This is a genomic window from Citrobacter sp. Ce006 (assembly GCF_030336535.1).
Classification (GTDB): Bacteria; Pseudomonadota; Gammaproteobacteria; order Enterobacterales; family Enterobacteriaceae; genus Citrobacter; species Citrobacter europaeus.
Map to the genome: position 1 here is coordinate 286,973 of NZ_JAOWDO010000067.1, position 56,641 is coordinate 343,613.

A 56,641-nucleotide genomic window follows, 5' to 3' on the forward strand; every position below is an offset into this window, starting at 1 on the left:
AAGCGCGTCCAGTGGTATGTCGTTATGGTCCATTCTCGTGTTCCCTGCGTTGTTTACCTGCGGTATGGCGTTAATTGATTGTCTCGACAGTATTCTGATGGTTGAGGCCTACGGATGGGCATTCAATAAGCCGCAACGTAAGCTCTATTACAATATGACCATTACCGGGACTTCGGTGATTGTCGCGCTATTTATTGGTGGACTGGAGGCGTTGGGGCTTCTCTCTGACGCGTTTTCGCTCCAGGGTGGTTTGTGGGATACCGTCAGCGATTTAAGTGACCATATGGGGAATGTCGGATTTGCGATTATTGGCGTCTTTATCGGCTGCTGGATTATCTCCGCAGTAAACTATCGTTGGAGAAAATACGACGGACTGACGTTTAGTTGACGCAAAATAAAGCCTTCCGTGAACAGGAAGGCTTGTTTCTTACTAGAGGACAGGCTAATTCGCATTCACGCGTTGTGGTTCTTCAGTACTCTTTTTCAGGATCCTGTTAGCCAACACGCCCGACATCATCGAACCGTTCACGTTTAATGCCGTTCTGGCCATATCAACGACAGGCTCGATGGCAATGAAAATTCCGACCAGTGCAACCGGGAAGTTCAGCGTTGAAAGGACGATCAGCGCAGCAAATGTTCCGCCGCCGCCTACGCCCGCAACCCCGATAGAGCCGAGCGCAATTGCAGGCAGCATGGCGAGCAAAAAATGCACCGATAATGGATCAATTCCAATTGTTGGCGCAATCATCGCTACCATAATGGCCGGATAGATCCCGGCGCAGCCGTTTTGACCCATGCTGGAGCCAAATGAGGCCGCGATATTGGCAATGGTGTTTTGCACGCCAAACTTTTCCTGTGCGGAAATAGCCAGTGGAATAGATGCCGCACTACTGCGGGAAACAAATGCAAAGGTTAATACTGGCCAGACAGTTTTAAAATAGTGAACGGGATTATTGCCACTCAGCACCAGGATTAGCGCGTGGACGATAAACATCATCAGAATCGCAATGTAACAAGCGCCAATAAAGCCTAACAGACTGGCAAATTGTTCGAAGCGATACGCAGAAAATACGCCTGCCATTAATGCCATCACGCCATAAGGGGTGAGGGCAATAACGATGCGCACCATCTTCATCACCCAGATCTGGATGGCATTAATGCCTGCGCTTAACTTTTCACCTTCTTGCGGAGCATCTTGTTTGACTTTTAATAATGCCACGCCGGCAAGTAGGGTGAAGATAACAATGCCAATGACGGAAACGCTTCTGGCTCCAGTGAGATCGAGGAAGATATTCGTAGGGATTAGAGATGTAACCAGTTTAGGCAGTGAAATGGCAGCCGTTTTGCTCACATCGTCAGCCGTCAGCGTGGACTGCATATGAACAAATGCGCTGGCGTCCAGACCTAATACATGTGCAGTCAGCAACCCAACAAACCCGGCAATCATCACCAGACAGAGCATGCACCCGACGATGGTTAACGACATTTTCCCAATGCCAGCGCTATTTTCGAGTTTGTTAATAGCTGAGAGTATAGAAATGAAAATCAGCGGAACCGCGACCAGCTTCAGTAAATTTACATAGCCGTTGCCGATAATATTATACCAATCGATAACCGTTTTACTGTCGTCAGCAGCAATAAGATGCAGGGATAAGCCGATAACAGCACCCAAAAATATAGCGATGAAGACACTTTTTGACAGGGAGTGACTTTTTTGGTTGATTCTGAAAATTGCCCATGAACAAACCAAAAAGAATGCGATATACGCAAGCGTAACGAACATATTGTAGCCTCTTGCCTCATTCAGCACCTGAAATGCCGGAAAGAGTTTTGTTATTGCCAAATAAACCTATGAACCATAAGGGTTCAGGACCGCCACGGATTATAGGGAGGGGGGAGACCAACAGCCACACAAAAAATGTGGAACGTATCCGGATGGCGTTTGTATGCCTGTTCTGTAGACAATTTTACGTGACAGTGTAACGTATTGTGAGTAATCCAGCCGATCAATGAGATCGGCCCAGTGGCATTACTTCTGCGGCTCGTCGTCCCAGGCGTGGGGTGCAAAGAGATAACCTTTGTTGCGCACTGTTTTAATTCGATAAGGTTCAGTCGCGTTATCGAGCAGCTTTTTGCGTAACCGGGAAATCGCGACATCGACGCTGCGGTCCATGCCGTCATAACTTACGCCACGCAGGTTCTTCAGCAACGCATCGCGGTCCATAATCTGCCCTGCATGGGTTGCCAGCTCCCACAGTAATTCAAAATCAGCGGTGGAAAGAGAAACTTGCTCGCCGCCGAGTAGAACGGAGCGGTTGGTGGGGTCGATAGTGAGTGTGCCAAAGCGCAGCGTTGTGTGTGGAGTGATCGTTGCCGCCTGAATGCCTTTAGACTGGGTTGAATGTTCACTCTGGCGCAGATGCAGGCGCAGACGAGCCAGCAGCACTGCGGGTGGCGTTGTCTTCAGGATATAGTCACAGGCACCCATTTCCAGCGCCAGAATATGGTTCATGTCGCTGTCCAGCGAGGTGAGCAGGACAATCGGGCCCTGCCAGCGTCCACGTAAATCGCGGCAGATAGTCATCCCGTCTTTGCCCGGCAGCATGATATCCAATAACACCAGGTCGGGTTGAACTTGCAGGATTTTCTCCTCGGCCAGATCACCACGAGGTTCAAGGATAACCTCAATATCATGCCGGGCAAGGTAGGCCGCAATCAGTGATCCAACTTCGGGATCATCTTCAACAAATACGATGGTGTTCATATCATTCATTTTGAATATAAAACGCCAACATACACCGCCCTGGTTTTTCCTTCCATTAATCTTTTCTAAACAAGAACGCTTCCGTTATGCTAGAGGCTGATGTTATTGATGTGTTAAGGCAGGGTGATGGGACTCGTTATAAAAGCGGCGCTCGGTGCGCTGGTGGTGGTGTTGATTGGTTTGCTGGCGAAAACAAAGAACTACTATATTGCCGGATTAATTCCGTTGTTCCCGACCTTTGCGTTGATTGCCCATTATATCGTGGCCAGTGAGCGTGGGATCGAGGCGTTACGTACAACCATTGTCTTCAGCATGTGGTCGATTATTCCTTATTTTGTCTACCTCGTTTCGCTGTGGTATTTCACCGGATTTATGCGCTTACCCGTTGCGCTCGGCAGTTCAGTAGTATGCTGGGGCCTGAGCGCGTGGTTACTGATTTTTTGTTGGATTAAACTGCACTAACGTAGATGACGCCCACCATCTAAGGCAAAACTACGTCCGGTGACAAAACAGCTGGTTAACAGATAGTCAATTAGATCAATGACCTCTTTTTCACCCGGTGCTGTTTTCATCAGTGATTTGTTCAATGCCTGCTGACGATATTCTGCATCGTCACCCTCGTTAAACAGGATTAACGAGGGGGCAATCGCGTTGACTTTCACTTCCGGCGCCAGTTTGCGGGCGAATGAGCGGGTCATATTGTCCAGCGCCGCTTTGCTGGCGGCATAAGCAATGTGCTTATCGCTGCCACGCTCCACCACGTAATCCGTAAAATGGATAATATCGCTGGCAGCGTGTCCGTGACCGCGCAACAATCCTTCCAGTGCGTGGTTGAGCAGGTAGGGGGTATTGACGTGAATCTGCATCATGGCTGACAGCACTTCGGTCAGCGGAGTACCGGGCTTTTCTGCAAGCCAGGCACTGGCATTATGCACAATGCCGCGCAGGCCATCTGTATGTGTTTTGACTTCATCAGCAAAAGCCAGCACGCCTTCATCGCTGGAAAAATCAGCCTGGATACACAGCGCACCGGCATCTCGCAGGCCGTCAATGGCCGGATAATGCGTGCGGTAGCTGACGATAACCGGCTGTTTTTGATTTATAAAATGCCATGCGACGGCGAGGCCGATACGTCGACCTCCTCCGGTGATAAGAATTGGCAAAGGGTTTTTTTTACCCATCGTAATCTCCATGTGTCGCGAACGATGGGGACAATGTTACCCCATCAACATCCAGGTCGCCGGAACAGCAGCAACAAGCAGCAGGCCGATCAGCGCCATCTCCTGACGTTTTAATACATTTTCATGCGCGTGCGTTTTACGGGCATAAAGGAAAACCAGCAGTCCTGGCGCATACAGCACCACGGACAGCAGCAGGTGCATCGGACCTGAGGCATACAATAACCATATGCCATAAATACTCGCTCCGATACCAACAGCCTTATGAATTGGACGGGTGGCAATTTTCAGTAGAAAGGCGCCGACCAGCAAATAGGGCACCAGAATCATCTCTGAGGCGATGGTCAATAACGTATTGTAGTCCGAACCGGTGAGCCAGATCAGCACCAGGCAGATCTGAACGCAGATGTTGGTCAGCCACAGAGATGCTGACGGCGCGCCTTGCGCGTTCTGGCGCGCAAAAATGCGCGGAAACGCTTTGTGCGTCGAGGCGAGGAACGGTACTTCCGCCGCCATAATGGTCCAGCTTAAATAGGCACCGCACACTGAGACAATCAGGCCTGCAGCAATAATAATTTCACCCCATGGCCCCATCATTTCCACCATCAGGCCTGCCATTGACGGGTTGCGGATCTCCGCCAGTTCGGGACGCGCGACAACGCCCAAAGACAGCAGGGTAACCAGCAGGTAGACGCCCAGCGCGGCGAGTACCGCCAGCAGGGTAGCGCGTCCAACATCGCGTTTATTTCTGGCACGGGCAGAAACCACCACCGCGCCCTCCACACCGATGAAAACCCATAGGGTGATGAGCATGGTATTTTTAACCTGCTCCCAGACGGGAACGCCCAATGCAACGCCAGTAAAATCGAGGGTAAAGGTGTCGAGCTTAAACAGCATGAACGCCAGGACGATAAACAGGCCAAGCGGCAATAATTTTGCCAGCGTCGCGGCCAGGTTAATACTGGCAGCCGTTTGCACACCACGCAGTACCAGAAAATGGACTACCCACAACAGCACCGATGCGCCAACAATCGACTGCCAGGTATTACCGTCGCCAAACAGACGTAACTCTGGTGTATCGGTGAAGAAGCTGAACGCAGAGAAAACGATCACCAGATACGAAACGTTAGCGATAACAGCACACAGCCAGTACCCCCATGCGGAGCAGAAGCCAATCAGCTCACCGAAACCTTCACGTGCATAGGTAAAGATGCCGCCATCGAGTTCAGGACGGATACGCGTCAGGATCAGCATGGCAAAGGCGAGCAAAAGGATACCTGCACCGGTAATCGCCCAACCAATCAGTAATGCAGCCGGGCTCGCTACCGCCGCCATATTTTGTGGCAGGCTGAAAACGCCAGCGCCGAGCATTGAGCTTAAAACCAGCGCGGTGAGTGCGCTCAGACCCAATTTCTTTTCCATTTGTATCCAGTGACAAAAACGAGAGTGAGAGAATAATTATTTTGGCAAACCGCATAAAAATGGTGAAAGCCACTAAGGCGCGGGATTTTACGGAGAGAAGAGAACGCATGCAATGGGGATAGAGAGATTTGTGACTAATAGTGTGAAAAGTTGTCTTAATACTGCTGTTTTTGTTTTACCGGAAGACTGGGGGGCGGGAAATTATCAGGCCTACAGGGTTGTAGACCTGATAAGGCATTGGGTATTACTTATACAGGTCAGCGCTGATGGTCATGTTATTACCACGTTCAGACCACTGGCGGGTGATGTGATAGTACTTAGCGCCTTTCTTCGCTGCGCGTTTAGCTACCTGGTAAGAGATTTCGGTCATGTTGCCATAGTTACCGGTGAACTTGATGCTGTCGAATGGCACCATCATCGCGGCAGTTGCTTTGTTCAGTTCTTCAACTTTGGTTCCATCCGGAAGCGTGACAGTGTAACGTCCGCCTTTGGTGGATTGCGTTTCGAAGAAACGACCAACTTCAGCGCTCGGAGACGCGGTAGTCGCAACACCTGGGATCTCAACTTTCTTCGCGGCTTCGCCACCTGCAGCTAATGCGGCACGACCGGCATCGGAATCTGCTGGGATCGCATCAGGGCTTTGTACTACGCGTTTTTTCGCATCAGCTTTATAGATGAATGCAGTAATACGCTGGTTGCCACCCTGGTTAGCATCGACCTGACGCACGATATAGAAGGAGTAGGCGCCTTTCTCTTTCGCTGCTTTGGTGATGGCATCGTTCACTTCAGGCTGGCTGCGGTAGAAACCCTGCACCGTAACGGTATCGAATGGTTCTAACAGAACGGCCTGATCTTTCGGTAATTCCATAACGCCGTTAATGACACGGTTTTTGGATGCTTCCGCTTTTTCAGCGTCGGCTTTATAGATGTCGGCTACAACGCGCCAGTTACCGCCGCTGCCAAAATCTGAGGTATCAACAACATAAAAGGAGGCTGCACCGTCTTTATCTGCACGGCGTGATACGGCGGTCACCGCATCACCGATAGCATTAAAACGACCGGTAACCACAATGCGGTCATAGGGTTTCAGTGCAGCCGCTTGCTCCGGCGTCAATTCTGTCGCTGCATTTACAGAAAAAGCAGTCGCAGAAATAAGTGCGGACGCCAGGAGAGTGTTCTTAAGCTTCATAAAAATAATCCTTCGCCTTGCGCAAACCAGGTACTGGTATTGTTATTGACTAGAAACGTCGCTGATTATTGCATTTAAATTGTGTCAGTGTCTGCGTCAATTTTCACTCATCGTGCCACCTGACGTAACAACATCGATAACATTTTGTGATATGTCGAAAATTTCGGCGTTTGGCGAGCAAAACTGATAAAGCAGTTGAATTTCATAAGTTAATTTAATGTTAATTAATTGTTTTTGGCAGGCACGTAATCATGTTTTGCCGCTTCGCTTGAGCGAATTATCGGCCTTTGTGGGCTATTTTTAGGGCATTTTATCTGCCAGCCGTTCGATTCATCTCTATTTTGCGAATTTCATAATAAATACTGTTTTTTGGCGCTAGATCACAAGCGTCATTTTCAGTAGGTTATACAGAGTTTGTTACTGTTTTATTTTATTGAGGTAACACTGACCTCTTTCGAGAGTGCGCGCATGCCTCGTGCGAACATTGATAAACCATCATCATAAATACAGATGGAAGGGAACATTATGCGAATTGGCATACCAAGAGAACGGTTAACCAATGAAACCCGCGTAGCAGCCACGCCGAAAACGGTTGAGCAACTGCTTAAGTTGGGTTTCAGCGTCGCGGTTGAAAGCGGCGCAGGTCAACTGGCGAGTTTTGACGATAAGGCGTTTGTTCAGGCAGGCGCAGAAATTGTTGACGGAAATACCGTCTGGCAGTCAGAGATTATCCTGAAGGTCAACGCACCGGAAGAGACGGAAATTCCGTTACTCAATCCGGGCACGACGCTGGTGAGTTTTCTTTGGCCCGCGCAAAACCCTGAGCTGTTGCAAAAGCTTGCTGAGCGCAACGTGACGGTGATGGCGATGGACTCCGTGCCGCGTATTTCGCGCGCGCAGTCGCTGGATGCCTTAAGCTCGATGGCGAATATCGCCGGGTATCGCGCTATTGTTGAAGCTGCACATGAATTTGGTCGTTTCTTTACCGGCCAGATTACCGCCGCGGGCAAGGTTCCACCTGCCAAGGTGATGGTAATCGGTGCAGGTGTTGCAGGTCTGGCGGCTATTGGTGCGGCAAACAGCCTGGGCGCTATCGTTCGTGCTTTTGACACCCGTCCGGAAGTGAAAGAACAAGTTCAGAGTATGGGCGCTGAGTTCCTTGAACTGGACTTCAAAGAAGAGGCGGGCAGCGGCGACGGTTACGCTAAGGTAATGTCCGAGGCGTTCATCAAAGCCGAAATGGAACTCTTCGCTGCACAGGCGAAAGATGTCGACATTATCGTTACCACCGCGCTGATCCCGGGCAAACCTGCTCCGAAACTGATCACCCGTGAAATGGTTGATTCGATGAAGGCTGGCAGCGTGATTGTCGATCTCGCCGCGCAAAACGGCGGTAACTGCGAATACACGGTCCCTAACCAGGTAACCACCACCGAAAACGGGGTGAAGGTTATTGGTTATACCGATCTGCCAGGCCGTCTGCCGACGCAATCTTCCCAACTGTACGGCACGAACCTCGTCAACCTGCTCAAACTGTTGTGCAAAGAGAAGGACGGCAATATCACCGTCGATTTTGACGACGTGGTAGTACGTGGTGTCACGGTGGTACGCGAGGGTGAAATCACCTGGCCTGCGCCGCCTATCCAGGTATCTGCTCAGCCGCAGGCTGCGCCGAAAGCCGCGCCAGCGCCGAAAGAAGAGAAAAAGCCAGTCTCACCGTGGCGCAAATATGCGGTGATGGCGCTGGTGGTCATTTTGTTTGGCTGGCTCGCCGACGTTGCGCCGAAAGAGTTTCTTGGCCACTTTACGGTGTTCGCGCTGTCCTGCGTGGTGGGTTACTACGTGGTCTGGAATGTGTCGCACGCGCTGCATACTCCGTTGATGTCCGTGACCAACGCCATCTCCGGGATCATCGTTGTCGGGGCGTTATTGCAAATTGGCCAGGGTGGCTGGGTGAGTTTCCTGAGCTTTATCGCGGTGCTTATTGCCAGCATTAATATTTTCGGTGGCTTCACCGTGACTCAGCGCATGCTGAAAATGTTCCGGAAAAACTAAGGGGTAACATATGTCTGGAGGATTAGTTACAGCTGCATACATTGTTGCCGCGATCCTGTTTATTTTCAGCCTGGCGGGGCTTTCGAAACACGAAACCTCTCAGCAGGGTAACAACTACGGTATCGCCGGGATGGCGATTGCGCTGATTGCAACGATTTTTGGCCCGGATACCGGCAACGTTGCGTGGATCCTGGTGGCGATGATCATCGGCGGCGCGATTGGTATTCGTCTGGCGAAGAAAGTTGAGATGACCGAGATGCCGGAGCTGGTGGCAATTCTGCACAGCTTCGTCGGTCTGGCTGCAGTTCTGGTGGGTTTCAACAGCTACCTGTATCACGACACGGGCCTGGAACCGATTCTGGTGAACATTCACCTGACGGAAGTGTTCCTGGGTATCTTCATCGGTGCGGTGACCTTTACCGGTTCCGTGGTGGCGTTTGGCAAATTGCGCGGCAAGATCTCCTCTAAACCGCTGATGTTGCCGAATCGTCATAAAATGAACCTGGCGGCGCTGGTTGTTTCTTTCCTGTTGCTGGTGGTGTTTGTTCGTACCGAAAGCGTGGGCCTGCAGGTCCTGGCGCTGCTGGTGATGACCATTATTGCTCTGGCTTTTGGCTGGCATCTGGTGGCGTCTATCGGCGGTGCGGATATGCCAGTCGTCGTTTCAATGCTCAACTCCTATTCAGGATGGGCGGCAGCGGCGGCGGGCTTTATGCTGAGCAACGATCTGCTGATCGTTACCGGTGCGCTGGTCGGTTCTTCTGGTGCGATCCTGTCTTACATCATGTGTAAGGCGATGAACCGTTCATTTTTCAGCGTTATTGCAGGTGGCTTTGGTTCTGACGGTTCTTCTACCGGGTCTGATGAAGAAGTCGGTGAACATCGTGAGATTACTGCGGAAGACACGGCAGAAATGCTGAAGAACTCGCACTCCGTGATAATCACCCCGGGCTATGGCATGGCAGTGGCACAGGCGCAATACCCGGTAGCGGAAATTACCGAGAAACTGCGCGCGCGCGGCATCAAAGTGCGCTTCGGTATTCACCCGGTAGCAGGGCGCTTGCCAGGTCATATGAACGTACTGTTGGCGGAAGCCAAAGTACCTTATGACATCGTGCTGGAAATGGATGAGATCAACGATGATTTCGCCGATACCGATACAGTGCTGGTTATTGGCGCCAACGATACGGTAAACCCGGCGGCGCAGGACGATCCACACAGCCCAATCGCCGGAATGCCGGTGCTGGAAGTATGGAAAGCGCAGAACGTTATTGTGTTCAAACGTTCGATGAACACCGGCTATGCCGGTGTGCAGAACCCGCTGTTCTTTAAAGAAAACACCCATATGCTGTTTGGCGACGCCAAAGCCAGCGTGGATGCAATCCTGAAAGCGCTGTAATCGTTAGCGAAAACTAAGACGGCCTCTGCGGAGGCCGTTTTTATTAATATGCCGTTATTGATGATTGCAGTTCATAAACCCATGCGGTTTTAGCTGTCTAATCACCATAATACGTCGTGTATATACTGCTGCCTGACTTTTTAGAACATGACAGGACGCTATGCGTACACGTGAACATGCTTCGCCGGTAGTTTCCGCAAGCCAGACCGGGCTTACTTTTATTCTGATCCTCAGCGGCCTGATGGCCTTTACCTCGCTTTCCACCGACATATATCTTCCGGCAATGCCGACCATGGCCGAGGATTTACAGGGCAATGTGGAACTGACCGTCACCGGTTTTTTGATAGGTTTTGCCATTGCACAGTTGATTTGGGGGCCGATAAGCGATCATCTGGGAAGGCGTAAACCGCTGTTTATTGGCATGGTGTTTTTTATCATCGGCTCCGCAGGATGCGCGATGTCTACGAGTATCACGCAAATTGTATTCTGGCGGGTTTTTCAGGCCCTTGGCGCTTGTACCGGACCTATGCTGGCGCGGGCGATGATCCGCGATCTGTTTGCGCGCACTCGCGCGGCGCAAATGCTTTCAACTCTGGTGCTGGTAATGGCGATTGCGCCAATAGCGGGACCGTTGATTGGCGGACAAATAATTCGCCTGAGTACCTGGCACTCTGTTTTTTGGCTACTGGTGGTGATCGGCGCGCTGATGTTTATCTCTTTGAACTGGTTGCCGGAAACATTACCGGAAGAGAAACGGGTGAAAGCCTCTTTGGCTGGCGCATTTCGTCATTACCGGTCGTTATTAGCCAATGGCCATTTTATGCGCTACACCCTGAGTCTGACGTGTTATTACGTTGCAGCGTACGCGTTTATTACTGGTTCGCCGTTTGTTTATATTAGCTATTACCATGTTGACCCACAGCATTACGGCTGGCTGTTTGCGTTCAATATTGTCGGGGTCATGGCCATGAGCGTGGTAAACCGTCGTCTGGTGCAACGCCACGCTCTGGAACAACTACTAAAGTATGCGACGATGTTGGCGGCGCTGGCCGCAGTGGCGCTTGCGCTGCTGGTTAAATTGGAGTCAGGTGGCGTTGTTGCCATTATCGTCACCGTTTTTTTGTTTTTCTCGATGAATGGCATCATCGCTGCGACTTCAACCGCTGCCGCGCTGGATGCGGTACCGAACATCGCCGGTTCAGCCTCGGCGCTGATTGGCGCGTTACAATACGGTAGTGGCATTATCTCGTCGTTGCTGCTGACCGCCTTCAGCGACGGAACGCCATGGACAATGGCATGGATAATTGCGTTATTTACCTTGTTAAGCGCCATACTGGCGCTGCGCGCAAAACGATAAACAGATGCCCCGCGATGTCGGGGCAATCGTTCATTCTTTGTTGAGATCGCTGAGCAACACGGCAATGCTTTGACCGCCGTTGGTTTGTTCGAGAGCGATTTTCACGATGATGGTCAGCGGTACAGAAAGCAGCATCCCGACTGGCCCCAACAACCAGCCCCAGAAGATCAACGACAGAAACACCACCAGTGTAGATAACCCAAGCCCACGCCCCATGATCCGCGGTTCGAGGATATTTCCAAACACCAAATTAATGACCAGATAACCCGCCAATACGACCAGGGCATCGTAAAGGCCGCTAAATACCAGCACCTGAGCAATAGGCGGAATGGCTGCCAGCACCGAACCGATATTAGGAATATAGTTGAGAGCAAAGGCGAGCAATCCCCAGACAAAGGCGAAACGCACGTCGAGTGCTGAGAGCATGCCCCAGGCTACCAGCCCGGTCACAATGCTGATCGCCGTTTTTAGCACCAGATAGTGGGATACACTGTCGATAGCGCGTTGAATCGCCGCCATTCCCTCAATGGGACGACTCATCATTTGCTTGAGTTTGTTGGGTAGCTGCGGAACTTCCAGCAGCATAAACACCACCGTCAGCAGCAGCAAAAATATTGACGACATGGCATTAGACAGCTGCGTCAGTAAATTGGTCACCAGCGTCATTGCCGCGTTAGGATCGATATATTTGACGAGTTCGTCCACGGAAACGCCGATCCCTGCGCGCTGTAGCCACGGTTCGAGATTTTTAAGCGGGATAACCAGGGAAGAACGATACTGTGGCAGCGTACGCGCAAGCTCATTTAAGGATGTACCTAAATACGCTAACAGCAGCACCATTAGCATCACAATAATAACGATGAGCAATGACACCGCGAATACGCGCGGTATGCGAAGTTTGACCATCCGCTGCACCACGGGGTTTAGCACAACGGCAATAAATAACGCCAAAATAAAGGGGACGATGATATCTGCGGCAAAGCGGATGCCGCTCAGGATGATAACCAGCATGCCCAGCATAATGACTATTTTTAGGCCGTTAAGCGTGATGATCGGTTTCGCCATAGGTATTCCTGCGTTTTTCATTTTTGAATCTGAATAATAGTGTGATTTGCGTCGAGCCGTTATAACAAAAATCAAACGGGGCAGGTAAAGAAGTGAAAAGACTTTGAGTTCGTCTTGCAGCTATGATACAAATCATCTGTGTTTAACTACCGAGGACAATTATCATCCGCGATGATGAGAAGCAACACTGCGGATAATTGTAATATTATGGACAATATGTTCAGGATGTTTTTGCGTTTACCTACACTTCTTCGTACCTCCTCCACTTTCTTGCTTGCGGGTGAGCAACACTGGCGCAACGCGCTTTAGTCCCTTCTTCTGCCTGAGCTGGCGCTGTGCGCTGAGCTAACTAATTTTATTTTTTTGGTTTACTGCATGCAGTAGGCCCAAAGGACTATATTCTCAAGCAGGAGAAGCATCATGTTTTACTGGATATTATTAGGTCTGGCCATCGCGGCTGAAATTACTGGTACGCTGTCAATGAAATGGGCAAGCGTCGGTCATGGTAATTCGGGCTTTATTTTAATGCTGGTAATGATCGCCTTATCGTATATTTTTCTCAGTTTTGCCGTTAAAAAAATTGCCCTTGGTGTGGCCTATGCCTTGTGGGAAGGTATCGGTATTTTATTTATTACGCTATTTAGTGTGCTGTTATTTGATGAAACCTTGTCCACAATGAAGGTGGCAGGTCTGGTCTCGCTGGTGTTAGGTATTGTACTGATTAAATCAGGTACACGAAAACCGACAAAAGCGGGTAGAGAGGTGACCCATGCAGCAGTTTGAGTGGGTTCACGGCGCATGGCTTGGTATGGCCATCGTGCTGGAAATTGTCGCTAACGTCTTTCTGAAGTTTTCTGATGGATTTCGCCGCAAGATTTATGGCGTATTGTCGCTGGCTGCCGTGCTCGCGGCCTTTAGCGCGTTGTCGCAGGCGGTAAAAGGTATCGACCTTTCAGTAGCCTACGCCCTGTGGGGCGGATTCGGGATTGCCGCGACGTTAGCGGCAGGCTGGGTGTTGTTTGGTCAACGCCTGAATAATAAAGGCTGGATCGGCGTGGCCCTGTTGCTTGCCGGGATGATAATGATAAAACTTGCCTGATATCCGTGCTGCCCGTTAATGCGGGCAGCATGTGTTATTCCTTCGCCAACGCTTCCAGCTTATCGCGAAAACCGGTTACGGATATAGCGCGATTATCGGCCCGCCAGCGATCTTTCGCCGCCGGAGCAGAGCTTTGTACTCCAATCAACTGCCAGCCTGAATCAGTCTTCAACATCAATGGTGAACCGCTGTCGCCCGGAAGCGTGTCGCACTGGTGTGACAGAACGGTATTTTGCGCCCAGCCGGTCACTACGCAATCCTGATGCGTGTATAAGTCGTCAAGATGATCTTCCGGATAGCCCGACTGCGTAACTTTACGATCTGCGGTTTTCAGCGCTGCGGTTAATGCTGCTTTATCACCTTCAAATAATGGCAGCGGTGTGATCCCAGAAGGTGGGTAACGCAGCACCACCAGACCAAAATCCCACGGGGCCGCGGAAGGCGGTACTATCCAGCCATCACCATCGGCTTTTAAACGTTTTCCGAGCGAAGGATCAACCCGGCCTTCGATTCCATGAATTTCATAGCGCCAGACACCCTTTTTCGACACGAAGCGTAACACCACGGCTTTATCCGGCTTGCCTTTCGGCGGGGTGAGTAAGCAGTGTCCGGCCGTCAGTGCCAGACGTGGTGAAATGAGCGTGGCGGTACACAAGTTACCACTGGCGGTTTCCAGCTGCCCGATAGCGTCCCACGGAGATTGCGTTGGGTCGGTCACCTTGGTGCGATCGTCATGACCAAAAAATAACGTTTTTATGTTTTCTGCTTCAGCGCTGGCTGTTGCAGGCTGGTCCGCATGCGCAACGACAGGAAGTAAACAAATTGAACCCAGTAACACAGCAATGGTTTTATGCATATCACACTCTGGTGGGGAATTATGATTTTTAACAGCAAACCCTCAGTTAATACTATAGACGGGACGGCGGGAAAGTGGGAGTAAAATCAGATAACTACACTCAGGAAAGATAAAAATGCATGGCAATGAAGGCGCAAATTATTAAGGTAATAAGAATGAACTCAAAGCGGTAATGTGACACCATTTTACCCTCCGAAAGGCGGCGCTAAATCAGGTCGATTTAGCGCCGTATGCTATGGCGTGGGGGACGCCATAGTGACTACAAATGTGTTATGCAGCAGGTTGAGCTGCTGGTTTAGCGGTGTCGTGTTTTACTGCTTTTTTGGTGTGTTTTTTAGCGGCCTGAGCTTTTTGCTCTGGTGCTTTTTGTTCTGCTGCTGGTTTGGTTGCAGCTTTTTTGGTGTGTTTTTTAGCGGCCTGAGCTTTCTGCTCTGGTGCTTTTTGTTCTACCGCCGGTTTTGTGGTGGATTTTTTAGCGTGTTTCTTGGCAGCCTGAGCTTTCTGCGGCGCTGCTTTGTGCTGTTTTTTATGATGCGTGGTTTTTGCCGGCGCAGCTTTAGTGGTTGCAGCAGCAGCCGGAGCGGTTGTAGCAGTTGTTTCAGCAGCAAATGCAGCAGAAGACAGACCCATAGCAGCGGCAACAACCAGAGCTAATACTTTTTTCATTCTCATACCCTCGATTTGGTTTTTCATTCAACCCCACTGCGGGGCCGTTGAAATAACTATATCGCTGTAATCACAGGGCTTCCGTGAGTCATTGGTATCGGCGTGTAACGATATGTACAATGACTCACGGTATGAGATTACAAATAGCGGGCTTCCAGGTGGGCGCGGAAATAACGGCTGCTAAGCGGCTCTCCGGTGGCCTGGGTAATAAGCTGTTCAGTGGTGAAACGGCTGCCATGCTGCCAGATGTTCTGACGTAACCAGTCAAAGAGGGGACCAAACTCACCTTGCGCAATAGACTGATTCAAGTCAGGCAGTGCGCGGTTTGCGGCACTGAACAACTGCGCCGCATACATGGCGCCCAAGGTATAGGAAGGGAAGTAGCCAAAGCCGCCGTCGGTCCAGTGAATATCCTGCATACAACCGTTACGATAGTTTCCGATCGTTGACAGCCCCAGCCAGGCCTGCATTTTCTCATTCCACAATGCCGGGATATCATCCACTTCAATATCGCCATTGATGAGCGCGCGTTCGATTTCATAACGCAGGATCACGTGAGCGGGATAGCTCACCTCGTCGGCATCAACACGAATAAACCCGGGTTTAACCTGCTGGTTCCAGGCGATGAAATTGCTTTCTTCAAATGCAGCCTGATCGCCAAAGTGGCGCGTTACAGCAGGAATTAACCGTGTCAGAAAGGCTTTACTGCGTCCCAGTTGCATCTCGAAGAACAGACTCTGGGACTCATGAATGGCGGTTGAACGTGCCAGAGCGATAGGTTGCCCTAACCAGTTACGTGGCAAATTTTGCTCATAGCGGGCATGACCGGTTTCATGGATCACGCCAAACAGTGCGCTGAGCAATTCATTTTCATCATAGCGAGTGGTAATACGAACGTCTTCAGGCACGCCGCCACAGAAGGGGTGTGCGCTGATATCCAGTCGGCCAGCCGTAAAGTCAAATCCCAACTGCGCCATCGTTTCAAGCCCCAACTCTCGCTGGATAGCGGTTGGGAAGGGGCCAACCGGGGCGATGAGCGACTGCTGAGACTGTTTTGCCACCACCTTGTTTAGCAGGTCGGGCAGCCAGCTTTTTACATCTGCAAACAGGACATCCAGTTGGGCGCTGGTCATTCCGGGCTCAAAGATGTCCAGTAGCGCGTCATAAGGCGAACAGCCTTTTGCGTCTGCGCGAAGTCGGGCTTCTTCGCGGCTGTACTGCACGACTTCTTTCAGGTTTTCGGCAAATCCTTCCCAGTCATTCGCGGGTCGCTGACTACGCCAGGCATGCTCACAGCGGCTTCCCGCAAGAGATTTTGCTTCTACCAACGATTCGGGCAATAGGGATGCCTGGTGATGTAGCCGCGACATTTCGCGAAGGTTCGCTTGCTCAACATCGTTGAGATCTTCCTGTTGCGCTGCGGCGATCCACGTTGCCACCTTCGGGTCGGTTAACAGCTGATGCTCAAGCACGCTCAGCTCGGCCAGCGCTTCGCCGCGAGCTTTGCTGCCGCCTGATGGCATCATGGTAAACATGTCCCAACTGGCTATTGCCGAGAGGTGGGAGAAGCGAGAGAGCCGCAGGAACGTGCGGGTGAGCTGATGGTAATTATCATTGTTACTCATTTTTTGTTCTCGTTCTGCTTAGGTGTGGTGAGAAGTTTACCGTGATTCACTCACTTTTCATAAACACACCTTTATACCTGGTTTTCCGTAACAGCTTTTTATAGCGAAAAGCCAGCAACACGACAAAACAAATGGCGTAGATAATGGGGAGCGGTGATAACACTTTTACCGACCAGAGGTAATGCAGCGGTAGCAAAATGGCGGCCAGGTAGACGTAGTTGTGCAACGTTTGCCAGCGTTTGCCCATTTTACGTTGCGCGGCTTGCGTGGAGGTCAGCGTCAGCAGGAGTAAGATAATCCAACCCGTCATGCCCAGCGTTAGCCATGGGCGTGAAACCAGTTCATGTCCTAGCAATCCCAGATTTTGCATACCCAACTCCAGCAGCGCATAGCTGAGCATATGCAACGTAGCCCATGCAAAGCACCACAAGCCTAACAACCGTCGGGTGCGAAATAACAAAGGCTGCTTTGCGTATCGTGCGAGCGGTGATACCAGCAGGGTAGCCAGCAAAAACTTCAGTGCGGTGATGCCTGTAAAGTGCTGGATATCTTTTCCCGGGTCGGCCCCCAATCCGCCATGCTGTGTGGCCCAGAAGAGCCACAGCAGGGGTAAAAAACCGGCGAGATGCAGCAGTACTTTCAGGCCGGTTATCTGTTTTGCGGTTAGCCTCACTTAAAAGTACTCCCGTAGATCCATACCCTGATATAAAGAGGCCACCTCATCGGCATAACCATTGAAAGGCAATGTGGGCTGTCGCTGTACATCGAGAATGCCACCCGAACCGATAAAACGCTCTGTGGCCTGAGACCAGCGAGGGTGATCGACCTGCGGATTTACATTGGCGTAAAAACCGTATTCGTTCGGCGCTGACATATTCCAGGTGGTCGGCGGCTGCTCGCGCGTGAGCTTAATACTGACTATCGATTTAATGCCCTTGAAGCCGTACTTCCAGGGTACGGTCAGGCGTATCGGCGCCCCGTTTTGCGGCGGCAACGCTTTGCCATACACGCTCACGGTCAGCAGTGTCAGTGGGTGCATAGCCTCATCCAAACGCAGACCTTCAACATAGGGATATTTCAACCCACCACCAATGAAGCGATCTTTCTGGCCGGGCATTTCATCAGGAGCGTAGCGAGTTTCAAAGGCGACGTATTTGGCGTGGCTGTTTGGCTCAACCAGCGCCAATAATTTATGCAAAGGAAAACCGACCCATGGCACAACCATCGACCATGCCTCAACGCAACGCATCCGGTAAATACGCTCTTCTAATGGAAAACGAGTGGTCAGCGCATCATGATCCAACGTTAACGGTTTGTTCACTTCACCGCTGATGGTCAACGTCCATGGATCGGTTTTCAGGCTACCGGCATTGGCGGCAGGATCGGCTTTATCCAGACCAAACTCGTAGAAATTGTTGTAGCCCGTCACTTTGTCTTCCGGCGTCAGGGGCAGACTGTTTTGCCAAAGCTCGGGTTTTGTAAACCCGAGTGGTTTGCCCGCCGGTGCAGGCGGACGATCGTTGCCTTTAAACCAATTTAACAAACTGGCTTGTGTCGGGGTAGACAACGACGCCGCCGCTGCGCCTATCCCAAGTGCTTTGAGGATCTGTCGTCGTTGCATAAAAAATACTGACTCGGCTGTAACATCAGCTTCCCGAAGTGGACGTTTTTTCTGCATAACGTTTCCTTTTTATTTTCATAGTAGGGAAAACAAAGCGACGTTTCCCTGTTGATGTCTGGCGTGTCGATAACGACATACTGTGCGCCTGCGTATCCCAGGATCCTCACGAAAAGTTAAAAATTTTGTGATAACTTCCGCCCCTTGCCTGAGGTAAGCTTTCAGCACGATGAGAGGGGGATGACACTGATGGCTGGCGCAAAAAAGATATTTTTGGTGGAAGATGACAGCGATATTGCCGCACTTTTGCAACTGAGCCTGAAGGATGAAGGGTATGAAATTATTCATGAGGCTGATGGGTCACGAGCGCTTGAGCAACTTGAGAAGCATGTCTGGGATGCCGTTATCCTCGATTTGATGCTGCCGGGCGTGGACGGTCTGGAGATTTGTCGTCGGATCCGTCAAATGAGTTTCTATCTTCCGGTCATCATTATCAGCGCCCGTACCAGTGAAACTCATCGCGTATTGGGACTGGAAATGGGGGCCGATGATTATCTGGCCAAACCTTTCTCGGTGCTCGAGTTGATGGCCCGGGTGAAAGCACTGTTTCGCCGTCAGGAGGCTATGAGTCAGAACCTGCGTATGGAAGCGGGGATTATCACCCTCCATGGCGTAGAGATTGATCCATTAGCCCGGGAAGTCCGCCAGCATGGTAAATCCCTCGATTTAACGCCGCGTGAATTCGATCTGCTCTATTTTTTCGCTCGTCATCCAGGGGAGGTCTTTTCGCGTCAGGCGCTGTTAGATCAGGTGTGGGGCTATCAGCACGAAGGATATGAGCATACGGTGAACAGTCATATCAATCGCCTGCGGACCAAAATTGAAAAAGATGCTGCGGAGCCGGAAATTATTCTCACGGTTTGGGGACGGGGCTATAAGCTTGCTGCGGTTAACGCGGAGCATCAGCCATGATTTATCGCCTGTCGCTAAGCCAGCGCCTGACCCTTGTCTTTACCGCCATTATGCTGATTTGCGCTGTTACCGTCAGCGTTGTCCAGATCCGCAGCAGTAAACAGTATGGCGACGCCATGGTGCAGAGACTTTCACTGGAGCTGGCGAGCAAGATTGTCAAAAGTGAGTCGCTTATTGATGCCAGTGGTCAGGTTAATCGCCAGATCTTAAAAGGACTTTTTAATCACCTGATGACGCTCAACCCAAGCGTGGAGTTGTATCTGGTCTCTCCGTCAGGTGAAATACTCGCCGATGCCGCCCCGCCCGGGCATATTCAGCGACAGAAAATTAGCGTACAGCCGATTCAGGTTTTCCTTAATTCGGACGAACTGCCCGTATACGGCAACGATCCGCGCAGCAGCCAGCAAAAAGTATTCAGCGCCGCGCCAGTTTTATTGAACGGTGAGCTGCATGGCTATTTGTACATTATTTTGCAAGGCGAAGACCTGAATACGCTGGCGAATACCGCCTGGCAAAAAACGCTCTGGAATACCGTGGCCTGGACGTTAATACTGGTTTTATTAGCCGGCGCAATCGCTGGATTCCTGGTGTGGCGATGGGTGACGAACCCGGTGAAAAGACTGACTGGACAGGTGGTTAAACTAGAGCAGGACAGCATTAGCGTCATCAAACAGCTGGCGCAAAAAGATCCCGAACCGGCACCGGCGAATGAAATAGCGTTGCTGAACAATGCGTTTATCGAATTAGCGCAGAAAATTGCCCTGCAGTGGGATTTATTAGCGGATAGCGATCGTCAGCGCAGAGAGTTTATAGCCAATATTTCGCACGATTTACGTACGCCGCTGACTTCCCTGCTGGGATATCTGGAAATGCTGTCGCTGAAAGCCGATACCATGACGCCGGAGGAAAATCGGCATTATCTTAGCATCGCGCTACGCCAGGGACATAAGGTTCGCCATCTGTCACAACAGCTGTTTGAACTGGCGAGGCTTGAGCATGGCGGTATAAAACCGCAGCGTGAACGATTTGCTATTGGCGAGCTGATCCAGGATGTGGCGCAAAAGTTTGATCTCCCTGTTGCCACGCGTCACTTGCAGTTGCACCTTGAGGTAATGGGACCGCTACCGCTGGTGAATGCAGATTTGTCGATGATGGAAAGAGTCGTGACGAATTTGCTGGATAACGCTATCCGTCATACGCCTGATGGGGGTGAGGTGCGGTTGAAAGTCTGGCGTGATGCAGACCGCCTATTAGCAGAAGTGCAGGACAGTGGGCCAGGAGTAGAAGAGGCTGTACGAGAAGTATTATTTCAACGCCCGACCGCGTTAATTCCCCGTGAGCAGCGGGCAGAGCGCGGCGGACTGGGTTTACTGATTGTGCGTAGAATGCTCGAGCTGCATGGGGGGGATATCAGCCTGGTTAATTCCACGGCTGGGGCCTGTTTCCGTTTTTCATTGCCGCTGGCGGATTCTCCACTAAATAGCTGACGATAATGTTCTGGCGATAAGCGCTATACCGCAATCCTCGTGTGAACCCGTGGCCATTGCGTAAAAGTTGGTAGGTTGTCAGTGATAATGAGAATTTTTATCATATATCGATAATTCATCAACTTATCTTTGATAAGCGCAAGGAGATCGTATGTCACAGGATGCCGACAACCTGTATATCGTCAGAACCAAAGCGGTTGCTGGCTGTTTTTCCATGTTTTTACTGATGTTTGGTCTCACGTTTACCCCGTTATTTTTCCCCGCGAGCCAGACACTGCTTGCCAAAGGGCTACTTTTTCCGCTGCTGTTTGCGCTGGAATTTGTTGTGCTGGTTCCGCTGTATTATTTCTTCTTCAGAAAAAGAGAGGGGTTGGGCAAAGGAATTTTCAACGCCAGGTGGTTTACCATTTTGTTCGTGGCGCTGTTATTTATTCAGCTCATCCTGCCGTGGATTCTGGGCCTCAGACAAACCGAAGCGTGGGTGACCAGCCAGATATCCCTAAACAGCTACGCGTTGTGGTTATCCACTCTGACTCTGATATTTATTGCGCCAGTTTATGAAGAAATTGTTTTCAGGGGCTGTTTATTCAACGCATTCCAGTACTGGTTCAATAATAAAACCTGGCTGTCGTCGGTGGTGGTATCGGTCATTTTTGCCATCATGCATACACAGTATGTGGATTTGCGCACGTTGCTGATGTTGTTTCTTGTGTCGCAGGTTTTGATCATCGCCAGACTGAGAAGTAACGGGCTGTTGATGCCGGTTATGCTGCATATAGTGATGAACGGGACGGTTATTGCCCTGCAAATGGCGGCTCAGACGTTACAGCCTGGTTGATGAAGGTGATGCCCGGAACCCGGGCATCGTAGATTAAACGTGCAGACGATGGTGCAGACGTGTGCCGACCAGCAATGCCAGCACCAGCATCAGGGCGATAAATCCACCCACGCCGTTCCAGCCGTAGCTGTGCCAGAATACGCCGCCCAGCGTACCGGCAATGCTTGAACCCAGATAATAGCTGAACAGATACAGGGAAGACGCCTGGCCTTTAGCGCGTTTTGCCCGCGGTCCAATCCAACTGCTTGCCACAGAGTGCGCGGCAAAGAACCCGGCTGAAAAGAGCAGCATCCCGGCAAAGATCAACCACAGCGAAGTGAACAGAGTCATCAACAGTCCAGCCAACATTACGCCGGTTGAAAAGAGCATTACCGGGCCACGTCCATAGCGGGTAGTCATAGAACCCGCTTTCGGCGAACTCCAGGTCCCGGTCAGATACGCTACGGAAAGCAGGCCGACCACCGCCTGGCTGAGTTCCCACGGAGAGAGCATCAGACGGTAGCCGATGTAATTAAACAGCGTGACAAACGACCCCATCAGTAAAAAGCCTTCCGCAAACAGCAGCGGCAACCCTCTGTCGCGCCAGTGCAAACGAAAGTTGATAAACAACGTTTTCGGGCGTAGCGACGTTGGTCTGAAATGACGTGATTCCGGTAAGATTTTCCAGAACATCAGCGCGGAGGCGAGGGCAAAACACCCAATCGCCGCCAGCGCGATACGCCAGTTAAAAAAGTCGGTAAAAACGCCGCTGATCAAACGACCACTCATACCACCAATTGAGTTACCGCTGATATATAAGCCCATTGAAAAGGCGACGAAGCTGGGGTGAATTTCCTCGCTCAGATAGGTCATTCCCACTGCCGCCACGCCGCTGAGCGAAAGCCCTATCAGCGCGCGCATGATTAAAATACCGTGCCAACTGGTCATCATCGTCGAAAGCAACGTACAGCAGGACGCGAGCAATAGCGCCGTAACCATTACCGGCTTGCGGCCTATCGCATCGGAAAGTGGACCGGTAAACAGTAAACCGATCGCCAGCATCGCCGTTGAGATGGAAAGCGAAATACTGCTGCTGGCAGGAGAGACTCCAAACTCGTTTGAGAGCACTGGTAGTATGGGTTGCACACAATAGAGGAGAGCAAAAGTCGCCAACCCGGCGGAAAACAGCGCCAGAGTGACGCGCATAAATGGGGATGTTCCGCGTTTGATAAAACCATCCGGCGGGGTAACTATCTGTTCATCAACATCGCTGGTTGGCGCGGTATCGACAGTTGTTGTACGGCTCACTTGAAATCCTTGCTCAATCAAAACTTCTACAGGACTAGCCTTAAGAGTATGAAAATCACAATATTCTGTCTAATATATTAATAATCTCAAATGATATCTTAAAAATATGAATATCGAACTGCGTCATTTACGTTACTTTGTAGCGGTTGCTGAAGAGCTGCATTTTGGTCGGGCGGCGGCGCGGCTGAATATATCGCAACCGCCGCTTAGCCAGCAGATCCAAATCCTGGAGCAGCAGGTCGGCGCCCGGCTTCTGGCGCGGACTAATCGCAGCGTGGCGCTGACCTCTGCCGGAAAGCAGTTCCTGGCGGACAGTCGGCAAATCCTCGGTTTGGTTAATGAAGCCGCTGCCAGGGCTGAGCGGCTTCATCTGGGAGAAGCGGGGGAATTGCGTATCGGTTTTACGTCTTCGGCACCGTTTATCAAAGCGGTTTCAGATACCTTATCCGTGTTTCGCCAAAGCTACCCTGCAGTGCATATGCAAACCCGCGAAATGAATACGCGCGAGCAAATTGCTCCGCTTAATGAAGGAACGCTGGATTTGGGACTTCTGCGCAACACACAGCTTCCTGAAACACTGGAGCATGAAACCATTCTGCATGAGCCGCTGATGGCGATGATCCCGCGTACGCATCCGCTGGCGCAAAAGCCCGTGGTCACATTGGCGGAACTGGCCAATGAGCCATTTGTCTTTTTTGACCCCCATGTAGGGACGGGGTTGTATGACGATATTCTTGGCCTGATGCGTCGCTATGGACTGAAGCCGACTATCGCTCAGGAGGTTGGTGAGGCGATGACTATCATCGGGCTGGTGGCCGCAGGATTAGGCGTCTCCATTCTTCCCGCTTCCTTTAAACGGGTGCAATTGTATGAAATGTGTTGGATCCCGATAGCGGAGGAAGATGCCGTTTCAGAAATGTGGTTAGTGTGGCCAAAGCATCATGAGCAAAGTCACGCCGCGCAACGCTTTCGGGAACAGCTTCTGGCGGTCGTTAAGGCGATTAATTTAGTTTAAAAATGAGCGAAAATGTGCAGTAAATCACAAGGCTAAGTAAAAAGTTGACGGAAGCCATTGAAGTGCTTCACCATAGCCCGCAGATTATTTCGGAGCGCGAAAATAAAGGGAGTAAGTGGTGGTTGCTGATAGTCAGCCTGGGCATATCGATCAAATTAAGCAGACCAATGCTGGCGCAGTTTACCGCCTGATTGATCAGCTGGGTCCGGTATCGCGTATTGATCTCTCTCGCCTGGCGCAACTGGCGCCAGCCAGTATTACTAAAATTGTCCGCGAAATGCTCGAAGCGCACCTGGTGCAAGAGCTGGAAATCAAGGAAGCGGGCAGCCGTGGGCGTCCGGCTGTTGGGCTGGTTGTTGAAACGGAAGCCTGGCACTATTTATCCATTCGTATCAGTCGCGGCGAGATCTTTCTGGCACTGCGCGATCTGAGCAGCAAACTGGTGGTAGAAGATTGTCTCGAAATGGCGCTGGTCAGTGAAACACCGCTGCTGGAACGTGTTATTACTCAGGTCGACCAGTTTTTCATCCGCCACCAACAAAAGCTGGAACGCTTAACCTCCATCGCCATCACCTTACCCGGCATTATTGATACTGAAAACGGTATCGTGCATCGCATGCCATTTTACGAAGATGTCAAAGAGATGCCGCTGGGCCAGGCGCTTGAGAACCATACTGGCGTACCGGTCTATATTCAGCATGATATTAGCGCCTGGACCATGGCTGAGGCGCTTTTCGGCGCATCGCGCGGCGCGCGCGATGTCATTCAGGTGGTGATCGATCATAACGTGGGTGCCGGGGTGATCACTGACGGTCATTTACTGCATGCCGGTAGCAGTAGCCTGGTGGAAATTGGCCATACGCAGGTGGATCCGTACGGTAAACGCTGCTACTGCGGTAACCATGGGTGTCTGGAAACGATCGCCAGCGTCGACAGCGTGCTCGAACTGGCGCAGGTGCGCTTGAAGCAGTCAATGAGTTCTTCTTTACACGGACAACCGCTGACGGTAGACGCACTGTGTCTGGCGGCAATGCAGGGTGATTTATTGGCGAAAGATATCATTAGCGGCGTAGGGACCCACGTCGGACGCATTCTGGCCATCATGGTGAATTTGTTCAACCCGCAAAAGATATTGATTGGTTCTCCGCTCAGTAAAGCGTCGGATATTCTGTTCCCCACTATTGCTGACAGCATTCGTCAGCAGGCGCTCCCGGCCTACAGTCAGCATATAGTCGTTGAAAGTACGCAATTCACCAATCAAGGGACGATGGCGGGGGCCGCGCTCGTTAAGGACGCGATGTATAACGGTTCTTTGTTGATTCGTCTATTACAGGGTTAACATTTTTTAACTGTTGTACGAAAAATTGCGCTATCTCAAGCTGATTCTCGTCATCATACCTTAGACTTTCTCCACTGTTTTATTTTCCTGATTTATATTTTCAAAGCATAACGGTGGAGTTAGTGATGCTGAAGCGTTTCTTTATTACAGGTACAGACACTTCTGTTGGGAAGACCGTGGTTTCCCGCGCATTACTACAAGCGTTAGCGTCAGGGGGTAAAAGCGTTGCGGGTTACAAACCCGTAGCCAAAGGAAGCAAAGAGACACCTGAAGGCCTGCGCAACAAAGATGCGCTGGTGCTGCAAAGCGTGTCCACTATCGAACTGCCTTACGAAGCGGTCAACCCGATTGCGCTCAGCGAAGACGAAAGTAGCGTAGCGCATAGTGGTCCGGTCAATTACACTCTGTTATCCAACGGTCTCGCAAGCCTCAGCGAAAAAGTCGATCATGTTGTCGTGGAAGGTACCGGAGGCTGGCGCAGTCTGATGAACGATCTGCGTCCGTTATCGGAGTGGGTGGTGCAGGAACAACTGCCGGTGCTGATGGTGGTGGGTATCCAGGAAGGCTGTATTAATCATGCCATCCTCACCGCACAGGCGATTGCCAGCGACGGACTGCCGCTGATTGGCTGGGTCGCGAACCGAATCAACCCGGGGCTGGCGCATTATGCGGAAATCATTGATGTGCTAAGTAAAAAATTACCCGCTCCGTTAATCGGCGAACTACCTTATCTGCCTCGTGCAGAGCAGCGCGAGCTGTCTCAGTACATCCGTCTGTCAATGCTCGGCAGCGTGCTGTCGGTAGATAGAGTCCTGGCGTAACGTTCGCGACAGCACTGACGCCAACACGCAGGCAATCAGCAATCCGGGGAGTAGACGATACTCCCCGGTCATTTCACAAACCATCAGCGTCGACATTATTGGCGCATGCGTAGTTGCTGCCAGCAGCGTGGCCATCCCCGTTAATCCCAGCAAAATGGCAATCTCATCCGGACCCGGAAGCCACAACCCCCATACCCGTCCCAGCAGCATGCCCACCGACAGACCGACAAACAGCGTTGGCGTGAACACGCCGCCTGGCGCGCCGGATCCACTGCTGGCAAGCACAGCCAGTAATTTGCAGATGAAGATCCCGCTCACCACGGCCAGCAATGGTGGGGAAAGTAAATATGACTGCACCACGCTGTAGCCATTACCCCAGACTGCTGGTGTGAGTAATGACAGCAGGCCAACGATCAGCCCGCCAAGCGCCAGTTGCCACGGGGGCGAGAGTTTAAAGCGTAAAAAAACATTATGACTGGCGGTCATTAACCACATAAAAAGCGGTCCGCAAACGCCGGCAGCCAGACCCGTACTGACGATCATGACGTATTCCAGCACATGCAGCTCCCGTGTGAAGTGCACGGCATACAGCAGCGCATTGCTGTCGCTCAGCACATTGGTGGTGAGCAGAGCGACGACGGCGGAGACCACCACCGGTCCCAATGACGCCAGGATCAACGTGCCGAACAACACTTCGGCAATAAATAAACTGCCTGCCAGCGGAGCATGGTACGCTCCGGCCATACCCGCAGCGGCGCCGCAGGCAATCCATAACTTCCATTCTGTACGCGGGGTAAAACGTTGAGCAAAGCAGGAGGCCGCAAGCGCCGCCAGTAAAATCATGGCGCCTTCACGCCCGATGGCGCTCCCGCTGGCAACGACCAGTAACGAGGCCAGCGATTTCACCAGGCTTGCACTGACGTCAAATTGTCCGTCGGTTTGCAGGGCCTCCATATAATCAGTGGGAGCCTGCGGGCGTAAACGGTTGAACTTTTGCCATCCCCAAAGCAGCAATCCTGCCGCCAGCCCCCCTAATGCAGGCGTCAGCATACGTCTTAAAGGGGAAAGGTTTGTCGCTGCATTGACCAGACTCCCGGTGTCGTTGCTCAGGAACAACCATTCGAGAAGAAACATAGCATGACGAAATCCTGCGACGGCCAACGCAGCGAGGATACCAATCAGCGCGGCAATCAGCAGGCGGCGAAACATGGCGCGCAAGTCAGGATAAGCATGTAAATGATGCATGTGTGGCCAGAGAGGAAGTTTCAGACGCTGTATTTTGCGGCTATTTGACAACAGAAGCAAAAGCTCAGCGTGCGCAACAGGATGCACGACAGGCAGGATGCATCCTGCCTGTCGTGAAATTAACGAAACAGGGGCTTATCAGCTATCGGGATCAGTAACTGCGACTGCCACTGGGCCAGCGTCAGGCGCGCCAGCTCACCCAGCGCCTGGTAAAACGGGTGGTCAGCTTTTTCGATAAACACCTCAAGGAAGCGAGATGACCACGGGAAAAGATGCCAGGCCAGCAGCTGTTCGCACTCGGTGTGGCGTTCGTTCTCAGCAAGCCAGGCTGTCAGCAATAGCAGCGAACCAAAGTGATCTTCTGGCTCATTTTGCTGCATGGCAAACTGGATGCCGTTGTCCCGCATCCACTGACGCAGAGCCAGCGTGGAGTCGCCAAACAACACATTTTCACGATCCAGCCAGACGGATCCCCAGGGCGGAGAAGGTAGCGCATACGGACCGACAAACAAGCGTTGCCAGGCCTGCGGCAGAGGCTCATCGGTCTCGGCTTGCAGTTGTACTGCCAGCGGGGAGAGTGTTGCTTGATCAAGCGGCCATTGCGCCTGCCAGCCATCGGCCCTTAACGCACTGACTACTGCAGAGGCTTCCACGCTGTCTGGCGCATAGTAAAACAGCGCGCCAAGCACGCGCGCTGCGGTAGAAAAGTTGTCACCTTGCGAAAAATGGGTCATGCAAAACATCCTGAACAGTGCGGGTTACCCCGCACCCAAAAGTTAACCTGCAACAGCCATGCCGACTGTCATATGTAAACCGTAAAACAAACCGCGGCCGATGATTTCACCGCCAAGTACTAAAACCAGGCCCAGCGCCAGTCCGCCGACTGACGGCTCTTTGCGACGGATTAACGGACATATCCAGCAACCCAGACCCGCAGCCAACAACAGGACACGCCAGACCTGTAAACTGCCATAGTCGGGAACCAACGCGCTGGCGTTTTGTACCGAGCTGTGAATATCACTGAGCGATACACCCTGCAGGACAATAACGGCCACCGCCACCAGCAGGGCCACAACGCTGATACTGGCGAATCTGGCGGCGTTAAAAGAAACACCCGCGGCGCGCAGCAGCAGGGCGGCAAACAGTGGTCCGCTTAGCAACAGTGTCATAAAAAATGCCAGCGTGGTGTAGCCATTATACCAGGTCGGAACGGTATCTATCTGGTAGACGCTGGTCATCGCCAACACAAAAACCAGGCCCAGCAGCATGCCAGCCAGCAGCCAGATTTTACCTAACGCTGCGGGCATTTTACCGAGAAACGCCACCAGCCACCACAGGCCGCCGACGGCGAAAAACAGAGAACCGCTGGCGATTTCATTACTCAGCGCAGATGCGCCGACCCTGTTCAGCGAGTTAAAGGCGCGCAGCGGTGAACCTAAATGCATTACCGAGGCGAGAAAGGCGATGCCCATCACCAGCCACAGAAAAAACATGCTGCGCACGATACGTTGTTTTGCCATTCCGTCTTTAGCGGTCAGCCAGCCATAGCCACTCACTATCAGCGCGCCAGCCACGCACTGGCCGAGCACCGTAAACAGGACCAGCGGCCATTCATGCCATCCATTGCCCATGTTACACCTCCTTCGGATTTGCCAGATAACCCGTGGTATCCCCGGTCGGGCGGCTATTGGCGTTGGGTTTGATCACAATGCTCGGTTTGGTGAAATGCGCGCCCGGCAGCGGAGCGACTGCCGCCAGTTCACCGTGTTTTTTGCGCAGCGCATCAATGGGACCAAAGTCCAGCGCGCGCAGCGGGCAGGACTCGACGCAGATGGGCTTTTTGCCGTCGGCGACGCGGTCATGACAACCGTCACACTTGGTCATATGTCCTTTGGCGGCATTGTATTGCGGCGCACCATACGGGCAGGCCATGTGGCAGTAGCGACAGCCGATGCAAACGTCTTCATCAACCACCACAAAACCATCTTCACGTTTATGCATGGCTCCGCTGGGGCAAACCTTGGTGCAGGCTGGATCTTCGCAGTGATTACAGGCAATGGAGAGGTAATAGGCGAAAACATTCTGGTGCCAGACGCCGTTATCTTCCTGCCAGTCACCACCTGCGTACTCGTAAATCCGCCGGAAACTGACGTCGGGGGTGAGGTCTTTGTAGTCTTTGCAGGCCAGCTCGCAGGTTTTACACCCGGTGCAACGGCTGGAATCAATAAAAAATCCATACTGAGTTGTCATGGGTTAGTCCTTATACCTTTTCAACCTGAACGAGATTACTGTGGGATGGATTCCCCTTCGCTAATGGAGAAGGTCGATGCGACGTGAGAATGTTAATGGAACCACCATGATCGATCCGATCGCCGAACATATCGGCATTGAGCCAGGCACCTTGTCCGATAGCTGTGACGCCGGGCAAAATGCGCGGTGTAACTTTCGCGCTGATCAACATCTGGCCATTATTGTTAAACACCCTTACCGTGTCGCCGTTACGAATACCACGTGCATTGGCATCAATGGGGTTTATCCAGACCTCCTGCGGGCAAGCCTGCTGTAAAACATCGATATTGCCGTAGCTGGAGTGGGTTCTCGCCTTATAGTGGAACCCCGTGAGCTGCAGTGGATACGTTTGGCGCTTAGGATCGTCCCAACCGTCAAAGCCTGGGGCATAAGCAGGAAGAGGATGAACAATTTCGTCGTCTTTGAGTTCCCATGTTTCTGCGATGACGGCAAGCCGTTCAGAGTAAATCTCAATTTTCCCTGATGGCGTTTTCAATGGGTTAGCGGCGGGATCTTCCCGGAAAGAACGAAAGGCAACATAGTGTTCTTCGGGACATTTTTTCTTGAATATGCCAGTCGTTTTCATTTCCTCGTAATCCGGCATTTCCGGGTTACGCTCTTTGGTTTTGGCATGCAGGTATTTCACCCATTCATGTTGTGTACGACCCTCTGTGAATTTTTGGTACACATCCGGGCCCAAACGTTTGGCGACTTCACTGAGCATCCAGTAAATGGGTTTACGTTCAAATTTTGGCGAAGTCGCAGGTTGACCAAGGATGACATACCCCATGTTCCCGGCAGACTCGTGGGAGATGAGATCTTCCTGTTCGGTTGGCATCAGGTCAGGCAGCAGGATGTCGCAGTATTTTGCGGAGGCAGTCATAAAATGCTCAATACCGACGATCATCTCGCACTTGCTGTCATCCTGTAAGACTTCGTGGGTATGCGCGATATTGCCATGCTGGTTGACGAGCGTATTACTGGCATAACACCAGATAAATTTGATAGGCACGTCCAGCTTATCTTTGCCGCGAACACCATCTCTGGTCGCGGTCATCTCTGCGCCATGATCGATAGCATCCGTCCAGGTAAAGACAGATATCTGCGTTTTAACCGGATTTTCTAACATGGAGAACCATTCCACGCCCAGATCCCACGTCCCTTCACGCATCCCTGAGTTACCACCGTTTATCCCCACATTGCCGGTTAAAACGGAGAGCATCGTAATCGCGCGAGCGGTTTGTTCACCATTGGAGTGACGCTGCGGTCCCCAGCCCTGGCAGATATAAGCGGGTTTCGCTGCGCCGATTTCACGCGCTAAGTGGATAATTTTCTCAGACGGAATGCTGGTAATGTGAGAAGCCCATTCTGGCGTTTTGGCAACTCCGTCTGGCCCATCCCCCAGAATGTATGCCTTATAGTGCGCATTACGCGGTGCACTGGCGGGAAGAGTGGTTTCATCGTAGCCGACGCAGTATTTATCAAGAAAAGGTTTATCGATGAGATCTTCGGTGATCAACACCCAGGCAATTGCCGCAGCCAGTGCAGCGTCAGTTCCTGGTCGAATAGGAAGCCATTCATCTTCACGACCAGCGGCAGTATCGTTATAACGAGGATCGATAACGATCATTCGTGCGTTAGAACGTTCGCGGGCTTGCTCAACATACCAGGTTACACCACCGCCGCTCATACGGGTTTCGGCAGGGTTGTTGCCAAACATGACAACCAGTTTTGTATTGGCGATGTCGTCCGGGCTGTTGCCGTCGTTAGCACCAAACATATAACTCATGGCGGCGCTGATTTGCGCGGTACTATAGCTACCATAGCGACTCAAATAGCCGCCGCATGAATTCATCAAGCGATAGGGGACGTTGGAGTTTGTAATATTCCCACCATCTACACCTGTACCGTACAGCACATGGACCGCTTCGTTGCCGTAATCCTTCAGGATCCGCTGCAAATTACCGCTAATAGTGTCCAGCGCTTCATCCCAGGTGATCCGCTCAAATTTTCCTTCTCCACGCTTGCCTACGCGTTTCATTGGATATTTCAGGCGGTCAGGGTGATTCATACGGCGACGGATCGATCGGCCGCGCAAGCAGGCGCGTACCTGGTGATTACCATAGGTATCATCGCCCGTTGTGTCAGACTCTACCCAGTAAACGGCATCATCTTTAACGTGCAGACGTAAAAGGCAACGGCTGCCGCAGTTAACGGTACAGGAACTCCAGACAGCCTTCTCTTCAACCGGTTGCATCGCTTGTTGTACTGCCGCGGCAGCGGATCTCATACCAAAGGGTAAGGACAGGCTACCCGCGGCAAGCGCCAGTGAACCGATAGCTGAGGACTTCACTAACGTCCTACGGCTGATGCCTCCGGATTGTTCGGTTTCAGACATAACTCACTCCATTGAAATTATCGCTATATATCTAATTATATAATGAATAAATAGCATGCTAATTGTAGGACGAGTTTACCCATTTATAGGTATGTTTTATTAATGCGTATCAAAGTGTGGGGCGATCTTATTAATGTGTCTCGAAATGGACTTTCAACTACTGGCAATACTAAGCCCAGCGCCAGCCCTGAAAACTTCCTCATCGAGAACGTTTCGTCCTCTTTGCAACGGCTGGGATCAATAAAAAATCCATGCTGAGTTGTCATAGGGTAGTCCTTAAACCTTCTCGATCTCGACCAGATTGGTATGCTGTGGATTGCCTTTTGCCAGAGGAGACGGGCGCTGAGTGGTCAAGGTGTTGACGCAGGCGCCATGGTCAATCTTATCGCCGGCCATATTGGCATCGTGCCATGCGCCCTGGCCCATTGCGCTTACGCCGGGCAGGATCCGCGGCGTCACTTTCGCAGGGATGCGCAGTTCACCGCGATCGTTAAAGACCCGCACCATATCGCCATTTGCAATCCCCCGTTTTTGGGCATCGACCGGGTTTATCCACACTTCCTGACGGCAGGACGCCTGGAGAACATCAATATTGCCGTAGCTGGAGTGCGTACGGGATTTGTAGTGGAAGCCAAACATTTGCAGTGGGAAAGAACTGCGTTTTGGGTCATCCCATCCTTCAAACGTTGAGGCGTAAACGGGAAGCGGGCTAATCACTTCATCTTTTTGCAACTCCCAGGTGTTGGCAATCTTCGCCAGTCGGCTGGAGTAAATTTCAATCTTACCCGACGGTGTTTTAAGCGGATTGGCCTGCGGATCGTCGCGGAATTTTTTATAGGCGACAAAGTGCCCGTTTGGATCTTTGCGTTTATAGATCCCCATTTTTTTCAGCTCGTCATAAGAAGGGAGAGCGGGGTCCTTAGCCAGCATTTTCGCGTACAGATACTGAAGCCATTGCTCCTGGGTACGACCTTCCGTAAACCGTTGATACACATCATTGCCAAGACGCTTTGCAACTTCACTCATTATCCAGTAAATCGGTTTGCGCTCGAACTTAGGCGACGTCGCAGGTTGGATAAAAATGAGATACCCCATGTTGCCCGCGTAGTCGTTAGGAATGATGTCTTCCTGTTCAACGGTCATTAAATCAGGCAGCAGAATATCGGCATATTTGGCTGAAGAAGTCATGAAGTTTTCAATGACAACTATCATTTCGCATTTCGTGTCGTCCTGAAGGATCTCATGCGTTTTATTGATATCTGAGTGCTGATTGGTGATGGTATTGCCCGCGTAGTTCCAGATAAATTTAATCGGCACGTCGAGCTTATCTTTTCCGCGTACGCCATCGCGGGTAGCGGTCATTTCCTGACCCCGGGCGATTGCGTCCGTCCAGCTAAAACAGGATATCTGGGTTTTGATGGGGTTCTCTGGTAGCGGCATACGTTCAATCGTGATGGTGTAGGTTGATTCTCGTGCACCACTATTGCCGCCGTTGATGCCGACGTTGCCGGTGAGGATTGGCAACATGGCGATTGCGCGTGAGGTCAGTTCACCGTTAGCCTGACGTTGCGGCCCCCAACCCTGACAAATATATGCCGGTTTTGTACTGCCGATTTCCCGTGCCAGTTTAATAATGCGTTCGGCTGGGATCCCGGTGACATGTGAAGCCCATTGCGGAGTTTTGGCAATACCGTCATCACCGTTGCCCAGAATATAGGCTTTGTAGTGCCCGTTAGCCGGCGCGTCGGCGGGCAGGGTTTTTTCGTCATAACCAACGCAGTACGTGTCAAGGAATGCCTGGTCGACGAGATCTTCGTTAATCAGGACCCAGGCGATTCCCGCCACTAACGCGGCATCGGTTCCCGGACGAATAGGGATCCACTCATCTTCACGACCCGCAGCGGTATCAGTATATCGCGGGTCAATGACGATCATCCGGGCATTAGAGCGCTCCCGGGCCTGTTCAAGGAAATAAGTTATTCCGCCGCCGCTCATACGCGTTTCGGCAGGGTTATTGCCGAACATCACCACCAGCTTCGTGTTTTCGATATCGGAAGTGCTGTTGCCTTCGTTAGAACCGTAGGTGTAAGGCATTGCCGCCGCGATTTGCGCGGTACTGTAGGTGCCGTAATGGCTCAGGAAACCGCCATAGCAGTTCATCAGGCGAGCCACCAGCGAGGCATAAGGTGAGGAGCGAGTAATGTTGCCGCCTACAATGCCAGAGGTGTAGTTGATATACACGGCCTCGTTACCGTATTTGTGCACGGTATTTTTCAAACTGGCACTGATGGTATCCAGCGCTTCCTGCCAGGTTATGCGCTCGAATTTCCCTTCACCGCGTTTGCCCACGCGCTTCATTGGGTAATTCAGGCGATCCGGATGATTGATCCGTCGACGAATTGAGCGCCCACGCAAACAGGCGCGAACCTGGTGTTGACCGTAAATGTCGTCTCCGGTCGTATCGGACTCCACCCATACGACTTCGTCATCTTTGACGTGGAGTTGAAGGGCACAACGGCTGCCGCAGTTCACCGAACAAGCACCCCAAACCACTTTTTCTTCAGCAGGTTGTAGCGCCTGTTGTACCGCAGCGGCTGCAGTGCGCATTCCGAAAGGTAACGACAGCCCACCTGCAGCAAGCGCCAGCGAACCGATTGCCGAGGATTTCACTAACGTCCTGCGGCTGATGCCTCCATATTGCTCAGTTTCAGACATAACTCACTCCATTATAGTTATCGCTATATATTAATTTCTATAACGAAATTAATAGCATGCTAATAATGGTTTGAGTTTACCTGGTTATGAGTATGTCATATTAATGCATATCAAACTGGAGTGACCCTCCGCGCACGGAGGGTGTAATTTATTGCGGTTCGGCGACGTGTCCATCCTGTGCTGGGGTGCTATTGGCAGGGGCGTTGCCACTGTTGGTACGGGTATAGAGAATTTTGTGTGTGTCGTTTGCACAATGGCCCACGACCAGTGAATCAGGCTGATCGGCCTGATCGTTGGGGACAATGTTCAGCGTAAAGCTGGATTCAGCCACGCCGTTATTAATGATGCGCTGTTCGATATCGCTTTTCACGCGTTCACATGACGCCGGTGCCGCCAGAACCTGCGGGGACGCGACTACCAGTAAGAGCGCGGCAATTCCTGTTATGTATTTCATCATCAGCTCCTTTATTATCGACATAGACTAAGATTAGCATTTCTGGTGTAAATAACTGTATTTGCTAATATGATTGAGAATTATCTTCTTATCCCGGTGAAAAATGTGAAGAAACAGACCCTGTTAGGATTCCTGTGTGTCGTGCTGGTCGGGTGTGATAACGCCAAAGGCCTGGATTCCTTTACGCCGGAAATGGCCAGTTTTTCCAATGAATTTGATTTCGATCCTCTGCGCGGGCCGGTAAAAGATTTCAGCCAGACGCTGCTTAATGACAAAGGTGAAGTCACCAAACGCGTTGTCGGTACGCTCTCACAGGAAGGGTGCTTCGATACGCTTGAGTTGCATGATATCGAAAACAATACCGGTATGGCGCTGGTCCTGGATGCTAACTATTATCGGGATGCCGAAACGCTGGAAAAACGGATCCGCTTACAGGGTAAATGCCAGTTAGCAGAGCTGCCTGCGGCGGGTGTGGTGTGGGATACCGACGATAACGGTTTCGTTGTTTCTGCCACGGGAAAAGAGATGAAAGTGAAATATCGCTATGATGCGGAAGGCTACCCGTTGGGCAAAACAACCGTCAATAAGGACAATACCTTGCAGGTTGATGCCAAACCGTCGGTCGACCCGTTGAAGAAACTGGATTACACCGCAGTGAGCCTGCTCAACGATCATCCGTTAGGTAATGTCAAACAAACGTGCAAGTACGATGACTATGCTAATCCTGTCAACTGCCGGCTCGTTATCGTTGACGAGAGCGTGAAGCCGGCAGTTGAACATCATTACTCAATTGAAAACACTATCGATTACTACTAATCGCCTTTACTGAGCGGTAGGTTGCAACAGGTTAGGACCTGACGTTTTATGTTCTGCCAGATACTGCTGCTGGAAGATGCACATGCGGATAGTGTTGCGGTATTGGCCGTTGATAAAGAATTCATGAATCAGCTCACCTTCGACCATAAAGCCGAGTTTACGATAGATATGGATGGCTTTTTCGTTCTCTTTATCAACGATCAGATACAGCTTATATAAGTTGAGTACGGTAAAGCCGTAATCCATTGCCAGCTTTGCCGCGCGCGTTGCCAGACCTTTGCCCTGATAGTCAGGCGAAATAATGATCTGGAATTCGGCCCGACGGTGCACATGGTTAATTTCAACCAGCTCCACCAGACCGGCTTTTTCACCGTCACACTCCACCACGAAGCGACGTTCGCTTTGGTCGTGAATATGCTTGTCGTACAGGTCTGACAGCTCAACAAACGCTTCGTAAGGTTCTTCAAACCAGTAACGCATTACGCTGGCGTTATTATCAAGCTGATGGACGAATCGTAAATCTTCACGCTCCAGCGGGCGCAACTTAACACTGAGGGCGCTAGTCATATCGTATCCTTTCAATATCCTTCAAAGTGCAATGATTATGGGGCAACGGTGCGGCCAGTACGGCGGTCAAGGCAGCGCAGGGTGTTGGGTTCCCAGTACGCATTAATATTAGCGCTCTGTTCGCACTTATCACGGCTATCGAACGCCGCGTCGGTTTTGTCCCACTCTTTCTCTACACGTTTATTAACTTTCTGGCGTAGCTGACGCGTATCGTTCCATTGTTCCTTTTCCATTGCTGCCTGTTGACGACTTTGCGCACTGTCTCCGGATTCAATGATCAGTTTACTGGTTTCAGCGAATGCGGAAGAGGTGTACACAGCCGCAGCCAGCGTCAGCATAGCCGTCAGGCACAGGCGTTTGGTCAGTGTAATTTTCATGGCGAATTCCTTTTATGGGAAAGGGAAAAAACGATAAAACAGGGTTAAATTCTACACTATTCCGGCTTCCGGGCATACCCACTCAGCGGATATGGATACGCTGGTAATATTCTGTCGTATCATGCTTAAACCTAAGGTAACTGAATAACATCAATGCTTAAGACTACTTTGCTTTTTTTCGTCACCGCATTATGCGAAATCATTGGCTGCTTTTTACCCTGGCTCTGGCTTAAGCGAGGGGCTACGGCCTGGCTACTGATACCCGCCGGGGTGTCACTGGCGTTATTCGTCTGGTTGCTGACGCTGCATCCGGCAGCAAGCGGACGTGTTTATGCAGCCTATGGCGGGGTGTACGTGGTGACCGCGCTGCTATGGCTACGCATTGTCGATGGCGTAAAATTGAGCCTGTATGACTGGTCAGGCACGGTGGTGGCGCTGTGCGGCATGCTGATCATTGTGGCTGGATGGGGGCGCGCATAGCGCCTTTTTTGTGATCAATCAGCGCTTTTTTGATCATTATACTTGTATGGTAGTAGCTCAGTTGGGTAAATTTCCTGCATCACAAGAACAGATGTAAGGGATAAAAAATGAAGATTGTTGGGGCTGAAGTGTTTGTCACCTGTCCGGGGCGTAATTTTGTAACGTTGAAAATTACGACAGAAGATGGCATCACCGGACTGGGAGATGCCACATTAAACGGACGCGAGTTGTCCGTGGCGTCCTATCTGAAAGATCATGTTTGCCCGCAGCTAATTGGCCGGGATGCACACCGAATCGAGGACATCTGGCAGTTCTTCTACAAAGGCGCGTACTGGCGTCGTGGTCCGGTCACCATGTCGGCGATTTCCGCAGTGGATATGGCGCTATGGGACATCAAAGCGAAAGCGGCAAATATGCCATTGTACCAGCTGCTCGGCGGTGCTTCTCGTGAAGGGGTTATGGTCTACTGTCACACTACAGGCCATACCGTTGATGACGTACTCGAAGACTATGCGCGTCATAAAGAGATGGGCTTTAAAGCCATTCGCGTACAGTGTGGCGTACCTGGCATGAAAACCACTTACGGCATGTCTAAAGGAAAAGGACAGGCCTATGAACCGGCCACCAAAGGGCAATGGCCGGAAGAGCAGTTGTGGTCAACGGAGAAATACCTGGATTTCACGCCAAAACTGTTTGCTGCCGTACGCGATAAGTTTGGTTTCAACGAACATCTTCTGCACGATATGCACCACCGTCTGACGCCTATTGAAGCGGCCCGTTTCGGCAAAAGCATTGAGCAATACCGTCTGTTCTGGATGGAAGACCCAACCCCGGCTGAAAACCAGGAGTGCTTCCGCCTGATCCGCCAGCATACGGTCACACCGATTGCGGTAGGGGAAGTGTTCAACAGTATCTGGGACTGTAAACAGCTGATTGAAGAACAACTGATCGACTATATCCGTACCACCATCACCCATGCGGGTGGTATCACCGGTATGCGCCGGATTGCCGATTTCGCCTCGCTGTATCAGGTACGTACCGGTTCACATGGGCCTTCCGATTTGTCACCAGTATGCATGGCCGCCGCGCTGCACTTTGATTTGTGGGTGCCGAACTTTGGCGTACAGGAATATATGGGATATTCCGAGCAGATGCTGGAAGTGTTCCCACATAACTGGACCTTTGATAACGGCTATATGCACCCAGGAGACAAACCCGGTCTTGGGATCGAGTTTGACGAAAAACTGGCGGCGAAATATCCGTATGATCCTGCGTATCTGCCCGTTGCTCGCCTGGAAGATGGCACATTGTGGAACTGGTAAATATACATTTTACGTACGAAAGATGTTGATTAACCCAATACCCTACAGAAGGTTAAACTTATGGTTAGTTCAGTCGATATTAAAAATAACGTAGATAATAAGCCCATTATTCGTCGAGTGGCTTCAGCATCCGCAATTGGTACTGCTGCTGAGTATTATGATTTTTTTGCATACGGGACAGCAGCTGTACTCTTTTTTGGTCATCTATTTTTCCCAAGTGACGATCCGTTAATAAGTACTCTCGCTGCTTTTGCAACCTATGCTGTTGGTTTCCTCGCAAGACCATTAGGAGGAATTGTCTTTGGCCATATTGGCGATAAGGTTGGGCGTAAAAAAGCACTGGTTATTACTATATTAATTGTTGGTTTGGGGACGTTCTGTATAGGGTTATTACCTACATATGAGAAAATAGGTGTCTGGGCTCCAGCTTTACTTATTTTTATTCGTGTATTACAGGGATTTGGCGTTGGAGGCGAGCAAGCCGGTGCAGTACTGATGACGGCTGAATATTCTGAACCCAAACATCGTGGATTTTTTTCCAGTTGGGTTCAAATCGGTGCCCCGGTTGGTTTCCTTCTGCCGTTAGCGCTCTTTGCGCTGTTAAATGCCACACTTTCTCCAGAGGCAATGATGGATTACGGGTGGCGTATACCGTTCCTGTTGAGTCTGTTACTGGTTATTGTTGGGCTGTTTATCCGCTTAAAAATTGATGAATCACCGGTCTTTGCTCAGATTAGGGAGACAAAAGCAGAAGAATCACGTCCATTAGTTGAAGTTATCCGCGATTTTCCTGGCATTGTTGTTAAGGGGGTCTGCGCGAAACTGATTGAAGCTTGTACATTTGCAATGTTCACAGTGATTGTTTTGGCTTACGGTAAGGCAAACAATCTTGATGCTAATATTTTGATGGAGACAATGATCGTTGCGGTCATAATAGAAATCATTGCAATACCGTTGATGGGGTCGCTATGCGATAAAATTGGACGTAAACCAGTCTATATTATCGGTGCGCTGCTGCAGGTCGTTATGATTATTCCTTTCTTCCTTGCGATTAATCAGGATAGTTTTTGGCTTACACAAATAGTAATGATCCTGGTGCTGAGTGTTGGGCATAGTATGTGTTATGCACCTCAGGCTTCTTATTTTCCGGAGCTTTTCCCAACTCATATTCGCTGTAGCGGAATAGCATTAATTTGGCAACTGGGGTCGCTAATAGGCAGTGGCATTCTTGGCTTGGTGGCAGTAAAAATTCTGCAAGTAACCGGTGGACATTACTATGGACTTGCAACCTATGTGATTGTACTTGGAGTTATCTCAATTATAGGTTTGTTGATGATGCCGGAAACCGCTCCGCAAAGACTTAAGCGTGAATACCAGCAGTGGCAGAAACATTAATATCCTTTGGCGGCAGTATGCCGCCAAATTCACTGACTTTGGTACATAACTAAACAAATGATGTCATACCAATCATAAAAAGCTTAATGCAAATCAAAACATACAACCATACAGGCGTTACTCTGAGACAGTCCTGATTCCATTGATAAGTAGGCCATACCATGCAAAACAAGCTCCTGGCAGCAAAGGCTGTGCTTCCCGACTACGATCGTACAAAACTGGTTCCGCGTATTGTCCATCTGGGTTTTGGCGCGTTTCACCGCGCACATCAGGGGGTTTACGCTGATATTCTGGCTGCAGAACACGACAGTGACTGGGGTTATTGCGAAGTGAACCTGATTGGCGGTGAGCAGCAGATTGCCGATCTCAAACAGCAAGATAATCTGTATACCGTTGCAGAAATGTCTGCGGATGCCTGGACTGCAAGAGTCGTGGGCGTGGTGAAAAATGCCCTGCATGCGCAGGTTGATGGTCTGGAAAGCGTACTGGCCGCGATGTGCGAACCGCAGGTTGCGATCGTTTCCCTGACCATCACCGAGAAAGGATATTGCCACTCTCCGGCGACCGGTCAATTGATGTTAGACAACCCAATGATTGCCGCCGATCTGCAAAACCCTACACAACCAAAAACTGCGCCTGGCGTTGTTGTTGAAGCCCTGGCACGTCGCAAAGCTGCGGGTTTAGGCGCCTTTACCGTGATGTCTTGCGACAACATGCCAGAAAACGGTCATGTGATGCGCAATGTTGTCACTGCGTATGCCCGGGCGGTAGATGCTGATCTGGCTGCGTGGATTGAACAACATGTGACATTCCCTTCAACAATGGTTGACCGCATCGTCCCGGCGGTTACCCAGGATACGCTGGACAAAATTGAACGCATCACCGGCGTTCGCGACCCGGCAGGCGTGGCATGCGAACCGTTCCGTCAGTGGGTTATTGAAGATAACTTTGTCGCCGGTCGCCCTGAATGGGAGAAGGCTGGCGCGGAGCTGGTCGCTGATGTTATTCCGTTTGAAGAGATGAAACTGCGTATGCTTAACGGCAGTCACTCTTTTCTTGCTTATCTTGGCTATCTGGCTGGGTATCAGCACATTAACGACTGTATGGGCGATGAAAACTATCGTCTTGCCGCCCGCGCGCTGATGCTGCAGGAACAAGCGCCAACCCTGAAAGTTAAGGGCGTGGATCTACAGCACTATGCCGATCTGTTAATTGAGCGCTACAGCAACCCGGCACTGCGTCATCGTACCTGGCAGATTGCTATGGATGGCAGTCAAAAATTGCCGCAGCGTATGCTTGATTCCGTTCGCTGGCACATTGTACACGGTAGCTGCTTTGAGTTACTGGCCCTGGGCGTGGCAGGCTGGATGCGCTACGTCGGCGGTGTGGATGAACAGGGCCAGGCGATTGAAATTAGCGATCCACTGTTGCCGGTGATCCAGAATGCAGTGCGTAGCAGTAACGAAGGTGAAGAGCGCGTTCAGGCGCTGCTGGCTATCGATGCTATATTTGGGCGTGAACTGCCGCAGGTTGAACGGTTCAAAAACCAGGTCACACAAGCGTATCTTGCTTTACTGGCAGAAGGGGCGAAGGCAACGGTTGCGAAGTATGCTGCAAAACTGAAGTAAAGAAGAACACCTTTCAGGTCGCCATCTGGCTGTAAACGGGCCAGATGGCGCATTGTTTTCTGGCATTCACACCAATTAGTTCATGCCCAAACGAATCAGTTCGAGGGGGGCATATTTACCTTCACACCCTTCGATTTCCACTGTTTTTCCGCGGCGAATTTGCTCAGCGGTCAGGCCATCGGTATCTATCGCTGTAATGCGGCCTGTGAGTCCGGAGTCGCTAATCATGACGCGGCTGCCAGTGGTGATTGCGTTGCGGTTACGATCGTATGTTTTCATGGTGTTTTCTCCTTTCCAACTTACCGTCAAAGCCCGTGGGCTTTTAGTCCCACGTAACGGGCGCAATATAAATACGCTTCTCGTTAATGATTTTTTTTGTTTTCGATCAAAATCACAGCTTTTTTTATGCAGATGTGCGGGAGAGGGAAACATACAGGAGAAACTCACCTCGATGTGAGGTGAGTGTGGTATTAATCTTCGCTGAACCAGTCGCTATTTTCCTGACGGATCAACTGAACGGACTCACCAATTTCCTGGAGGTGCAGCATCATTGCACGCTCAACGGCATCGCCATCATGTTTCTCAAGTGCGGCAAAGATATCGTGATGCTGACGCAGCAGCATTTCTGGCGGGGAAATATGATCCAGGCTCATATAACGAACGCGGTCGATCGTGGCCTTAATATTCTCGACGGTGTCCCAGGCAAGCTGGCACTCGGCGATGAGAGCCAGTTTCTGATGAAACTCGTCATCAAGCTGGAAGAAATCATTAATTTGCTTGCGGTCAATCGCAATGCGCTGCTGATGCAGGTTTTGCTCGAGCTGATAACACTGTTTATCGGTGATCAATGATGCGGCGCGGCGGACCACGGCACATTCAATTGCCTGGCGAACAAAACAGCCGTTTTGTACCTGCGACAGCGAAATTTTATTCACGTAGCTGCCACGCTGCGGACGGATCTGAATCAGGCCATTCTCTGCCAGTTTAATGAATGCTTCTCGTACCGGCTGGCGTGACACATTAAAGCGTACGGAAACCTCTTTCTCCGACAACGGGGTACCGGGCGCAATCAGACAATGCACGATATCACGACGAAGAATACGGTAAATCTGTTGATTTACTGGCTGTGTAGGGTTGAGCTGCGTTTCTACGGTCATTCATTCTTACTTTTTAGAGAGTTAACCCAGGTATTTTATCACTTATTTCAGGCTATCTATACCCGGCGCAAGGCCGGGCAGAGAAATTAGCCACGATGAATACTCAGTCCGGCAAAAGACTGTGCCACAGGCATCATTTCAAGGGTGTTAATGTTGACATGAGCGGGTAAAGACGCCACCCACCATACCGCTTCAGTGACATCTTGCGGGGTCAGCGCTGTGGTATTTTCGTAAGCTTTTTCAGCTTTAGCGTCATCGCCTTTGAAACGGACATTTGAGAACTCCGTACCGCCAACCAGACCCGGTTCAATGTCGGTGACGCGAATCGCAGTACCGTGTAAGTCAGTACGTAAATTCAGGCTAAACTGGCGAACAAACGCCTTGGTTGCACCATAGACGTTACCGCCAGCGTATGGCCAACTGCCCGCCGTAGAACCAATATTGATAATATGACCGCGGTTGCGCTCAACCATACCAGGCAGAACAGCACGGGTCATATAAACCAGGCCTTTGTTGTTGGTGTCGATCATATTTTCCCAGTCTTCAATGCTGGCTTTATGAGCAGGCTCAAGGCCCAGCGCCAGACCCGCGTTGTTGACCAGAATATCAATATTGCGCCATTCAGCAGGTAAGGCGTCCAGCATCTCTTCAATTGATGCACGATTACGTACGTCCAGTTGCGCAGTATAGAGACGGTCACCCAACTCATCTTTGAGTTCCTGCAGGCGCTCCTGGCGGCGTCCGGTGGCAATAACTTTATGCCCATTCTCAATAAAACGACGCGTAATGCACTCACCAAAACCTGCGGTTGCTCCGGTTACTAAAACGATCATCTCACTGTTCCTCAACGCTTTTTATGTAGTACTACCATAGCACGTCACTTCCGTTCAGAGCTATTGCTGCTTAACACGATTGCGGTCGATTCGTGGGAAGTCTACTCTGGTAAACAAATCGTTTTCAGGAGTGAAAGATGTCGTTAACGAATCCTTTTTTACACCACAGCACATTACCTTATCAGGCGCCGCAGTTTGATCAGATTGACGTGCAACATTATCGTCCTGCGTTCGATGAAGGTGTGCGGCAAAAGCGCGCAGAGATCGAAGGGATTGTGCAAAACCCGCAGCGCCCTGATTTTGCGAATACTTTACTGGCGCTTGAGCAAAGTGGCGCGCTGCTCACGCGGGTGACCAGCGTTTTCTTCGCGATGACGGCGGCGCACACCAACGATGAACTACAACGCCTTGACGAAGAGTTTTCCGCAGAGTTGGCGAGCCTTGCCAATGATATCTATCTCAACAGTGCGCTTTTCGCCCGCGTCGAAAACGTCTGGCAACGGCGCAGTTCCTCAGGACTGGATAGCGAATCAATACGCCTGCTGGAAGTCGCCTACCAGCGTTTTGTATTGGCCGGCGCCTGTCTGAATGAGACGGATAAAGCCCGCCTTAAAGCGCTTAATACGGAGTCAGCCACGCTGACCAGCCAGTTTAATCAACGCCTGCTGGCGGCGAACAAGTCTGGTGCTATGGTGGTGGATGATGTCCGGCATCTGGACGGGCTCAGCACAGAGGAAATTGCTGTTGCCGCCGAAACTGCAAGGGAAAAAGGGCTTGAAGCGCGTTGGGTTATCCCGTTATTAAACACCACTCAGCAGCCAGCGCTTGCGGTATTACGCGATCGTCAGACCCGTGAAAATCTGTTCACCCGCGCATGGACACGGGCTGAAAACAATGATGCTAACGACACTCGGGCTATTATTCAGCGACTGGTGGAGATCCGGATGCAGCAGGCGAAACTGCTCGGTTTTGCTAATTACGCTGCATGGAAAATTGCCGACCAGATGGCAAAAACGCCGGAAGCGGCACTGACATTCATGCGGTCTATTGTTCCGGCCGCGCGAGCGCGAGCGTTAGATGAGCAGGCTGAAATCCAGAAAGTTATCTTTCAGCAAGACGGGCAGTTTAGCGCCGAGGCCTGGGACTGGTCGTTTTATGCCGAGCAGGTCCGTCGTGAGAAATATGCCCTTGATGAGGCTCAGCTCAAACCTTATTTTTCCCTGGATTCGGTACTGAACGAGGGCGTTTTCTGGACGGCCAATCAGCTCTATGGCATCAAATTCGTGGAGCGATTCGACATTCCTGTTTATCACCCGGATGTACGGGTATGGGAAATATTCGATCATGATGGCATAGGGTTGGCGTTATTTTACGGTGATTTCTTTGCCCGGGAATCAAAAAGCGGTGGAGCCTGGATGGGTAATTTTGTTGAGCAATCGCTACTTAACGAAACCAGACCGGTTATTTACAACGTCTGTAATTATCAAAAACCTGCAAAAGAGCAGCCCGCGTTACTGCTGTGGGATGATGTTATTACGTTATTTCATGAGTTTGGACATACGTTGCACGGTCTGTTTGCCACTCAGCGTTATGCCACACTTTCAGGAACCAATACTCCGCGGGATTTTGTCGAGTTCCCTTCGCAGATCAACGAGCACTGGGCGAGTCATCCGCAGGTCTTTGCCCGTTTTGCCCGGCATGTCGATACCGGGGAGCAAATGCCGCAGGCATTGCGAGATAAAATGCAGCAGGCAAGTCTGTTTAACAAAGGTTACGACATGACTGAACTGCTCAGCGCCGCATTGCTGGATATGCGCTGGCACTCTCTGGAAATGAGCGACGCATCTCATCCGGTCGATCAATTTGAACAGCAGGCGCTGGTGGCAGAAGGGTTGGATCTCAAGGCCGTGCCGCCACGTTATCGCAGTAGTTATTTTGCCCATATTTTCGGCGGCGGCTATGCCGCTGGTTATTACGCCTACCTGTGGACGCAAATGCTGGCCGACGACGGCTATCAGTGGTTTGTAGAGCAGGGCGGATTAACCCGGGAAAACGGGCAGAAATTCCGCGATGCGATTTTGTCGCGCGGGAATAGCACTGATTTAGCTGTGCTTTATCGCCACTGGAGCGGACGCGATCCCCAAATGGAGCCGATGCTCAAACATCGTGGTTTGAGCGCGTAAGGTTTGTTTAGATGACGAGAAGAACCGGGCGTGATGCCCGGTTTTTTATCTTGTGTTCATCGTTCCAATTGATAACGCTTATTCTCATTTTAACTATGCTGTCCGAGTTGTATATTGTTTTGCTTGATATGTTTTCGTTTCATTAAATATGAAACAAGGAAAGGGGTGGTTAATATATCTCATTGATATTTAATGGTTAAGTGTGAGTTTCAATCATCTTGCGACCTATAATGAAGGAGTCGTTAATTTGTTGTCTAATAACTACTATTAAAAAATTTACATAAATTTTCTTTTTTGTCGTTAAGATAATTATATCTTAGACGCTCGAACAGGGAGGGAGGTCGTGATGATGAAAAATACGGCGGAAATAGATGCGATTTTGCTAGCATTGAACAAGTCCATTGATGCTCACTATAAATGGATGGTGAAAATGTTCCGCTGCGTTGTGTCCTCCGATGTCACTCAGCCGGATATTGTAGGTGACAACTCTCATTTTGTTTGTCAATTTGGACAGTGGCTTAATTATCATCCATTGCACAATGAGGATGATTGTAGTTATGTAAGTAAGATAAATGCAGCCCATGAAAAGATGCATTTATTAGGAAAGGAGTTGCTATTGGCAATAGTGGAGAATCGTAGCCATTCATGGCATTTCGACAGCTTCCAGGACGCGTTACTGGCATTTACGTCTGCTGTAATGGACTACAAAATATATTTACTGAACATCCGCAGTAATATCGATGTATTAACAGGCTTACCCGGCAGAAGAATGCTCGATGAGTCTTTTGACCAGCAGTTACTCGATGCCGAGCCGCTTAACCTCTATATCTTGTTGCTGGACATCGACCGTTTTAAGCACATTAACGATACTTATGGTCACCTGGTGGGGGACGTGGTACTACGCGCTCTGGCATCAAATTTGTTGTCATGGACACGATATGATGAGGTGGCTTACCGCTACGGTGGTGAAGAGTTTATTATCATCATCCGCACAAAAACGGATGAACAGGCTGGCCAGGCAGGTTTGCGATTGTGTCAGCTTATTGGCCAGAAAAAAATACCCTATGCTGATGGAGAGATCGGAATCACGGTAACGGCTGGAATAACACGAGTTCAACAGGGAGAAGCGCTGGATACCGCTCTTGGTCGGGCTGATAACGCGATGTATCAAGGAAAACAGGCCGGCAGGAATCGCTGTATGTTCATGGATGAACGCGAGCGGATCACTCTGGTTGACGCCAGTGATGAGATCTCATACCCCTTGAGCGCGTGAGATTTGCGAACACCGTTTCAAGGTAGTTGCGTTTCGTTTAACTTTCATTGGGGTTGTCGATGATAGATTAGCCAAATATCCGTTATCTTCGCAGGGAATTGCCAGATAGCGTATAAAAGCAAAACACAAATCTATCCATGCAAGCATTCACCGCTGGTTTATCCGGCGGTTTTTTTTATCTGTAAACCAGGGAAAAAGTGCCAGGAGGGCGATTCAGGTAAAAAAAAATGGCCCCTTGTGCAGTTACGCTACAAGGGGCCGGGTCGGTGCAGGACTATCTCCGTTCATCAATCATCCCATCTGTGGCTAAAATACGCGGCCAGGAAACCGGAAAATAAAATAATTCCCAGAACAGCCATAAAAATATTCATATTACCCAGCATAGTAAATGCTCCTTTATCTGTGAGTTTCCTCTCTTACCTTAAGTTCACCTCGCTTATGACTATAGTAGCAATTCAATCTTAAACAAAGGCTGAACTGTGTGATTATTTTGGCTGAAAAGTAAAATTTTGACGTGATGGCGTCGGGAAAAATAAATAATAGTGACGAGACACATTTATCTGCAGGCAAATAACCCTGCTTTTCAACCCGGAGACGCCGTTATCACGGTGTGCTGCAGACACAGACTGTTGCACGTTTATAATGCAGAGTTGTCTCATGGTGGTTCAATTTTTCGTTTGATTAATCCTTCTGGTGGGGGATTTTAATACTAATTTTTGTACATGACGCGCTAATTTATTGATTTTATGTGATGTTTTAATATCTGGCATCGTTTTTGCCTTATCACTTCTGAATACCCTTAATTTGCACCGTTTTGTCTGCCCGGCTGCACCGGAGCTTTCAGCAAGTCTAATTTCAGGAGTGAAACTATGCAGCGTCGTACATTTTTAAAAGCTTTTGCGCTTTCCGCCTCTGTAGTAGCAATGGGAATGAGTTTTAGCGTTCAGGCAGCCGACACCATTAAAGTTGGCATCATGCATTCGTTATCCGGCACGATGGCTATTTCCGAAACGCCGCTGAAAGATGTGGCGTTGATGACCATTGATGAAATCAATGCGAAGGGTGGTGTGTTGGGTAAAAAGCTGGAGCCTGTAGTGGTTGACCCGGCCTCGAACTGGCCGTTATTTGCTGAAAAAGCACGTCAGTTGCTGAGTCAGGATAAGGTGGCGGTGGTTTTCGGCTGCTGGACATCGGTTTCGCGTAAATCTGTTTTACCGGTGTTTGAAGAATTAAACGGTCTGCTGTTTTACCCGGTGCAATATGAAGGTGAGGAGATGTCGCCTAACGTCTTCTATACCGGCGCGGCGCCTAACCAACAGGCGATCCCGGCGGTTGAGTACCTGATGAGTGAGGACGGCGGCAGCGCTAAGCGCTTCTACCTGCTGGGTACGGACTATGTCTATCCGCGTACGACTAACAAAATTTTACGCGCCTTTTTGCATTCGAAAGGCGTTGCCGATAAAGACATCGAAGAGGTGTATACCCCATTCGGACACAGCGATTACCAGACCATTGTCGCCAGTATTAAAAAATTCGCCGCAGGGGGGAAAACGGCGGTGGTATCAACCATCAACGGGGATTCTAACGTTCCATTCTATAAAGAGTTAGCGAACCAGGGGCTGAAAGCCACCGATGTTCCGGTGGTGGCATTCTCCGTGGGTGAGGAGGAATTACGAGGAATTGATACCAAACCGCTGGTGGGCAACCTTGCTGCGTGGAACTACTTTGAGTCCGTAGATAATGCGGCCAATAAAAAGTTCGTCGCGGATTACCGGGCGTATGCCAAAGCCCATAAGCTACCAAATGCGGATTCGGTGGTAACGAACGATCCTATGGAAGCCACCTGGGTAGGCCTGCATATGTGGGCGCAAGCGGTAGAAAAAGCCGGAACTACCGATGTGGATAAAGTTCGCGCCGCTATGGCGGGGCAATCATTCGCTGCGCCATCAGGTTTTACCCTGACCATGGATGCAACCAACCATCACCTGCATAAACCCGTCATGATTGGCGAGATTGAAGGCAACGGCCAGTTTAACGTGGTGTGGCAAACCGATGAGCCGGTCCGCGCCCAGCCGTGGAGTCCGTACATCGCCGGTAATGATAAAAAATCTGACCAGCCCGTGAAAACCGCCAGCAACTGATCTTACGCCCTCCCGCGGGAGGGCAACGCTTTGGAGAACGCTTATGAAAGCTATGCGTTTTATTCGTGGTGTGCTGTTGCTGATGTGGTTTATGCCGTGGATAGCGCAGGCCGCAGATGCCGATACCTTTACCGCCGGCAGCCGAACTCAGCAGGCCGCCTTGCTTGAACAATGGGCGGTGAATCCAGACGTTCAGCGTATGCCGCTGCTTAGCGCGCTGCGAGATGAGAACCTGCTGACCGATGACGCGAAAAATGCGTTCATCGTGGACGACTCGCACGTACAGCCGTTAGGAGCCGCGGCATCTCAGTCCGGCGAGCTTAAAAAAGTCCGCCTGACTAACCGCCTGCGTAATCTGGTGGCCGGAACGTGGGCCGTTCATCAACTTTTAAGTGACAGTGTCACCATGAGAAAAGGGGCAGCACGTACATTACAACGTGAGGCACAGCCGGGCATGCTGCCGTTTTTGCAGCTACAACTGGCCCGGGAGCCAGATGCTGGCGTGAAATCCGCGCTGGAGATTGCACTGGCAAACCTGCAACTAACCAGCACCTTGCCAGAGGTCAGACGGCAGGCCGTCGAACTTCTCGGGGCGTCAAACGATCCTGAAACCCAGGCGCGCCTGCTGCCATTCACCCGGGCTGAACATGAACCTGATGCGCGCGTTCGTGCGGCCGCTGGCGAAAGCCTGAATTCCATCGCGCATCGCATGAAGGTTGGCGATCTTCTTGGACAGGCATTTATGGGGCTGTCGCTGGGCTCAATTTTGCTGTTGGCGGCACTGGGGCTGGCTATTACCTACGGGCTACTCGGCGTCATTAATATGGCGCATGGCGAGATGTTAATGCTTGGCGCTTACTGTACCTGGATGGTGCAACAGATTATCGGCCAGTTTTTCCCGCAATGGTTGGCCTGGTATCCGGTTATTGCGCTTCCGGTCGCCTTTTTACTTACCGCGGCGGTGGGAATGCTGCTCGAGCGCGGGGTGATTCGCCATTTATACGGACGTCCACTCGAAACACTGCTGGCGACATGGGGGATCAGTCTGATGCTGATCCAGTTGGTGCGTATGACCTTCGGCGCGCAAAACCTTGAAGTCGCCAATCCGGCATGGCTTTCCGGCGGCATTCAGGTTTATGCCAATCTGATTTTGCCGTGGAACCGAATTGTGGTGCTTGGCTTTGCCATGCTGGTGCTGTTCTTCACCTGGCTGTTGTTGAATAAAACGCGTCTCGGGCTGCGCGTGCGTGCAGTGACGCAAAATCGCAATATGGCGGCCTGCTGCGGCGTACCTACCGGACGCGTCGATATGCTGGCTTTTGGTCTTGGTTCAGGGATTGCCGGGTTGGGGGGCGTCGCGCTCTCGCAATTAGGCAACGTAGGACCGGAACTGGGGCAAAGCTACATTATCGATTCGTTTCTGGTGGTGGTGCTGGGCGGTGTTGGGCAACTCGCCGGGAGTGTGGCCGCCGCGTTTGGGCTGGGGATCTTCAACAAAATTCTTGAGCCTCAGGTGGGGGCGGTTCTCGGCAAAATTATGATTCTGGTGCTGATTATTCTGTTTATTCAGAAACGTCCTCAAGGGCTGTTCGCGCTAAAAGGGAGGGTTATTGACTGATGACGATGCCAATGACATTGACGCTGGCGCGTAAAGCGCCGCGGGCGACACGCGTCCTGGGACTGTGCTTACTGCTCGCGTTGATTGTTCTGCCGTTTCTGGCGCTGTTACCTGCGGAACATCCGCTGGCCATATCGGTGTGGACGCTGACGCTGGCCGGAAAAATTCTCTGCTATGCCATTGTGGCGGTCGCGCTGGATCTGGTGTGGGGTTATGCGGGAATGCTTTCGCTGGGCCACGGTATCTTCTTTGCGCTTGGGGGCTATGCGATGGGAATGTACCTGATGCGTCAGGCCTCCGGCGAAGAGTTACCAGCCTTTATGTCGTTCCTGTCGTGGACCGAGCTGCCCTGGTTTTGGTGGGGGACGCAACACTTTATCTGGGCGATGCTGCTGGTTGTGCTGGTGCCGGGCCTGCTGGCCCTGGTATTTGGTTGGTTTGCCTTCCGTTCAAAAATCAAAGGGGTCTATTTTTCCATCATGACCCAGGCCCTGACTTTCGCCGGAATGCTGCTGTTTTTCCGTAACGAAACCGGCTTTGGAGGAAATAACGGTTTTACTGGCTTTACCACCATTCTGGGATTCCCTGTGACCGCGACCTCAACCCGTATTGCGCTGTTTCTGGCGACAGTCCTGCTGCTGGTACTGGCAATATGGCTGGGGATGGCGCTGGCCCGCAGTAAGTTTGGTCGTATTCTGACTGCCGTACGCGACGCCGAGAATCGTCTGATGTTTTGTGGATACGATCCAAAAGGTTTCAAGCTGCTGGTGTGGACGCTTTCCGCCGTGCTGTGCGGTCTGGCGGGTGCGCTGTATGTTCCACAGGTGGGAATCATTAACCCCAGCGAAATGTCGCCGACTAACTCGATTGAAGCGGCGATTTGGGTTGCGCTCGGCGGGCGTGGAACCCTGATCGGCCCGGTTTTTGGCGCCGTACTGGTGAATGGCGCTAAAAGCCTGTTTACCGTCATCATGCCGGAATACTGGCAGCTGTTTCTTGGCCTGATCTTTATCGGCGTTACGCTTTTTTTACCTCGCGGCGTGATTGGCCTGTTTCGCAAGGGAGACAAATAATGCAGCCAGATGAAGGACTTTTCACTCGCCAGATGCCTGGGGATCGGTTTCGCGACCAAACGGACCCCGTGTTACAGCTGGAAAAAATTAACGTAAATTTCGATGGATTTCAGGCGTTAACGGATCTCACGCTCAATATTGGCGTTGGGGAGTTGCGTTGCATCATTGGTCCCAACGGCGCCGGAAAAACGACGCTAATGGATGTCATTACCGGCAAAACCAGGCCGCAAAGCGGTCGTGCGATATACGATCAGTCAACCGACTTAACAACGCTGGATCCCATCGCCATTGCACGTCAGGGGATTGGGCGGAAATTTCAGAAGCCCACGGTATTTGAAGCGTTAACGGTGGAGGAGAACCTGGAGCTGGCGCTGAAAAGCGATAAATCTGTCTGGGGCTCTCTACGGGCGCGCCTAACAGGCGAACAGCGGGATCGTATTGATGAAATACTGGCGCTGTTGCGCCTGGGTAACGAGCGGGCCCGTCGCGCCGGGCTGCTTTCGCACGGGCAGAAACAATTTCTTGAAATTGGCATGCTGCTGGTTCAGGAACCTCATTTACTGCTGCTGGATGAGCCTGCTGCGGGTATGACGGATGCGGAGACGGAATACACGGCGGAGCTGTTTCGCCAGCTTGCCGGGAAGCACTCCCTGATGGTTGTTGAACACGATATGGGATTTGTCGAAACCATCGCCGATCGCGTCACGGTATTACATCAGGGACGTGTACTGGCTCAGGGGAGTCTGCGTGAAGTGCAGGCCAATGAGCAGGTTATTGAAGTTTATCTCGGACGTTAAGGGGTGCAGATGTTGCAGGTGAAAGAACTGAATCAATATTATGGTGGCAGTCATATTCTGCGAGGTGTGAACTTTGACGCGCGTATCGGCGAGGTGACATGTCTGCTGGGGCGTAACGGCGTGGGGAAAACGACGCTTCTGAAGTGCCTGATGGGGCTTATTCCTGCCCGTAGTGGAAGCGTGCTCTGGCAGGAAAAAAATGTCACTCAGTGGAAACCACATCAGCGGGTCAGGGCCGGTGTGGCGTATGTCCCACAGGGGCGCGATATTTTTCCACGTCTGACGGTGGAAGAGAATCTGTTGCTCGGCCTTTCCCGTTTTTCAGCACAGGAGGCCCGATGCGTTCCGGATGATATCTACGCGCTCTTTCCGGTTTTACAGGAGATGAAGCACCGGCGGGGCGGTGATTTGTCCGGTGGGCAACAGCAGCAACTGGCGATTGGACGGGCGCTGGCAAGTCGCCCGCAGCTGTTGATCCTCGATGAACCCACTGAGGGGATCCAGCCGTCAGTGATTAAAGAGATTGGTCAGGTGATTTCTCAACTGGCGCACCGGGGAGATATGGCCATTTTGCTGGTGGAGCAGTTCTATGATTTTGCGCAGCAGTTGGCCGATAAATACCTGATTATGTCGCGCGGCAGTATTATTCAAAGCGGCGACGGCAAAAATATGGAGACCGAGGGCGTCCGGGGACTTGTCGCCATTTGAAATATGCGACAGAGCGGCTCCGGCTCTGTCGCTTTACTCATTAGCAGACCGCTGTTTGTCCCCAGGGTTTGGTGCGCATGCCTTTTATCATTAGCGCCCAGGCAAGGATGATTGCGACCATCAGCGCCACAAATAGCGACCACGGCGGCAATGTAGTTAAAATGACGCCGCTGACTAATGGGTTTACCGCTGCGCCCAGCCAGCCTAACGACTGAGCGGAAAAATAACTGGCTTTCATGCCAGCTGGTGCGATGTTGTCGATGAGCATGTATTCACCTGGCGCGTAAATAACTTCACCAATAGTGAAAAAGGCGGCAGATATCCCCCATAACAACAGACTATTACCGGAGAAGGTGAAGCCAACCAGGCCAACCACAAAGAACAGCGTCGCCACCGTCATTAACGGTCGGATATTCGTGGCGGTGAGCCTGCGGCCGAAGGCATATTGCAGTGATACCACAATAGCGGCGTTGACGGGCAGAACCACTGCCACCACCTTCTCGGCAAAATCGCCGTCAGCAACCACCATGACGTATTGTGAAATACAGGACGCAAACGCGCCGCTAACGAATGACGCCAGGAATGCGGATAGCGTAAACCAGCATAATGCTCTGTCGCGTAGTAGTACCGAGGGGGACCAAACCGCGGCGTTTAAACCTTCTGATGCTGCCGGTGAACGTTTTACCCAGGTCTGGATAAACACCAGTGGTAGGGCTGAACAAGCCGCAGCGAGCCAAAACGGCAGGTTAATGCTTTGCATCACCAGCAGCGTGCCCAGCGGTGGGCCAACGGTCCAGCCAATGTTCAGCACGGTATAGTTAAGCGAGAAAATTTTCGTTTTGTTGGTCGCGGAGAGGTTATCGGCAAACCAGGCCTTCAAAACCGTGGCGAAGACGGAGTAGGCGCAGTTGATCAGAGCGAAAAGCAGAACCACCACCACCACGTTATGCACCAGTGGAATAGCAATAAAGCCTGATGCAAAGCCGCAGATAGCCAGCAGCATGTAGCGTTTTTTATCGAACTTGTCGGCCAGAATACCAAAGCCAAGGCTGAACACCACGCCAATGGTCAGAGCGACCGTCATCGCATAACCGATCAGGTCGACGCTCAGGTTGTACTGTCGACTGAGGTAGATAGTCATAAATGGCAGCGTGGCGCCACGGCCAATCGTTAATAACAATGATGATGCGAGTAACGCGAGAGTGGACCTTCTCAAAGAGATATTCATTTTCCTGCCCGACAATGCATGTTGTTATGTTTTTTTAGATATCAAAAACAAATAGCATGCTAAAAGTGTGATGTACACTCAATAAGTTGTCCGAAAACGCCCTGTGTGGCCTACCTGAATTAATGATCTGTTACGGCACAACGATTTCCGTTACTTTAACTTGTTTACAAAAATTTAATATTTGCAGGGGCGGTGGTATGTCGCGTAAAGACGGGTTATTAGCGTTACTGGTCGTTGTGGTTTGGGGGCTGAACTTTGTTGTCATTAAAGTGGGGCTGCACAATATGCCCCCCTTAATGCTGGCAGGACTGCGATTTTTACTGGTGGCGTTTCCGGCGATATTCTTTGTTGCCCGTCCGAAAATACCGCTTTCGCTACTACTCGGTTATGGACTAACCATCAGTTTTGGGCAGTTCGCGTTTCTCTTTAGCGCCATCAAATTCGGTATGCCTGCCGGGTTAGCTTCTCTGGTATTACAGGCTCAGGCATTTTTCACCATCATTCTGGGGGCATTTGCCTTTGGCGAGCGTCTGCAGGGTAAACAACTGGTAGGAATTGCGCTGGCGGTCTTTGGCGTGCTGGTGTTGATTGAGGCCAGTCTGAACGGACAGCATGTCGGCATGCTCGGTTTTATGCTGACGCTGGCGGCGGCGCTAAGCTGGGCCTGCGGTAATATCTTTAACAAAAAAATCATGCAGCACCCGTCACGCCCGGCCGTGATGTCGCTGGTGGTATGGAGTGCGTTGATTCCTGTTGTTCCATTCTTCCTGGCCTCATTACTTCTCGATGGACCGGCGCAAATTACCCAAAGTCTGGTGGCAATAGATATGACCACCATTCTGTCACTGGTCTATCTGGCGTTTGTGGCGACCATTGTGGGTTACGGTATCTGGGGTTCTTTACTCGGGCGTTATGAGACCTGGCGTGTCGCGCCGTTGTCGCTGTTGGTACCGGTGGTTGGACTGGCGAGCGCGGCCGTGCTGCTGGATGAAACGCTGACCGGATTGCAACTGCTTGGTGCGTTACTGATCATGGCGGGGTTGTATATCAATGTGTTTGGCTTTCGGTTGCGTAAGACTGCGCAGGCGAGAGGATAAAAAAAGCCCCGCAGTGACGGGGCAAAAAAATCACAGGTTGCGCATATTGTAATAAGGCACACCTAATTCGTCGGATTTGTCGCTGCCTGCACCCATATGATTAAAATCGAACGGGGACTGATCGTGCGCTGGCGGCATAATCATCGCGTCGCGACTGTTTTGTGTGGCAGGCTGCGCGGTCTGTTCCGCCATGCTCTGGCCCGAAACAACAAACAGCAGGGCCAGCATTGCATAAGACAGAAGTTTCATGATTTCCTCGGTTACGTCGTTAACTGGCGATTAGCAATTACATTGATTGAGTGGAAGCAAATAGCGCGATTCGCCGTGCATATTCGTCATACGGTATTTATGCGGCGGAACATCAAAATAGTTTTTGAATGTTCGGGTCAGCGTTTGCTGAGACTCAAAGCCGTAACGTTCCGCCAGATAAAGGATCGGCTCGTTACTCTCTTTTAATTTTTGTGCTATTTCAGTCATTTTACGGCTGCGGATGTATTGGCCCAGTGAATGACCGGTTTCTTTTTTAAACATCCGTTGCAGGTGCCATTTGGAGTAACCTGAACGCTCTGACACTTTTTCCAGTGAGAGCGGCGATTCAAGGTTATTTTCGATCCAGTCCAAAATGCTATGAATAGTGATTGTGTCAGTATTGCGTCTGGACATCGTCATACCTCTTTCTGTTTACGGCAGGATTTTCTTAAGCAAATGCTCAAGCGTGGTCACTTCATCCGCCGTTAAGTTTTTTGTTAGTTCCTGGTGTAGGTCTTGCCCTACTAATTGATGACACTGCTCGCA

57 protein-coding genes (2 of these 57 cut by a window edge) are annotated in these 56,641 nt (G+C 51.0%); 27 read left to right on the forward strand and 30 right to left on the reverse strand.

The window, feature by feature from the left end:
* A protein-coding gene (locus tag OGV94_RS10480) for a HoxN/HupN/NixA family nickel/cobalt transporter (protein WP_075146138.1) crosses the window boundary here: on the forward strand, positions 1-388 show its end. 641 nt of this gene lie to the left of the window's left edge; 388 of the gene's 1,029 nt are visible here — the last part of the coding sequence; its start codon lies beyond the left edge, outside the window; it ends in the stop codon at positions 386-388.
* A gap of 54 nt (positions 389-442) precedes the next feature.
* On the opposite strand, the gene OGV94_RS10485 is transcribed toward OGV94_RS10480, so the two are convergent.
* Together OGV94_RS10485 and rstA are read right to left on the reverse strand one after the other, a co-directional pair.
* Positions 443-1,783, reverse strand: coding sequence for an L-cystine transporter (locus OGV94_RS10485; RefSeq protein ID WP_181231397.1), 1,341 nt, complete (start codon positions 1,781-1,783; stop codon positions 443-445).
* A gap of 246 nt (positions 1,784-2,029) precedes the next feature.
* Complete coding sequence (rstA, locus tag OGV94_RS10490; RefSeq protein WP_043016399.1) at positions 2,030-2,773, reverse strand: two-component system response regulator RstA; 744 nt, start codon at positions 2,771-2,773, stop codon at positions 2,030-2,032.
* 117 nt (positions 2,774-2,890) lie between these two features.
* Between rstA and OGV94_RS10495 the strand changes: the two genes are divergently transcribed.
* The gene (locus OGV94_RS10495) at positions 2,891-3,226 is read left to right on the forward strand and encodes a GlpM family protein (RefSeq protein WP_043016398.1); all 336 of its coding nucleotides are present in this window, start codon (positions 2,891-2,893) and stop codon (positions 3,224-3,226) included.
* On the opposite strand, the gene folM is transcribed toward OGV94_RS10495, so the two are convergent.
* The 3 genes from folM to ydgH form a co-directional block, all read right to left on the reverse strand.
* A complete protein-coding gene (gene folM / locus OGV94_RS10500; protein WP_043016397.1) occupies positions 3,223-3,945 on the reverse strand; it encodes a dihydromonapterin reductase in 723 nt (240 codons plus the stop codon). The genes OGV94_RS10495 and folM overlap by 4 nt on opposite strands.
* Before the next feature lie 36 nt (positions 3,946-3,981).
* The gene (locus OGV94_RS10505; RefSeq protein WP_043016396.1) at positions 3,982-5,364 is read right to left on the reverse strand and encodes an amino acid permease; all 1,383 of its coding nucleotides are present in this window, start codon (positions 5,362-5,364) and stop codon (positions 3,982-3,984) included.
* Positions 5,365-5,608: 244 nt separating this feature from the next.
* Positions 5,609-6,553 (reverse strand): DUF1471 family protein YdgH, encoded by a 945-nt coding sequence (ydgH, locus tag OGV94_RS10510; protein ID WP_043016395.1) that lies wholly within the window; start codon positions 6,551-6,553, stop codon positions 5,609-5,611.
* A gap of 525 nt (positions 6,554-7,078) precedes the next feature.
* Between ydgH and pntA the strand changes: the two genes are divergently transcribed.
* From pntA to OGV94_RS10525, 3 genes are all read left to right on the forward strand, one after another.
* Positions 7,079-8,608: a Re/Si-specific NAD(P)(+) transhydrogenase subunit alpha gene (gene pntA, locus OGV94_RS10515; RefSeq protein ID WP_047411381.1), complete on the forward strand. Its 1,530-nt coding sequence runs from the start codon at positions 7,079-7,081 to the stop codon at positions 8,606-8,608.
* A 10-nt stretch (positions 8,609-8,618) separates the two neighbouring features.
* Entirely contained in the window at positions 8,619-10,007 is a 1,389-nt protein-coding gene (gene pntB / locus OGV94_RS10520; RefSeq protein WP_043016393.1) for a Re/Si-specific NAD(P)(+) transhydrogenase subunit beta, read from the forward strand.
* Positions 10,008-10,167: 160 nt separating this feature from the next.
* Positions 10,168-11,364, forward strand: a complete 1,197-nt coding sequence (locus tag OGV94_RS10525; RefSeq protein WP_221922436.1) for a multidrug effflux MFS transporter — start codon at positions 10,168-10,170, stop codon at positions 11,362-11,364.
* 30 nt (positions 11,365-11,394) lie between these two features.
* Here the strand turns inward: OGV94_RS10525 and OGV94_RS10530 are convergent, their stop codons facing one another.
* Positions 11,395-12,429 (reverse strand): AI-2E family transporter, encoded by a 1,035-nt coding sequence (locus OGV94_RS10530; RefSeq protein WP_043016391.1) that lies wholly within the window; start codon positions 12,427-12,429, stop codon positions 11,395-11,397.
* Positions 12,430-12,567: 138 nt separating this feature from the next.
* On the opposite strand from OGV94_RS10530, the gene OGV94_RS25205 reads away from it, so the two are divergent.
* The 3 genes from OGV94_RS25205 (at position 12,568) to mdtI (ending at position 13,528) form a co-directional block, all read left to right on the forward strand.
* Positions 12,568-12,738, forward strand: a complete 171-nt coding sequence (locus OGV94_RS25205) for a protein YdgV (RefSeq protein ID WP_087050578.1) — start codon at positions 12,568-12,570, stop codon at positions 12,736-12,738.
* 108 nt (positions 12,739-12,846) lie between these two features.
* Entirely contained in the window at positions 12,847-13,212 is a 366-nt protein-coding gene (gene mdtJ / locus OGV94_RS10535; protein ID WP_167373452.1) for a multidrug/spermidine efflux SMR transporter subunit MdtJ, read from the forward strand.
* Positions 13,199-13,528 carry a multidrug/spermidine efflux SMR transporter subunit MdtI gene (mdtI, locus tag OGV94_RS10540; RefSeq protein ID WP_043016389.1) on the forward strand — a complete coding sequence of 110 codons (330 nt, stop codon included), beginning with the start codon at positions 13,199-13,201 and terminating at the stop codon, positions 13,526-13,528. Before mdtJ ends, mdtI begins: the two co-directional genes overlap by 14 nt.
* Positions 13,529-13,562: 34 nt before the next feature.
* On the opposite strand, the gene OGV94_RS10545 is transcribed toward mdtI, so the two are convergent.
* The 6 genes from OGV94_RS10545 to msrP all read right to left on the reverse strand — a co-directional run bounded on the left by OGV94_RS10545 (position 13,563) and on the right by msrP (position 18,353).
* Positions 13,563-14,384 carry a trypsin-like serine peptidase gene (locus tag OGV94_RS10545; RefSeq protein WP_043016388.1) on the reverse strand — a complete coding sequence of 274 codons (822 nt, stop codon included), beginning with the start codon at positions 14,382-14,384 and terminating at the stop codon, positions 13,563-13,565.
* Between the two features lie 100 nt (positions 14,385-14,484).
* Positions 14,485-14,568, reverse strand: coding sequence for a small membrane protein YdgU (gene ydgU, locus OGV94_RS25210; protein WP_100194403.1), 84 nt, complete (start codon positions 14,566-14,568; stop codon positions 14,485-14,487).
* A gap of 86 nt (positions 14,569-14,654) precedes the next feature.
* A complete protein-coding gene (gene asr / locus OGV94_RS10550; protein ID WP_003028934.1) occupies positions 14,655-15,050 on the reverse strand; it encodes an acid resistance repetitive basic protein Asr in 396 nt (131 codons plus the stop codon).
* A 137-nt stretch (positions 15,051-15,187) separates the two neighbouring features.
* A complete protein-coding gene (locus OGV94_RS10555; protein WP_043016387.1) occupies positions 15,188-16,675 on the reverse strand; it encodes a carboxypeptidase M32 in 1,488 nt (495 codons plus the stop codon).
* A gap of 46 nt (positions 16,676-16,721) precedes the next feature.
* Complete coding sequence (gene msrQ / locus OGV94_RS10560) at positions 16,722-17,348, reverse strand: protein-methionine-sulfoxide reductase heme-binding subunit MsrQ (RefSeq protein ID WP_075146142.1); 627 nt, start codon at positions 17,346-17,348, stop codon at positions 16,722-16,724.
* Entirely contained in the window at positions 17,349-18,353 is a 1,005-nt protein-coding gene (gene msrP, locus OGV94_RS10565) for a protein-methionine-sulfoxide reductase catalytic subunit MsrP (protein WP_286523292.1), read from the reverse strand.
* Positions 18,354-18,542: 189 nt separating this feature from the next.
* On the opposite strand from msrP, the gene OGV94_RS10570 reads away from it, so the two are divergent.
* The 3 genes from OGV94_RS10570 to OGV94_RS10580 all read left to right on the forward strand — a co-directional run bounded on the left by OGV94_RS10570 (position 18,543) and on the right by OGV94_RS10580 (position 21,590).
* Positions 18,543-19,265: a winged helix-turn-helix domain-containing protein gene (locus OGV94_RS10570; RefSeq protein WP_080626309.1), complete on the forward strand. Its 723-nt coding sequence runs from the start codon at positions 18,543-18,545 to the stop codon at positions 19,263-19,265.
* Positions 19,262-20,752, forward strand: coding sequence for a sensor histidine kinase (locus OGV94_RS10575; protein ID WP_075146144.1), 1,491 nt, complete (start codon positions 19,262-19,264; stop codon positions 20,750-20,752). The genes OGV94_RS10570 and OGV94_RS10575 overlap by 4 nt, the downstream gene beginning before the upstream one ends.
* 151 nt (positions 20,753-20,903) lie before the next feature.
* Positions 20,904-21,590: a CPBP family intramembrane glutamic endopeptidase gene (locus tag OGV94_RS10580; RefSeq protein ID WP_043016382.1), complete on the forward strand. Its 687-nt coding sequence runs from the start codon at positions 20,904-20,906 to the stop codon at positions 21,588-21,590.
* Positions 21,591-21,623: 33 nt separating this feature from the next.
* Here OGV94_RS10580 and ynfM read toward each other — a convergent pair whose 3' ends face one another.
* Complete coding sequence (gene ynfM / locus OGV94_RS10585) at positions 21,624-22,877, reverse strand: multidrug efflux MFS transporter YnfM/SxtP(Kp) (protein ID WP_043016381.1); 1,254 nt, start codon at positions 22,875-22,877, stop codon at positions 21,624-21,626.
* A gap of 106 nt (positions 22,878-22,983) precedes the next feature.
* On the opposite strand from ynfM, the gene ynfL reads away from it, so the two are divergent.
* The 3 genes from ynfL to bioD all read left to right on the forward strand — a co-directional run bounded on the left by ynfL (position 22,984) and on the right by bioD (position 26,052).
* Positions 22,984-23,892 (forward strand): multidrug efflux transcriptional activator YnfL/SxtR(Kp), encoded by a 909-nt coding sequence (gene ynfL, locus OGV94_RS10590; RefSeq protein WP_043016380.1) that lies wholly within the window; start codon positions 22,984-22,986, stop codon positions 23,890-23,892.
* Positions 23,893-24,010: 118 nt separating this feature from the next.
* Complete coding sequence (gene mlc / locus OGV94_RS10595) at positions 24,011-25,231, forward strand: sugar metabolism global transcriptional regulator Mlc (protein ID WP_047413493.1); 1,221 nt, start codon at positions 24,011-24,013, stop codon at positions 25,229-25,231.
* Positions 25,232-25,356: 125 nt separating this feature from the next.
* The gene (gene bioD / locus OGV94_RS10600; protein ID WP_043016378.1) at positions 25,357-26,052 is read left to right on the forward strand and encodes a dethiobiotin synthase; all 696 of its coding nucleotides are present in this window, start codon (positions 25,357-25,359) and stop codon (positions 26,050-26,052) included.
* On the opposite strand, the gene clcB is transcribed toward bioD, so the two are convergent.
* The 7 genes from clcB to OGV94_RS10635 all read right to left on the reverse strand — a co-directional run bounded on the left by clcB (position 26,008) and on the right by OGV94_RS10635 (position 35,156).
* The gene (gene clcB, locus OGV94_RS10605) at positions 26,008-27,297 is read right to left on the reverse strand and encodes a voltage-gated ClC-type chloride channel ClcB (protein WP_087053421.1); all 1,290 of its coding nucleotides are present in this window, start codon (positions 27,295-27,297) and stop codon (positions 26,008-26,010) included. The genes bioD and clcB overlap by 45 nt on opposite strands.
* 119 nt (positions 27,298-27,416) lie before the next feature.
* Positions 27,417-28,031 (reverse strand): Tat proofreading chaperone DmsD, encoded by a 615-nt coding sequence (gene dmsD, locus OGV94_RS10610; RefSeq protein WP_043016376.1) that lies wholly within the window; start codon positions 28,029-28,031, stop codon positions 27,417-27,419.
* A gap of 42 nt (positions 28,032-28,073) precedes the next feature.
* Entirely contained in the window at positions 28,074-28,928 is an 855-nt protein-coding gene (locus OGV94_RS10615) for a dimethyl sulfoxide reductase anchor subunit family protein (protein ID WP_075146145.1), read from the reverse strand.
* A gap of 1 nt (position 28,929) precedes the next feature.
* Complete coding sequence (dmsB, locus tag OGV94_RS10620; protein WP_043016374.1) at positions 28,930-29,547, reverse strand: dimethylsulfoxide reductase iron-sulfur subunit DmsB; 618 nt, start codon at positions 29,545-29,547, stop codon at positions 28,930-28,932.
* A 10-nt stretch (positions 29,548-29,557) separates the two neighbouring features.
* Positions 29,558-31,984 (reverse strand): selenate/tellurate reductase subunit YnfF, encoded by a 2,427-nt coding sequence (gene ynfF / locus OGV94_RS10625; protein WP_080625166.1) that lies wholly within the window; start codon positions 31,982-31,984, stop codon positions 29,558-29,560.
* A 276-nt stretch (positions 31,985-32,260) separates the two neighbouring features.
* The gene (gene ynfE / locus OGV94_RS10630) at positions 32,261-34,699 is read right to left on the reverse strand and encodes a selenate/tellurate reductase subunit YnfE (protein WP_043016372.1); all 2,439 of its coding nucleotides are present in this window, start codon (positions 34,697-34,699) and stop codon (positions 32,261-32,263) included.
* A gap of 148 nt (positions 34,700-34,847) precedes the next feature.
* Positions 34,848-35,156, reverse strand: coding sequence for a DUF1161 domain-containing protein (locus tag OGV94_RS10635; protein WP_087050570.1), 309 nt, complete (start codon positions 35,154-35,156; stop codon positions 34,848-34,850).
* Positions 35,157-35,258: 102 nt separating this feature from the next.
* Between OGV94_RS10635 and OGV94_RS10640 the strand changes: the two genes are divergently transcribed.
* A complete protein-coding gene (locus OGV94_RS10640; RefSeq protein ID WP_087053422.1) occupies positions 35,259-35,969 on the forward strand; it encodes a YnfC family lipoprotein in 711 nt (236 codons plus the stop codon).
* 6 nt (positions 35,970-35,975) lie between these two features.
* On the opposite strand, the gene speG is transcribed toward OGV94_RS10640, so the two are convergent.
* Both speG and OGV94_RS10650 read right to left on the reverse strand, forming a co-directional pair.
* Entirely contained in the window at positions 35,976-36,536 is a 561-nt protein-coding gene (gene speG, locus OGV94_RS10645) for a spermidine N1-acetyltransferase (RefSeq protein ID WP_043016370.1), read from the reverse strand.
* 35 nt (positions 36,537-36,571) lie between these two features.
* Entirely contained in the window at positions 36,572-36,913 is a 342-nt protein-coding gene (locus OGV94_RS10650; protein WP_043016369.1) for a DUF1283 family protein, read from the reverse strand.
* Positions 36,914-37,066: 153 nt separating this feature from the next.
* Here OGV94_RS10650 and OGV94_RS10655 point away from each other — a divergent pair, with 153 nt between their 5' ends.
* The 4 genes from OGV94_RS10655 (at position 37,067) to OGV94_RS10670 (ending at position 41,738) form a co-directional block, all read left to right on the forward strand.
* On the forward strand, positions 37,067-37,393 hold the full coding sequence (locus tag OGV94_RS10655; protein ID WP_286523299.1) for a YnfA family protein: 327 nt from the start codon (positions 37,067-37,069) through the stop codon (positions 37,391-37,393).
* Between the two features lie 107 nt (positions 37,394-37,500).
* On the forward strand, positions 37,501-38,715 hold the full coding sequence (gene rspA / locus OGV94_RS10660; RefSeq protein WP_043016367.1) for a starvation-sensing protein RspA: 1,215 nt from the start codon (positions 37,501-37,503) through the stop codon (positions 38,713-38,715).
* A 60-nt stretch (positions 38,716-38,775) separates the two neighbouring features.
* The gene (locus OGV94_RS10665) at positions 38,776-40,110 is read left to right on the forward strand and encodes an MFS transporter (protein WP_051642672.1); all 1,335 of its coding nucleotides are present in this window, start codon (positions 38,776-38,778) and stop codon (positions 40,108-40,110) included.
* A 161-nt stretch (positions 40,111-40,271) separates the two neighbouring features.
* On the forward strand, positions 40,272-41,738 hold the full coding sequence (locus tag OGV94_RS10670; RefSeq protein ID WP_075146148.1) for a mannitol dehydrogenase family protein: 1,467 nt from the start codon (positions 40,272-40,274) through the stop codon (positions 41,736-41,738).
* Positions 41,739-41,813: 75 nt separating this feature from the next.
* Here the strand turns inward: OGV94_RS10670 and ydfZ are convergent, their stop codons facing one another.
* The 3 genes from ydfZ to ydfG all read right to left on the reverse strand — a co-directional run bounded on the left by ydfZ (position 41,814) and on the right by ydfG (position 43,728).
* Positions 41,814-42,017, reverse strand: coding sequence for a putative selenium delivery protein YdfZ (gene ydfZ, locus OGV94_RS10675; RefSeq protein ID WP_005121144.1), 204 nt, complete (start codon positions 42,015-42,017; stop codon positions 41,814-41,816).
* 191 nt (positions 42,018-42,208) lie between these two features.
* Positions 42,209-42,895: a GntR family transcriptional regulator gene (locus OGV94_RS10680; protein WP_043016365.1), complete on the reverse strand. Its 687-nt coding sequence runs from the start codon at positions 42,893-42,895 to the stop codon at positions 42,209-42,211.
* A gap of 86 nt (positions 42,896-42,981) precedes the next feature.
* On the reverse strand, positions 42,982-43,728 hold the full coding sequence (ydfG, locus tag OGV94_RS10685; protein WP_043016364.1) for a bifunctional NADP-dependent 3-hydroxy acid dehydrogenase/3-hydroxypropionate dehydrogenase YdfG: 747 nt from the start codon (positions 43,726-43,728) through the stop codon (positions 42,982-42,984).
* Between the two features lie 137 nt (positions 43,729-43,865).
* Here ydfG and dcp point away from each other — a divergent pair, with 137 nt between their 5' ends.
* Positions 43,866-45,911: a peptidyl-dipeptidase Dcp gene (dcp, locus tag OGV94_RS10690; RefSeq protein ID WP_286523301.1), complete on the forward strand. Its 2,046-nt coding sequence runs from the start codon at positions 43,866-43,868 to the stop codon at positions 45,909-45,911.
* A gap of 346 nt (positions 45,912-46,257) precedes the next feature.
* A complete protein-coding gene (locus tag OGV94_RS10695; protein WP_087050568.1) occupies positions 46,258-47,184 on the forward strand; it encodes a diguanylate cyclase in 927 nt (308 codons plus the stop codon).
* Positions 47,185-47,471: 287 nt separating this feature from the next.
* Here OGV94_RS10695 and mgtS read toward each other — a convergent pair whose 3' ends face one another.
* Positions 47,472-47,567: a protein MgtS gene (gene mgtS / locus OGV94_RS10700; protein WP_003032406.1), complete on the reverse strand. Its 96-nt coding sequence runs from the start codon at positions 47,565-47,567 to the stop codon at positions 47,472-47,474.
* A gap of 486 nt (positions 47,568-48,053) precedes the next feature.
* Here mgtS and urtA point away from each other — a divergent pair, with 486 nt between their 5' ends.
* Genes urtA through urtE form a run of 5 tightly spaced genes read left to right on the forward strand, consistent with a single transcriptional unit; the run spans position 48,054 to position 53,521 of the window.
* Positions 48,054-49,325 (forward strand): urea ABC transporter substrate-binding protein, encoded by a 1,272-nt coding sequence (urtA, locus tag OGV94_RS10705; RefSeq protein ID WP_043016362.1) that lies wholly within the window; start codon positions 48,054-48,056, stop codon positions 49,323-49,325.
* Positions 49,326-49,368: 43 nt separating this feature from the next.
* Positions 49,369-50,943: an urea ABC transporter permease subunit UrtB gene (urtB, locus tag OGV94_RS10710; protein WP_286523304.1), complete on the forward strand. Its 1,575-nt coding sequence runs from the start codon at positions 49,369-49,371 to the stop codon at positions 50,941-50,943.
* The gene (gene urtC, locus OGV94_RS10715; RefSeq protein ID WP_181231418.1) at positions 50,943-52,016 is read left to right on the forward strand and encodes an urea ABC transporter permease subunit UrtC; all 1,074 of its coding nucleotides are present in this window, start codon (positions 50,943-50,945) and stop codon (positions 52,014-52,016) included. Before urtB ends, urtC begins: the two co-directional genes overlap by 1 nt.
* Complete coding sequence (gene urtD, locus OGV94_RS10720; RefSeq protein ID WP_043016359.1) at positions 52,016-52,813, forward strand: urea ABC transporter ATP-binding protein UrtD; 798 nt, start codon at positions 52,016-52,018, stop codon at positions 52,811-52,813. The genes urtC and urtD overlap by 1 nt, the downstream gene beginning before the upstream one ends.
* A gap of 9 nt (positions 52,814-52,822) precedes the next feature.
* Positions 52,823-53,521, forward strand: coding sequence for an urea ABC transporter ATP-binding subunit UrtE (gene urtE / locus OGV94_RS10725; protein WP_043016358.1), 699 nt, complete (start codon positions 52,823-52,825; stop codon positions 53,519-53,521).
* A gap of 40 nt (positions 53,522-53,561) precedes the next feature.
* On the opposite strand, the gene ydeE is transcribed toward urtE, so the two are convergent.
* A complete protein-coding gene (gene ydeE, locus OGV94_RS10730; protein WP_043016357.1) occupies positions 53,562-54,749 on the reverse strand; it encodes an efflux MFS transporter YdeE in 1,188 nt (395 codons plus the stop codon).
* 197 nt (positions 54,750-54,946) lie between these two features.
* Between ydeE and eamA the strand changes: the two genes are divergently transcribed.
* Complete coding sequence (gene eamA / locus OGV94_RS10735; protein WP_047411328.1) at positions 54,947-55,846, forward strand: O-acetylserine/cysteine exporter; 900 nt, start codon at positions 54,947-54,949, stop codon at positions 55,844-55,846.
* Between the two features lie 30 nt (positions 55,847-55,876).
* On the opposite strand, the gene marB is transcribed toward eamA, so the two are convergent.
* The 3 genes in view from marB to marR are tightly spaced (at most 30 nt apart) and all read right to left on the reverse strand, a layout consistent with a single transcriptional unit that may run on beyond the window.
* Complete coding sequence (marB, locus tag OGV94_RS10740) at positions 55,877-56,095, reverse strand: multiple antibiotic resistance protein MarB (RefSeq protein WP_003832934.1); 219 nt, start codon at positions 56,093-56,095, stop codon at positions 55,877-55,879.
* Between the two features lie 30 nt (positions 56,096-56,125).
* Positions 56,126-56,509, reverse strand: coding sequence for an MDR efflux pump AcrAB transcriptional activator MarA (gene marA / locus OGV94_RS10745; RefSeq protein ID WP_003032424.1), 384 nt, complete (start codon positions 56,507-56,509; stop codon positions 56,126-56,128).
* Positions 56,510-56,527: 18 nt separating this feature from the next.
* Positions 56,528-56,641: the 3' end of a multiple antibiotic resistance transcriptional regulator MarR gene (marR, locus tag OGV94_RS10750; protein WP_016156485.1), read on the reverse strand. Its footprint extends 321 nt past the window's final position; only the last 114 of its 435 coding nucleotides appear in the window; its start codon lies off the right edge, out of view; it ends in the stop codon at positions 56,528-56,530.

What these genes read in the sequence shown, in the direction of transcription:
- OGV94_RS10485 (WP_181231397.1), bottom strand. Translation starts at nt 1,783, where the DNA reads ATGTTCGTTACGCTTGCGTATATCGCATTCTTTTTGGTTTGTTCATGG.
- rstA (WP_043016399.1), bottom strand. Translation starts at nt 2,773, where the DNA reads ATGAATGATATGAACACCATCGTATTTGTTGAAGATGATCCCGAAGTT.
- OGV94_RS10495 (WP_043016398.1), top strand. Translation starts at nt 2,891, where the DNA reads ATGGGACTCGTTATAAAAGCGGCGCTCGGTGCGCTGGTGGTGGTGTTG.
- folM (WP_043016397.1), bottom strand. Translation starts at nt 3,945, where the DNA reads ATGGGTAAAAAAAACCCTTTGCCAATTCTTATCACCGGAGGAGGTCGA.
- OGV94_RS10505 (WP_043016396.1), bottom strand. Translation starts at nt 5,364, where the DNA reads ATGGAAAAGAAATTGGGTCTGAGCGCACTCACCGCGCTGGTTTTAAGC.
- ydgH (WP_043016395.1), bottom strand. Translation starts at nt 6,553, where the DNA reads ATGAAGCTTAAGAACACTCTCCTGGCGTCCGCACTTATTTCTGCGACT.
- pntA (WP_047411381.1), top strand. Translation starts at nt 7,079, where the DNA reads ATGCGAATTGGCATACCAAGAGAACGGTTAACCAATGAAACCCGCGTA.
- pntB (WP_043016393.1), top strand. Translation starts at nt 8,619, where the DNA reads ATGTCTGGAGGATTAGTTACAGCTGCATACATTGTTGCCGCGATCCTG.
- OGV94_RS10525 (WP_221922436.1), top strand. Translation starts at nt 10,168, where the DNA reads ATGCGTACACGTGAACATGCTTCGCCGGTAGTTTCCGCAAGCCAGACC.
- OGV94_RS10530 (WP_043016391.1), bottom strand. Translation starts at nt 12,429, where the DNA reads ATGGCGAAACCGATCATCACGCTTAACGGCCTAAAAATAGTCATTATG.
- mdtI (WP_043016389.1), top strand. Translation starts at nt 13,199, where the DNA reads ATGCAGCAGTTTGAGTGGGTTCACGGCGCATGGCTTGGTATGGCCATC.
- OGV94_RS10545 (WP_043016388.1), bottom strand. Translation starts at nt 14,384, where the DNA reads ATGCATAAAACCATTGCTGTGTTACTGGGTTCAATTTGTTTACTTCCT.
- ydgU (WP_100194403.1), bottom strand. Translation starts at nt 14,568, where the DNA reads ATGGTGTCACATTACCGCTTTGAGTTCATTCTTATTACCTTAATAATT.
- asr (WP_003028934.1), bottom strand. Translation starts at nt 15,050, where the DNA reads ATGAAAAAAGTATTAGCTCTGGTTGTTGCCGCTGCTATGGGTCTGTCT.
- OGV94_RS10555 (WP_043016387.1), bottom strand. Translation starts at nt 16,675, where the DNA reads ATGAGTAACAATGATAATTACCATCAGCTCACCCGCACGTTCCTGCGG.
- msrP (WP_286523292.1), bottom strand. Translation starts at nt 18,353, where the DNA reads ATGCAGAAAAAACGTCCACTTCGGGAAGCTGATGTTACAGCCGAGTCA.
- OGV94_RS10570 (WP_080626309.1), top strand. Translation starts at nt 18,543, where the DNA reads ATGGCTGGCGCAAAAAAGATATTTTTGGTGGAAGATGACAGCGATATT.
- OGV94_RS10575 (WP_075146144.1), top strand. Translation starts at nt 19,262, where the DNA reads ATGATTTATCGCCTGTCGCTAAGCCAGCGCCTGACCCTTGTCTTTACC.
- OGV94_RS10580 (WP_043016382.1), top strand. Translation starts at nt 20,904, where the DNA reads ATGTCACAGGATGCCGACAACCTGTATATCGTCAGAACCAAAGCGGTT.
- ynfL (WP_043016380.1), top strand. Translation starts at nt 22,984, where the DNA reads ATGAATATCGAACTGCGTCATTTACGTTACTTTGTAGCGGTTGCTGAA.
- bioD (WP_043016378.1), top strand. Translation starts at nt 25,357, where the DNA reads ATGCTGAAGCGTTTCTTTATTACAGGTACAGACACTTCTGTTGGGAAG.
- clcB (WP_087053421.1), bottom strand. Translation starts at nt 27,297, where the DNA reads ATGCATCATTTACATGCTTATCCTGACTTGCGCGCCATGTTTCGCCGC.
- dmsD (WP_043016376.1), bottom strand. Translation starts at nt 28,031, where the DNA reads ATGACCCATTTTTCGCAAGGTGACAACTTTTCTACCGCAGCGCGCGTG.
- OGV94_RS10615 (WP_075146145.1), bottom strand. Translation starts at nt 28,928, where the DNA reads ATGGGCAATGGATGGCATGAATGGCCGCTGGTCCTGTTTACGGTGCTC.
- dmsB (WP_043016374.1), bottom strand. Translation starts at nt 29,547, where the DNA reads ATGACAACTCAGTATGGATTTTTTATTGATTCCAGCCGTTGCACCGGG.
- ynfF (WP_080625166.1), bottom strand. Translation starts at nt 31,984, where the DNA reads ATGTCTGAAACCGAACAATCCGGAGGCATCAGCCGTAGGACGTTAGTG.
- ynfE (WP_043016372.1), bottom strand. Translation starts at nt 34,699, where the DNA reads ATGTCTGAAACTGAGCAATATGGAGGCATCAGCCGCAGGACGTTAGTG.
- OGV94_RS10635 (WP_087050570.1), bottom strand. Translation starts at nt 35,156, where the DNA reads ATGATGAAATACATAACAGGAATTGCCGCGCTCTTACTGGTAGTCGCG.
- speG (WP_043016370.1), bottom strand. Translation starts at nt 36,536, where the DNA reads ATGACTAGCGCCCTCAGTGTTAAGTTGCGCCCGCTGGAGCGTGAAGAT.
- OGV94_RS10650 (WP_043016369.1), bottom strand. Translation starts at nt 36,913, where the DNA reads ATGAAAATTACACTGACCAAACGCCTGTGCCTGACGGCTATGCTGACG.
- OGV94_RS10655 (WP_286523299.1), top strand. Translation starts at nt 37,067, where the DNA reads ATGCTTAAGACTACTTTGCTTTTTTTCGTCACCGCATTATGCGAAATC.
- rspA (WP_043016367.1), top strand. Translation starts at nt 37,501, where the DNA reads ATGAAGATTGTTGGGGCTGAAGTGTTTGTCACCTGTCCGGGGCGTAAT.
- OGV94_RS10665 (WP_051642672.1), top strand. Translation starts at nt 38,776, where the DNA reads ATGGTTAGTTCAGTCGATATTAAAAATAACGTAGATAATAAGCCCATT.
- OGV94_RS10670 (WP_075146148.1), top strand. Translation starts at nt 40,272, where the DNA reads ATGCAAAACAAGCTCCTGGCAGCAAAGGCTGTGCTTCCCGACTACGAT.
- ydfZ (WP_005121144.1), bottom strand. Translation starts at nt 42,017, where the DNA reads ATGAAAACATACGATCGTAACCGCAACGCAATCACCACTGGCAGCCGC.
- OGV94_RS10680 (WP_043016365.1), bottom strand. Translation starts at nt 42,895, where the DNA reads ATGACCGTAGAAACGCAGCTCAACCCTACACAGCCAGTAAATCAACAG.
- ydfG (WP_043016364.1), bottom strand. Translation starts at nt 43,728, where the DNA reads ATGATCGTTTTAGTAACCGGAGCAACCGCAGGTTTTGGTGAGTGCATT.
- dcp (WP_286523301.1), top strand. Translation starts at nt 43,866, where the DNA reads ATGTCGTTAACGAATCCTTTTTTACACCACAGCACATTACCTTATCAG.
- OGV94_RS10695 (WP_087050568.1), top strand. Translation starts at nt 46,258, where the DNA reads ATGATGAAAAATACGGCGGAAATAGATGCGATTTTGCTAGCATTGAAC.
- mgtS (WP_003032406.1), bottom strand. Translation starts at nt 47,567, where the DNA reads ATGCTGGGTAATATGAATATTTTTATGGCTGTTCTGGGAATTATTTTA.
- urtA (WP_043016362.1), top strand. Translation starts at nt 48,054, where the DNA reads ATGCAGCGTCGTACATTTTTAAAAGCTTTTGCGCTTTCCGCCTCTGTA.
- urtB (WP_286523304.1), top strand. Translation starts at nt 49,369, where the DNA reads ATGAAAGCTATGCGTTTTATTCGTGGTGTGCTGTTGCTGATGTGGTTT.
- urtC (WP_181231418.1), top strand. Translation starts at nt 50,943, where the DNA reads ATGACGATGCCAATGACATTGACGCTGGCGCGTAAAGCGCCGCGGGCG.
- urtD (WP_043016359.1), top strand. Translation starts at nt 52,016, where the DNA reads ATGCAGCCAGATGAAGGACTTTTCACTCGCCAGATGCCTGGGGATCGG.
- urtE (WP_043016358.1), top strand. Translation starts at nt 52,823, where the DNA reads ATGTTGCAGGTGAAAGAACTGAATCAATATTATGGTGGCAGTCATATT.
- ydeE (WP_043016357.1), bottom strand. Translation starts at nt 54,749, where the DNA reads ATGAATATCTCTTTGAGAAGGTCCACTCTCGCGTTACTCGCATCATCA.
- eamA (WP_047411328.1), top strand. Translation starts at nt 54,947, where the DNA reads ATGTCGCGTAAAGACGGGTTATTAGCGTTACTGGTCGTTGTGGTTTGG.
- marB (WP_003832934.1), bottom strand. Translation starts at nt 56,095, where the DNA reads ATGAAACTTCTGTCTTATGCAATGCTGGCCCTGCTGTTTGTTGTTTCG.
- marA (WP_003032424.1), bottom strand. Translation starts at nt 56,509, where the DNA reads ATGTCCAGACGCAATACTGACACAATCACTATTCATAGCATTTTGGAC.